At 50.1% G+C, this 57,225-nt stretch carries 50 protein-coding genes and 2 tRNA genes; 17 read left to right on the top strand and 35 right to left on the bottom strand.

All coding sequences use genetic code 11. From position 1 onward, the window contains the following. Positions 1-171: 171 nt before the first annotated feature. On the bottom strand, positions 172-657 hold the full coding sequence (locus tag GX659_05055; protein NLD28157.1) for a DUF1795 domain-containing protein: 486 nt from the start codon (positions 655-657) through the stop codon (positions 172-174). A gap of 83 nt (positions 658-740) precedes the next feature. Between GX659_05055 and GX659_05050 the strand changes: the two genes are divergently transcribed. Next, positions 741-1,853, top strand: coding sequence for an RluA family pseudouridine synthase (locus GX659_05050; protein ID NLD28156.1), 1,113 nt, complete (start codon positions 741-743; stop codon positions 1,851-1,853). 26 nt (positions 1,854-1,879) lie between these two features. Here the strand turns inward: GX659_05050 and GX659_05045 are convergent, their stop codons facing one another. From GX659_05045 to gap, 6 genes are all read right to left on the bottom strand, one after another. Next, a complete protein-coding gene (locus GX659_05045; protein NLD28155.1) occupies positions 1,880-2,986 on the bottom strand; it encodes a methyltransferase domain-containing protein in 1,107 nt (368 codons plus the stop codon). Positions 2,987-3,037: 51 nt separating this feature from the next. Continuing rightward, positions 3,038-3,119, bottom strand: a tRNA-Leu gene (locus GX659_05040). A 14-nt stretch (positions 3,120-3,133) separates the two neighbouring features. Beyond that, positions 3,134-3,487, bottom strand: a complete 354-nt coding sequence (secG, locus tag GX659_05035; protein ID NLD28154.1) for a preprotein translocase subunit SecG — start codon at positions 3,485-3,487, stop codon at positions 3,134-3,136. Between the two features lie 16 nt (positions 3,488-3,503). Beyond that, complete coding sequence (locus tag GX659_05030; protein NLD28153.1) at positions 3,504-4,262, bottom strand: triose-phosphate isomerase; 759 nt, start codon at positions 4,260-4,262, stop codon at positions 3,504-3,506. Positions 4,263-4,264: 2 nt separating this feature from the next. Then, entirely contained in the window at positions 4,265-5,452 is a 1,188-nt protein-coding gene (locus GX659_05025; GenBank protein NLD28152.1) for a phosphoglycerate kinase, read from the bottom strand. 15 nt (positions 5,453-5,467) lie between these two features. Further along, a complete protein-coding gene (gene gap / locus GX659_05020; protein ID NLD28151.1) occupies positions 5,468-6,472 on the bottom strand; it encodes a type I glyceraldehyde-3-phosphate dehydrogenase in 1,005 nt (334 codons plus the stop codon). 198 nt (positions 6,473-6,670) lie between these two features. On the opposite strand from gap, the gene mnmE reads away from it, so the two are divergent. Beyond that, positions 6,671-8,047 carry a tRNA uridine-5-carboxymethylaminomethyl(34) synthesis GTPase MnmE gene (gene mnmE / locus GX659_05015; protein NLD28150.1) on the top strand — a complete coding sequence of 459 codons (1,377 nt, stop codon included), beginning with the start codon at positions 6,671-6,673 and terminating at the stop codon, positions 8,045-8,047. Between the two features lie 62 nt (positions 8,048-8,109). Further along, positions 8,110-9,984, top strand: coding sequence for a tRNA uridine-5-carboxymethylaminomethyl(34) synthesis enzyme MnmG (mnmG, locus tag GX659_05010; protein ID NLD28149.1), 1,875 nt, complete (start codon positions 8,110-8,112; stop codon positions 9,982-9,984). Here the strand turns inward: mnmG and hydG are convergent. The 18 genes from hydG to GX659_04920 all read right to left on the bottom strand — a co-directional run bounded on the left by hydG (position 9,975) and on the right by GX659_04920 (position 26,707). Further along, positions 9,975-11,387 (bottom strand): [FeFe] hydrogenase H-cluster radical SAM maturase HydG, encoded by a 1,413-nt coding sequence (gene hydG / locus GX659_05005; GenBank protein NLD28148.1) that lies wholly within the window; start codon positions 11,385-11,387, stop codon positions 9,975-9,977. The two genes, mnmG and hydG, sit on opposite strands and share 10 nt — an antisense overlap. A 67-nt stretch (positions 11,388-11,454) precedes the next feature. Further along, the gene (locus GX659_05000; protein ID NLD28147.1) at positions 11,455-11,880 is read right to left on the bottom strand and encodes a response regulator; all 426 of its coding nucleotides are present in this window, start codon (positions 11,878-11,880) and stop codon (positions 11,455-11,457) included. A gap of 97 nt (positions 11,881-11,977) precedes the next feature. Then, positions 11,978-12,157 (bottom strand): hypothetical protein, encoded by a 180-nt coding sequence (locus GX659_04995; protein ID NLD28146.1) that lies wholly within the window; start codon positions 12,155-12,157, stop codon positions 11,978-11,980. A 13-nt stretch (positions 12,158-12,170) separates the two neighbouring features. Further along, positions 12,171-12,560, bottom strand: a complete 390-nt coding sequence (locus tag GX659_04990; GenBank protein NLD28145.1) for a response regulator — start codon at positions 12,558-12,560, stop codon at positions 12,171-12,173. A gap of 20 nt (positions 12,561-12,580) precedes the next feature. After that, positions 12,581-14,302, bottom strand: a complete 1,722-nt coding sequence (locus GX659_04985; protein NLD28144.1) for a 4Fe-4S binding protein — start codon at positions 14,300-14,302, stop codon at positions 12,581-12,583. Positions 14,303-14,336: 34 nt separating this feature from the next. Next, the gene (locus GX659_04980; GenBank protein ID NLD28143.1) at positions 14,337-17,594 is read right to left on the bottom strand and encodes an FAD-dependent oxidoreductase; all 3,258 of its coding nucleotides are present in this window, start codon (positions 17,592-17,594) and stop codon (positions 14,337-14,339) included. After that, entirely contained in the window at positions 17,581-18,072 is a 492-nt protein-coding gene (nuoE, locus tag GX659_04975; protein NLD28142.1) for an NADH-quinone oxidoreductase subunit NuoE, read from the bottom strand. The genes GX659_04980 and nuoE overlap by 14 nt, the downstream gene beginning before the upstream one ends. A gap of 202 nt (positions 18,073-18,274) precedes the next feature. Further along, positions 18,275-18,910 (bottom strand): response regulator transcription factor, encoded by a 636-nt coding sequence (locus GX659_04970; GenBank protein NLD28141.1) that lies wholly within the window; start codon positions 18,908-18,910, stop codon positions 18,275-18,277. After that, the gene (locus GX659_04965) at positions 18,900-20,159 is read right to left on the bottom strand and encodes a PAS domain-containing protein (GenBank protein NLD28140.1); all 1,260 of its coding nucleotides are present in this window, start codon (positions 20,157-20,159) and stop codon (positions 18,900-18,902) included. The genes GX659_04970 and GX659_04965 overlap by 11 nt, the downstream gene beginning before the upstream one ends. Before the next feature lie 3 nt (positions 20,160-20,162). Beyond that, positions 20,163-20,894 carry a hypothetical protein gene (locus GX659_04960; GenBank protein ID NLD28139.1) on the bottom strand — a complete coding sequence of 244 codons (732 nt, stop codon included), beginning with the start codon at positions 20,892-20,894 and terminating at the stop codon, positions 20,163-20,165. Then, the gene (locus GX659_04955; GenBank protein ID NLD28138.1) at positions 20,881-22,302 is read right to left on the bottom strand and encodes an aspartate aminotransferase family protein; all 1,422 of its coding nucleotides are present in this window, start codon (positions 22,300-22,302) and stop codon (positions 20,881-20,883) included. Before GX659_04955 ends, GX659_04960 begins: the two co-directional genes overlap by 14 nt. Before the next feature lie 212 nt (positions 22,303-22,514). After that, positions 22,515-22,853 (bottom strand): ATPase, encoded by a 339-nt coding sequence (locus GX659_04950; protein NLD28137.1) that lies wholly within the window; start codon positions 22,851-22,853, stop codon positions 22,515-22,517. A 59-nt stretch (positions 22,854-22,912) separates the two neighbouring features. Next, complete coding sequence (locus GX659_04945; GenBank protein NLD28136.1) at positions 22,913-23,785, bottom strand: 4Fe-4S binding protein; 873 nt, start codon at positions 23,783-23,785, stop codon at positions 22,913-22,915. Then, the gene (locus tag GX659_04940; GenBank protein NLD28135.1) at positions 23,757-24,617 is read right to left on the bottom strand and encodes a P-loop NTPase; all 861 of its coding nucleotides are present in this window, start codon (positions 24,615-24,617) and stop codon (positions 23,757-23,759) included. The genes GX659_04945 and GX659_04940 overlap by 29 nt, the downstream gene beginning before the upstream one ends. Next, positions 24,617-24,976 (bottom strand): dinitrogenase iron-molybdenum cofactor biosynthesis protein, encoded by a 360-nt coding sequence (locus GX659_04935; GenBank protein ID NLD28134.1) that lies wholly within the window; start codon positions 24,974-24,976, stop codon positions 24,617-24,619. Before GX659_04935 ends, GX659_04940 begins: the two co-directional genes overlap by 1 nt. 2 nt (positions 24,977-24,978) lie before the next feature. Then, the gene (locus tag GX659_04930) at positions 24,979-25,296 is read right to left on the bottom strand and encodes a DUF5320 domain-containing protein (GenBank protein NLD28133.1); all 318 of its coding nucleotides are present in this window, start codon (positions 25,294-25,296) and stop codon (positions 24,979-24,981) included. A 14-nt stretch (positions 25,297-25,310) separates the two neighbouring features. Next, positions 25,311-25,661 (bottom strand): DUF134 domain-containing protein, encoded by a 351-nt coding sequence (locus tag GX659_04925; GenBank protein ID NLD28132.1) that lies wholly within the window; start codon positions 25,659-25,661, stop codon positions 25,311-25,313. Positions 25,662-25,780: 119 nt separating this feature from the next. Then, on the bottom strand, positions 25,781-26,707 hold the full coding sequence (locus tag GX659_04920) for a radical SAM protein (GenBank protein NLD28131.1): 927 nt from the start codon (positions 26,705-26,707) through the stop codon (positions 25,781-25,783). 212 nt (positions 26,708-26,919) lie between these two features. Here GX659_04920 and GX659_04915 point away from each other — a divergent pair, with 212 nt between their 5' ends. Beyond that, entirely contained in the window at positions 26,920-28,734 is a 1,815-nt protein-coding gene (locus tag GX659_04915; GenBank protein NLD28130.1) for an FHA domain-containing protein, read from the top strand. Positions 28,735-28,750: 16 nt separating this feature from the next. Here the strand turns inward: GX659_04915 and GX659_04910 are convergent, their stop codons facing one another. The 3 genes from GX659_04910 to GX659_04900 all read right to left on the bottom strand — a co-directional run bounded on the left by GX659_04910 (position 28,751) and on the right by GX659_04900 (position 33,635). Then, positions 28,751-28,963 (bottom strand): DUF1343 domain-containing protein, encoded by a 213-nt coding sequence (locus GX659_04910; GenBank protein ID NLD28129.1) that lies wholly within the window; start codon positions 28,961-28,963, stop codon positions 28,751-28,753. Positions 28,964-29,091: 128 nt separating this feature from the next. Next, positions 29,092-29,499 carry a hypothetical protein gene (locus GX659_04905; GenBank protein NLD28128.1) on the bottom strand — a complete coding sequence of 136 codons (408 nt, stop codon included), beginning with the start codon at positions 29,497-29,499 and terminating at the stop codon, positions 29,092-29,094. Further along, entirely contained in the window at positions 29,496-33,635 is a 4,140-nt protein-coding gene (locus GX659_04900; protein NLD28127.1) for a hypothetical protein, read from the bottom strand. Before GX659_04900 ends, GX659_04905 begins: the two co-directional genes overlap by 4 nt. 216 nt (positions 33,636-33,851) lie before the next feature. Between GX659_04900 and GX659_04895 the strand changes: the two genes are divergently transcribed. The 7 genes from GX659_04895 (at position 33,852) to GX659_04865 (ending at position 41,560) form a co-directional block, all read left to right on the top strand. Beyond that, a complete protein-coding gene (locus tag GX659_04895) occupies positions 33,852-34,844 on the top strand; it encodes a hypothetical protein (protein NLD28126.1) in 993 nt (330 codons plus the stop codon). Positions 34,845-34,918: 74 nt separating this feature from the next. After that, positions 34,919-35,437, top strand: a complete 519-nt coding sequence (locus GX659_04890; GenBank protein ID NLD28125.1) for a hypothetical protein — start codon at positions 34,919-34,921, stop codon at positions 35,435-35,437. Further along, on the top strand, positions 35,434-35,736 hold the full coding sequence (locus GX659_04885; protein NLD28124.1) for an NADH-quinone oxidoreductase subunit K: 303 nt from the start codon (positions 35,434-35,436) through the stop codon (positions 35,734-35,736). The genes GX659_04890 and GX659_04885 overlap by 4 nt, the downstream gene beginning before the upstream one ends. A 1-nt stretch (position 35,737) precedes the next feature. Beyond that, on the top strand, positions 35,738-37,723 hold the full coding sequence (locus tag GX659_04880; GenBank protein ID NLD28123.1) for an NADH-quinone oxidoreductase subunit L: 1,986 nt from the start codon (positions 35,738-35,740) through the stop codon (positions 37,721-37,723). Continuing rightward, the gene (locus GX659_04875) at positions 37,724-39,268 is read left to right on the top strand and encodes an NADH-quinone oxidoreductase subunit M (GenBank protein ID NLD28122.1); all 1,545 of its coding nucleotides are present in this window, start codon (positions 37,724-37,726) and stop codon (positions 39,266-39,268) included. A gap of 4 nt (positions 39,269-39,272) precedes the next feature. After that, on the top strand, positions 39,273-40,763 hold the full coding sequence (locus GX659_04870; protein ID NLD28121.1) for an NADH-quinone oxidoreductase subunit N: 1,491 nt from the start codon (positions 39,273-39,275) through the stop codon (positions 40,761-40,763). A gap of 59 nt (positions 40,764-40,822) precedes the next feature. Then, the gene (locus GX659_04865; GenBank protein NLD28120.1) at positions 40,823-41,560 is read left to right on the top strand and encodes a hypothetical protein; all 738 of its coding nucleotides are present in this window, start codon (positions 40,823-40,825) and stop codon (positions 41,558-41,560) included. Here GX659_04865 and metG read toward each other — a convergent pair whose 3' ends face one another. Genes metG through GX659_04845 form a run of 4 tightly spaced genes read right to left on the bottom strand, consistent with a single transcriptional unit; the run spans position 41,561 to position 46,109 of the window. Next, entirely contained in the window at positions 41,561-43,525 is a 1,965-nt protein-coding gene (metG, locus tag GX659_04860; protein ID NLD28119.1) for a methionine--tRNA ligase, read from the bottom strand. Further along, positions 43,509-44,498: a stage 0 sporulation protein gene (locus GX659_04855; protein NLD28118.1), complete on the bottom strand. Its 990-nt coding sequence runs from the start codon at positions 44,496-44,498 to the stop codon at positions 43,509-43,511. Before GX659_04855 ends, metG begins: the two co-directional genes overlap by 17 nt. A 13-nt stretch (positions 44,499-44,511) precedes the next feature. Next, positions 44,512-45,471, bottom strand: coding sequence for a DNA polymerase III subunit delta' (holB, locus tag GX659_04850; GenBank protein NLD28117.1), 960 nt, complete (start codon positions 45,469-45,471; stop codon positions 44,512-44,514). Next, complete coding sequence (locus tag GX659_04845; protein ID NLD28116.1) at positions 45,468-46,109, bottom strand: dTMP kinase; 642 nt, start codon at positions 46,107-46,109, stop codon at positions 45,468-45,470. Before GX659_04845 ends, holB begins: the two co-directional genes overlap by 4 nt. Before the next feature lie 145 nt (positions 46,110-46,254). Here GX659_04845 and GX659_04840 point away from each other — a divergent pair, with 145 nt between their 5' ends. The 3 genes from GX659_04840 (at position 46,255) to GX659_04830 (ending at position 51,593) form a co-directional block, all read left to right on the top strand. Next, positions 46,255-46,557, top strand: a complete 303-nt coding sequence (locus GX659_04840) for a hypothetical protein (protein NLD28115.1) — start codon at positions 46,255-46,257, stop codon at positions 46,555-46,557. 71 nt (positions 46,558-46,628) lie between these two features. Next, a complete protein-coding gene (locus tag GX659_04835; protein ID NLD28114.1) occupies positions 46,629-49,190 on the top strand; it encodes a hypothetical protein in 2,562 nt (853 codons plus the stop codon). A 135-nt stretch (positions 49,191-49,325) separates the two neighbouring features. Beyond that, positions 49,326-51,593 (top strand): S8 family serine peptidase, encoded by a 2,268-nt coding sequence (locus GX659_04830; GenBank protein NLD28113.1) that lies wholly within the window; start codon positions 49,326-49,328, stop codon positions 51,591-51,593. A 486-nt stretch (positions 51,594-52,079) separates the two neighbouring features. On the opposite strand, the gene GX659_04825 is transcribed toward GX659_04830, so the two are convergent. The 3 genes from GX659_04825 to GX659_04815 are packed head-to-tail and all read right to left on the bottom strand — an operon-like array spanning position 52,080 to position 55,287. Beyond that, a complete protein-coding gene (locus tag GX659_04825) occupies positions 52,080-53,621 on the bottom strand; it encodes a GldG family protein (protein NLD28112.1) in 1,542 nt (513 codons plus the stop codon). 3 nt (positions 53,622-53,624) lie between these two features. Further along, positions 53,625-54,353 carry an ABC transporter permease subunit gene (locus GX659_04820; protein ID NLD28111.1) on the bottom strand — a complete coding sequence of 243 codons (729 nt, stop codon included), beginning with the start codon at positions 54,351-54,353 and terminating at the stop codon, positions 53,625-53,627. A 1-nt stretch (position 54,354) separates the two neighbouring features. Further along, positions 54,355-55,287, bottom strand: coding sequence for an ATP-binding cassette domain-containing protein (locus tag GX659_04815; GenBank protein ID NLD28110.1), 933 nt, complete (start codon positions 55,285-55,287; stop codon positions 54,355-54,357). Positions 55,288-55,389: 102 nt separating this feature from the next. On the opposite strand from GX659_04815, the gene GX659_04810 reads away from it, so the two are divergent. The 3 genes from GX659_04810 (at position 55,390) to GX659_04800 (ending at position 57,026) form a co-directional block, all read left to right on the top strand. Next, positions 55,390-56,394 carry an AAA family ATPase gene (locus tag GX659_04810; protein NLD28109.1) on the top strand — a complete coding sequence of 335 codons (1,005 nt, stop codon included), beginning with the start codon at positions 55,390-55,392 and terminating at the stop codon, positions 56,392-56,394. A 6-nt stretch (positions 56,395-56,400) separates the two neighbouring features. Further along, positions 56,401-56,760, top strand: a complete 360-nt coding sequence (queF, locus tag GX659_04805; GenBank protein NLD28108.1) for an NADPH-dependent 7-cyano-7-deazaguanine reductase QueF — start codon at positions 56,401-56,403, stop codon at positions 56,758-56,760. Between the two features lie 192 nt (positions 56,761-56,952). After that, a tRNA-Arg gene (locus GX659_04800) sits at positions 56,953-57,026 on the top strand. Positions 57,027-57,225: the final 199 nt, after the last annotated feature.

Genomic DNA, 57,225 nt, shown 5'->3' with positions numbered 1-57,225 from the left:
TAGGGCATCTCAGAAATGGACTATGCCGATAAGAAATTGGAAGCCCGCACTGAACAGATTCGCCATAGAGTATGGAGTAAACTTTGAATTCTAAAATCGCAGTTACACAGAATTATTTACAGGCTCACAGAATTATTTACAGGCTCGCCCTTTTGTTTTTGTTCGCGATCTCTACTCGACCTTGAGGCTCTTTAAAAATTCCTGGAAGGGCTTGTAGTACTCCTGAAACTTCTCAGCCGGGAAACTCGCCGTCATGTTGATGGCCATCGTATCTTTCATGAGGGTGACCTGGATTTGTTTCACGAGCTGGCCCGGCTTGATGTTCGGAGCCGGCTGATTTGGATTTTGTTCCTTCATCATTTCGGCCATCGCTGATACGTCCCACTGGCATATCATCATCTTGCCGCGCATGCCGGAAATGGCGATATCCTTTTCATCCGATATTTTCAGATCCTTGATCCCACGCTGTTTAATAGATTCCTTGATTCGATTGAAGTAGCTTGCGAGGTCTATCTGCTTCGGCAGATATTCCTTGGTCAAAATGACATTCGGCTTGACGTTGGGGTCTGAAGAGGGCAACGTCAGCGTAAGCATCCCTTGGACATTCCAAGTGTCCGGGATTTCAGCAGAAAGTTCGGCCATTCCTATTTTTAGCATATTTCCTCCCTTAGGCTGTGTGCGAGAGTAGCATGCAAAATGAGGGGCGGCAAGGGGAAAGGGGGCGGCCACGGTGAGGCTGTATGGAAAAAAAGTTTCAAATTCAAAGCAATGAGGAGGGCGAACGGATAGACAAGGTGCTCTGTCTCAAGCTGCCCAGATATTCCAGGAAACAAATCAAAAATCTCCTCGATGGCGGCAAAGTTTTGGTCAACAATCGCCGCGTAGTCATCGCCGGATGGCAACTCGAATCCGGGGATGAGGTAACTGTTAAAATTGCTGAAAAGCCGCGTTTTGAGAGGGACAAGAACGAGGTCGCAAGAACCGCACAACAGAAGGGCGCAACCAAAAATAAATTTGTGAAAAATAGGCCGCGCTCTTCCCGGGAGTCGATAGAGGTCAGTTCGGTATCGAGGTCTTTGGACAAATTTCTGAGTCAGAAAAAGTCCAACGCTACATTTACCCGTGGCGAAAAGCCGTTGCCGGAACACGTGAAGGGCAGGCTTAAAATTTACTTCGAGGATAAGGACCTGATCGTAGTCGAAAAGCCGGCCAACATGATAGCCGTTCCTCACAAAGACGGAAGGGGCGGTTCAAAGGGTAAGACCCTTATGGATGATGTTCGCGCATATATGCGTAGAAAACATAGGGGAAGCGGCGGTTCCTTCATCCTGCCACTGCATAGATTGGATGCGGAAACCAGCGGTGTGATGATCTTCGCGCTTTCCAATACCGGCAAGAGATTGGAGCGCGATTTTAGAGACCATTCCATCAGAAGGGAATATTCCGCCGTCGTATGCGGTCAAATAGTTGGCGATCAGGGGGTCATCAAAAAGGCCCTCGAAAAAGGAAAGTTTCGAGGTGGCCACAAAATCCGAATTGTGGATGACGAAGAAGGTAAACATGCAGTCACTGAGTTTTCGGTGATAGAGAGATATGGAGATGCCACGTTCGTCGATATACGGGTCAGAACCGGACGAACCCATCAGATTCGCGTTCACATGGCATCGATTGGCCATCCAATTATAGGGGACAGGGTTTACGGAGAAGGCAAAGGAGCGACTCGTTTTCCGAGGCAGGCTCTTCATGCAAAGATACTGGGATTCAAGCATCCGCGCGGAGGCAAGAAGATGCTCTTTAAATCTCCACTGCCCCGGGACATGGAAAATCTGATAGATGCGCTTAGATCCGCATGACTGTTGGAATATTGGCCGACGCCGGCCTATTCAAGAAAAGTTCGTAAAATTTTTATTTCAGATGAGGAGGATATTTTTGAGTCGGCAGCACAGGAGACGATATCCCCGCGCATCATTTTTTCCATGACATAGTTTGAGACAGAAGAGTCTTTATCCAAGCGCCTGATTTTTCTCAAAACTCCATCAGATCCACACAGGAGAAATTCTAACTTCCCCTTTGATTTTAAAGGGCTGGATATGACTCTGTGCGTAAGGCGAACATGGGGCGTCGAGGCTTTTATAGATTTTTGCACAATCAGATAGGAATATTTCAAATGCGTCCTGTCAGTTCCCACAAGCGCATCCATCGCTTTGGACTTGTCAGTCGATTTCCATCCTGCATAAAAATGGCACCAATCGCGATAATTGGCCGATAGCATCGGACAATTTTTGTGATGAAGGCATGGAGCAACTATTTTGCAGGCCGGCAAGTGAGCCAAAAAATTCCTTTGTTCCATCAGAGCGCGGCTCGTCTTTTTGAGGGCGGGCTCTATGACTATCAAATATCCGTCATCGGCGAGGTTTTTATCCGCAATACGTTGAATAAAATTCGCATACGACACACTTCCAAATTCGTTGAGGAAATTTGCTGCTATTATGATGTCGAATTTTTCGTTCAGATCGAGATCTATCAGAGTTTCGTTGGATATAGTCTTATTGACGAGACGATAGCCGTGAACATCGGTGACGACGTTGGACAAAAATTCCGAAGCATCGTCGAGTATTTCAACGCTGGCATCCACTCCGGTCATTTCCAGTTTTCTTTCAGGAAAGGTGGCAGATGCCGCCGCAAGGGCAGCCGCAGTGCCACATCCGATATCGAGAATTTTAATGGGGGCATTCCTGAATGGAAGTTGTAATTCTTTCAGACAAAGAGAGGTCTTTACGCAGTTGATGAGGGTAAAATGCTCCAGGTAGGCGGTGCGGAAACCGGAACGCGCAAAATAATTTTGGGATATCGACACTCGTTCTTTTGTGAAAAGATCGGAGAGCTTACGAGCTAAAGAGGCGATCTCTTTCCTTTTGCGCGACGGGTCAGGGTATCTTTTTTTGAGAGTCAGCTCTATCGCCGATTCTATTTTTTCGATATCCATTTTGGAGTTGTAATAAAAAGGCGGGCCTGCAAAGAGGCCCGCTATTTTGTGTGCCCAGGGCGGGACTCGAACCCGCATGGCTTGCGCCACACGCCCCTCAAACGTGCGTGTCTGCCAGTTCCACCACCTGGGCCGATCTTCAAAAAACTATTTTTGCCCGGATTCGGAAGCGGCTTCCTTACCCTCTTTTTCCAAATCCATCAAGGGGTTATCTACCTTAGGAACTACGCCGGTTTCCGAGGTCGTTACACTTTCCAGGACGCTTGTCCCGGAGCGGTTTTTAGCTATATGAGCGAGGCTGATCGATGTTACTAGAAATCCGATGGCCACGCCGACCGTAACCCTGTTGAGAAATGTAGTCGGGCCTCTGCCGCCGAAGACGGTTTGGGATGCTCCGCCAAAAAGAGCGCCTATATCGGCACCTTTGCCCGCCTGCAATAGTATTATGACTATCAGGAAGAAGCATAACAGGTAATGAACTACCAAAAGAAGAGTTTCCATGTTTTGAATCCCCTCGTTAATGAGCGCTGCGGATAATATCCGCAAACTGCATTACGTCAAGTGCGGCCCCGCCTACCAGGGCTCCATCTATATCTGGCTGAACGAGGAGATCCCTGCTGTTGGAGGGTTTGACGCTGCCGCCGTAGAGTATTCTTACCTTGGATGCAATGTCATTTCCGTACTTGCTGGAGATGAAATCCCTTATCAATTTATGGACTTTCTGGGCCTGCTCCTTGCTGGCAGTCTTTCCGGTTCCGATTGCCCACACTGGTTCGTAGGCGACGATGAAGGGCTCGGAGGAACCTGAGGCTGCAATTTCTTTGAGGCCCACGGAGAGCTGCTCTTCGATCACGTCCCAGGTTTTTCCGGAATCGCGTTCGGCCAGGGTTTCACCGACGCAAAGTATCGGAATCAACCCGTGTCTGATCGCTGCGTGCATCCGCTTATTTACAGTTTCGTTGGTTTCGCCGAAGAGCTGTCTTCTTTCGGAGTGCCCTATTATGACATATTTGCACCCGATCTCTTTCAGAAAACCGCCGGAGACCTCGCCGGTGAAGGCGCCGGAATCTTCGTAAAAAAGATTTTGTGCCGCGAGAGCGTATTCAGTTTCGCCGAGTGCTATTCCGGTAGAATACAGAGCGGTAAAGGGCGGGGCTATAGCGACGTCGATATTGCCTATGGCCTTTAGCTCTGCCAACAGCTTGGCGACAAATGAGAGGGCTTCCTCAACGGTGTTGTTCATTTTCCAGTTACCTGCGATAAAGGGCTTTCTCATATTCAAACCTCGAGAGCTGTTATTCCGGGGAGCTGCTTGCCTTCCAGAAATTCAAGGGAAGCACCGCCGCCGGTAGAGATGTGTGAAATCCTATCTTTGAAACCGGATTTTTTGATCGCAGAAATCGAGTCTCCGCCGCCGACGACTGTCTTTGCGCCGCTTGAGACCAGGGCTGCTGCGATTTTGAAGGTTCCGTTTGCAAACTGCGGTATTTCAAAGACTCCCATCGGTCCGTTCCAGAATATCGTCTTGGCCTTTGCGATTACCGCTTCATAGGCCTCGATAGTCTTTGGACCTATGTCGAGCCCCATCATCCCTTCCGGGATGGAGGGGCCGTCTGTTGTCTTTGCCGGTGCGCTGGCATCGCATTCCTCGGCTATGACGTTGTCGAGAGGTATCATTATAGGTATGCCCCGCGTTTCTGCGCGTTCGAGAATCCTCTTTGCCGTATGAACTTTTTCCTCTTCGAAGAGTGATTTGCCTATCGAGAAACCCTTTGCAGCGAGGAAGGTATAGGACATCCCGCCGCCGATAATCAGGGTGTCGCACAGGTTCATCAGGTTTTCTATGACTCCTATTTTGTCGGAGACTTTTGCTCCGCCCAAAATTCCAACGAATGGTTTGGCCGGGGACTTAAGAAGCTCCGAAAGAGCTTCAATCTCCTTTTTCATAAGGAAACCCGCCCCTTTTTCGTTTACGAATTTGACCATTCCCTCCGTAGAGGCGTGTGCGCGATGTGCGGTGCCGAAAGCATCGTTGATGTAGAGATCGGCGAGGGAAGCCAGCTGCTTTGAAAATGCCTCATCATTGTTCGTCTCTTCCGCGTGAAAGCGGAGATTTTCGAGAAGCATCATGTGGCCCGATGGAAGATCGGAAGCGAGCTTCTTTACCGCGTCGCCGACGCAATCTTCGGGCATCGTTACCTCGGCTCCGCCGAGGAGTTGAGAAAGTCTCTCGGCGACAGGTTTGAGGGAATATTTTGGATCCCTCTGCCCCTTCGGTCTGCCGCAGTGGGATGCAAGGATGAGGCGTGCGCCGTGGTCAAGCGCGTAGCGTATCGTAGGAAGCGCTGCGCGGATTCTCGTGTCGTCGGATATGACGCCCGGCTCGCTGAAGGAGACGTTGAAATCAACACGCATGAAAACGCGCTTGTCCGAAAGGTTAAGTTCGTCGATATATTTGATGGTCATTTTTTACACTCTTCCTTATTTGGTTACCGCGTATTTCGCCATGCGGATCATCTGATGGCAGAAGCCCATCTCGTTGTCGTACCATGAAAGTACTTTTACCATCTTGTCGCCGATGACCTTCGTGAGTGCGGCATCGACGATCGAGCCGTGCGAGTTGCCTATGAAGTCGACAGATACGCAAGGATCTTCGCAGAACTGCATGGTTTCCTTCATCGTTCCCGAAGCTGCCTTCTTGAGCGCTGCATTAACCTCTTCCGCAGTTACGCTCTTGGAGAGCGTTGCGACGAGGTCGACGACGGAGACATCAACCGTAGGAACTCTTACTGCAAAACCGTCGAGCTTCCCTTTGAGATCTGGAAGGACGAGGCCGACCGCCTTGGCTGCTCCGGTCGTTGTTGGTATCTGGGAAACTGCAGCCGCTCTGGCCCTTCTGAAATCCTTGTGCGGGGCATCCACGACCCTCTGGTCGTTGGTGTAAGAGTGAATTGTCGTCATGAGGCCATGTTCGATGCCGAAGTTTTCGTGAAGGACTTTCGCAACCGGTGCGAGGCAGTTAGTCGTGCAGCTGGCGTTGGAGAATATCGTGTTTTTCACAGGATCGTAGTCCATGTGGTTCACGTTGTAGACGAAAGTTGGGATCTCTCCACCCTTTGCAGGAGCCGAAAGGATAACCTTTTTCGCTCCGGCGGCGAGATGTTTGCCCGCTGTTTCCTGGTTTAGGAAAAGCCCGGTGCATTCAAGGACGATATCACAGCCCCTGTTCTTCCAGGGAAGCGCGGAAGGATCCTTCTCCTTGGTGACAGGTATCTTTCTGCCGTTGATCGTAATTGAGCTCTCATCGCAGGAGACCTCGCCCCTGAACATCCCTTGGGCAGAGTCGTACTTGAAGAGGTGAGCCATGAGCTTGGTGTCTATGAGATCGTTGATTCCGACGCATTCGATGTCGGGATGTTCGAGCATGACCCTGAGCGAAAGCCTGCCGATTCTTCCAAAACCGTTGATTCCTACCTTTAAAGCCATAACCCCTCCAATTAGTTAATTAGTTGTTTTTATTGGTGTTTTTGCGGAATATTCCACAAGGGCTCGCAGTATACACTTTTGCATATCGCCGTCAATATCAGTGTTTAAGCGCACCAGAGCCGTTTTTACAGTCCACTGGGAGGCGAAATGCCGAGGTTGACAGATGGTCGCGCTAGGAAGTAGTTCTCGCCGGATACTATGATATCGAATTTAGATACGATAGCCGCGATAGCGACCCCGCAAGGATTTGGCGGGATAGGAGTCGTCAGGATCAGCGGTCCGAAATCGAGGGAGATCCTCGACAGGCTCTGGAAGGGCAAGGTCCTGAGCGGGGATATGAAGCCGAGAACTTTATATCTCGGGGAGTTGTGCTGCGACGGCGATATCGTCGATAGGGTGATGGCGGTCTATCTCCCTGCGCCCTCCACATACACCGGGCAGGATATGGTTGAATTTTCCTGCCATGGTTCGCCGATAATTCTCGGCAAGCTCGTCGATGCTGCGATCGCAGCCGGCGCGAGGGCTGCGGGTCCGGGAGAGTTTACGCGCAGGGCCTTTCTTGCCGGGAAGATGGACCTTGTTCAGGCCGAGGCTGTGGCGGACTTGATATCAGCCACGAGCGAAGCCTCTTCCAAAAATGCAGCGAGGCAGATGTCGGGAGAGCTTTCGCGAGCGATATCCGCAGTCAGCGAAAAACTCCTCGACCTTCGCAGTTTCCTGGAGGCATCGATAGATTTTCCGGAAGAAGAGCTTCCGGAGCTGATGGGCAGCGACAGAATTGCGAAGATGGGAGAGATCGTCGCGGAGCTTTCAAAACTTTCAGGCAGCTACAAGGAAGGGCGCATCATGAAAGACGGCGTTACCACAGTGATAGCCGGCCCTCCCAACGCCGGCAAATCCAGCATCATGAATGCCATCACCGGTGAAAGCCGCGCGATCGTTCATCACCTCCCTGGTACTACGAGGGATGTGGTTGAATCCATGATCACGTTTGGGGGGTATCTGTATCGCCTGAGGGATACGGCGGGCCTTCGCGATTCCGCCTGCGAAGTAGAAAGGATAGGCGTCGATAGGGCGAGGGGGGAGCTCGGCGGCGCCGACCTTGTGATATACGTCATCGACGGATCGCGGCCGCTAAATGACGATGAACGTAAGATGCTATCTTCACTGGATCCATCTATGTCGATAGTTGTGATAAACAAATTCGACCTGCCGCAGGTTTTTTCGCCGTCCGATGTCGGCGAAATTTTTAACGGGCTCATCTTGAACGTCTCAGCGAAAACTTCAGAAGGCATAGATGGCATCACCTCCGCGATGAGAAATATCGTGACACACAGGAACGTCAGCAGCGAGGGATCTGAAATAGTGACTTCGGCGCGACACAAGGAGCTTCTCGATGCCGCGCTTATGTCTGCGCGTGAGGCTGATGATGCGATTGCGGATGGGATGCTGCCTGTCGAATTCATCGTGGAGAGTATTCGCGTTTCCCACGAAAAAATAGCCGAGATTTTGGGTGAAAATATAGATGACGCACTTCTCGATCGGATATTTTCCAGCTTCTGCATAGGGAAGTAATAAATTCCGCGAATCGTGACTGGTGAATAGTGAATGATCGGAAAAAAGTAGGTTGTAGTTTAATGAAAAATAAATTCGACATCGCAGTGGTAGGCGCCGGCCACGCCGGAATAGAGGCTGCACTCGTCGCGTCGAGAATGGGTTTTTCCGTTTGTGTGATTACCGGATCGATATCCACGATCGGCGCCATGAGTTGCAATCCCGCGATAGGAGGGCTTGCGAAAGGGCATATCGTGCGTGAGCTTGACGCCCTTGGCGGAGAGATGGGGCGCGCCGCCGATGCCACGGGGATACAGTTTCGACTTCTCAACAGGAGCAAGGGGCCTGCGGTTCGGGCGACGCGTTGTCAGTCCGACAGCAAGAGATATTCCGATTACATGCAAAAGGTCCTGCTGAATGCCACTGGAGTCGTAATAGTTGAGGCGGTTGTCGACAATATTAGTACGGAGGATGGTCGCGCCGTCGGAGTCGCAGCGCAGCTAAGCGATGCTTCGATAATACGCATCGAGTCCAAAAAAGTCGTGCTGTCCGCAGGAACCTTCATGAACGGCCTTCTCCATTTTGGGATGGAGCATGTTGAAGGAGGGCGGATAGGTGATTTCTCATCCAAAGGTCTTTCGCGATCCCTTCTCTCTCTTGGCTTTGAAATAGGGAGGATGAAAACCGGCACATGCCCGCGTCTGGATCGCGACACTATAGATTTTTCAAAATGTCAGAGGCAGGACGGCGACGTGCCGCGACCAAAATTTTCATATGATGATGTTACAAACGATCTGCCGCAGCTTTCCTGTCATATTGCACATACGAACATCGAAACTCACAAAGTGATCAAAAACAATCTCTCCAGCTCGCCTCTTTATAGCGGGAAAATATCGGGTGTGGGCCCGCGCTATTGTCCCTCGATAGAGGACAAGGTCATACGATTTGGCGACAAGGAGAGGCACCAGCTCTTCCTCGAGCCGGAAGGGATAGACACGCCGTGGATTTATGTCAATGGACTGTCGACCTCGCTGCCGCTTGAAGTTCAATACGCTATGCTCAAAACGGTCCCAGCTCTGGAGGAGGCCAAAATACTTCAAAGCGGTTATGCTGTGGAGTACGATTTCGTTCTTCCGACTCAGCTGAGGCCGACTCTCGAGACCAAGCTCGTCAGCGGGCTCTATCATGCGGGGCAGATCAATGGCACCTCCGGATACGAGGAGGCGGCGGCGCAGGGTTTTATCGCAGGCGTCAATGCGGCGCGTTCGATTGTCGGAGAACCGCCCGTTATTCTGCGCAGAGACGAGGCATACATAGGAGTTCTTATAGATGATCTCGTTACCAAGGGAACCGAAGAGCCGTATCGAATGTTCACCTCCAGGGCTGAGCACAGGCTTCTCCTTCGCGAGGATAACGCCTATGCCAGGCTCACACCTATCGGCAGGAGCCTTGGCCTCATTTCTGAATCAAGGTGGATTTCATTCGGTGAAAAGAGGGGCGACATAGCGGAATTTATGGAATTTGTGGACGAACGGATCATTTATCCAACGCAGGGCACAAATGAAATTTTAGTAGGTCTCGGCAGCGCTCCACTTAAAAAACCGCAGGCTCTTCGTTCAATTATCTCGCGACCGGAGCTTTCACTCGAAAAAGTCGTGACCGCGCTTACTCCCGAGAGATCGGCCTCGCTGTCCTATGACCTTGCGGCCGAGATAGAGGTCAACATTAAATATGCCGGATATATCGAATCGCAGAAGAGGCTCATTGCCAAATTTGCGGAGCTTGAAAAAATAAGAGTGCCTGGAAATTTCGATTATTCCTCCGTAAAAGGGCTTTCAAATGAAGTTGTTGAGAATCTCAAGCGAGTCGAGCCTCGCGATCTTGCGCAGGCCTCAAGAATATCCGGAATCACTCCGGCCGCAATATCCATTTTGATGATTTATCTTTCTCAGAGGTAGACGTCGCGCCTGCTGCCATCTTTTATCTGCTCGAGCGCTTTTAAGGTGATATCCTTGACTTTCGGGTCGTCTATTTTAATCAGCTCAGATTCTATCAGAGAAAAACCTTTTCGCCTGGTATCGTCGGAAGCGAAGTCCATGAGATATTCGGCGAAAGTCATGATCGCGTTCGGCGTGCAGAATTTATTTATGAATCCGGGGATAGCGTATTCCATGAATATCTCACCGGTGCGCCCGACCCTGTAGCAGGAGGTGCAGAAGCTGGGCATGAAGCCTCCATCTACGAGTTCGCTTATCACCTGGTCTAGAGTCCTCATATCGCCGAGCTCGAATTGCTCTCTGGCCAAGTCCTGAGCATCTCTTGCCGGATTTGAGTACCCGCCCAGTTCGATGTGGCTGCCAGCGTCTATTTGGGAAACTCCGAACTCCATCACCTCTTTTCTGACCTCGGCTCCTTCCCTGGCTGTCAGAATCATTCCCGTATATGGGATCGAAAGGCGCAGTATCGCGACGAGTTTTTTGAAATCCCTGTCGCTTACAAAATATTTGTTATCGACCGTTGCGCCTATGGCTCGCTTGATTCTTGGAAAACTAACTGTGTGCGGTCCTATTCCGTATTTCTTTTGTAGAAAATCGGCGTGCGCGAGCAGGGCTATGAGGTCGTATTTCCAATCGTATAGCCCGAACAGGGCGCCTATTCCGATATCGTCTATTCCGGCCTCAAGTGCGCGACTGAGTCCATGCAGACGATACATGTAATCGCCCTTCTTGCTGTTTTTTGGGTGCACCTCCGCATATCTCTGGCGATGGTAGGTCTCCTGAAATATCTGGTAGGTTCCTATTCCCGCCTCTTTGACTATCCTGTAGCCGTCGATGTCCATAGGGGCTGCGTTGATGTTCACCCTGCGGATCTCGCCGTTTTTTATCTTGGTGGCATATGCAGTTCTTACGGAATCGGCTATGAAGTTGGCGCCGTATTTTATGTGTTCTCCGAACACCAATATGAGCCTTTTATGGCCGACCGACTCCAGTGCGACAACTTCGGCGACGAGCTGTTCCTGCGACAATGTTATTCTGGATACCTTGCTGTTCGACCTGCGGAAAGCGCAATATGTGCAGTCGTTCACACATTCATTTCCCACGTAGAGGGGCGCGAATATCACGATACGATTTCCATAGACCCTGCGCTTCAGCTCCCTCGCCGTGTTGAAAATTTTTTCCTCAGAGTCCCCGTCGGTTGCGGATATAAGCGATGCCGCTTCCTCGATGGTGAGCGGATGCAGGGATAGTGACTTCTGCAGGATCTCATCGATCCGTGCAGGGTCTTTTTTAGAACCGGATATTATATCTTCAATGTGAGCCGCGGATATAAAATCTGGGTACTTTAGAGATGAAGAGGTCATATGATTCCTTTTAAAATAGCTGACTTTGCAATTTCAGCATGCGATGTGTTTTTTTGTACAGAGTATTTCAGATTACCTTGTTCCTACCGGATACATTTATCTTCTCCTTTGGGAGCGAGAGAAGGGCGTTAACGGAATTTAGCAGAGTTTCCCTGCGAATCGGTTTTTCTATGAATGCGTCAACCGGAAGAAATTCACCTTCGGCATCAGGGTTGAGGTTGGCGCCAGGTTTTTGGTTGATCGATGTGAGCATGAGAATTGGTTTGAATTTCATGACATCGTCGGACCTGAAATTGTAGGCTAGGTGGAAACCGGTTGTAATGTCCTCCATCATAAGGTCGAGCATTATGAGATCAGGGTTGAACTCCTTCGTTTTCGCGAGGCCATCCCTTTCGGTTGTCGCAGTTTCTACGCTGTGGCCAGCCTCGGTCAGAAGGAGTTTGCACGTTTCGAGCACATCTATATCATCATCTATACACACTATCTTTGCCATATATTCCTCCCTGATCGTTTTTCCGTACCGCATTGCTTACGAGGTTATTCACGACCATCTTCATCTCCTCTCGGTCGGCGACCATGGTCAGATTTCCTTAGACCAGCAGGTTGACGCCAAACGCTACCTGGGTGACCTTGGAAAAGCCCAGGCTGCAAAGCAGCCCGACGAAAACTATAAAACGATATTCCGGGAATTCTGCCGGGAAGCCGGGCGCTACGCAGGTTGCTGCGTAGCGCTCGCATCCGTATGTATCCCTGCGGCGGCATGCTGCCATACCTTTCCAAAGCTTAGGCGAGAAGTCTTTCGACTTCATTTTTCAGGCTTTCGGCGCGGACAGGCTTATTGAGGAATGCATCTGCCTTGATCCAGGACCTTTCCTCCGGCGTGTCTGTGGGAAAACTTATTCCAGTGCTTGCGTTCACTGACGACAAAAAGATGACAGGCGTTTCAGGGTAGAGTTTTTTCACCTGATGGCTGATTACGAAGCCGGAATCCTCGTGTTCCATCATTATGTCGAGAATGACCAGGTCGGGATGAAACTTGACGAGCTCCTCTTCTGCCCCGCGTTCCCCTTCGGCTATGATGACTTCGTATCCACCGTCCGACAACATCATCGCAACCTGGTGGAGCATGTCGACGTCGTCATCGACTACAAGAATTTTCTTTTTCTGGCTCATAAAATCTCCTTAATCCACGTTTACAGTATAACATCGCGCTTGGTGTAGTGAGTGTGGAGCAGCTTGTGGCTCTTTTCCCCGAGAGGCTTTCCGAGAAATTCATTGTAGAGCTTCTGGATTTCCTTGTTCTTGTGACTGAGTCTGACGGGTTCAGAGCTGTCGATGTCGTACAGTTTTTTCATTCTTTCGGCCGCTGCCTTCTTGTCGATGTCGAACGGTTGTCCGCCACCTGCGATGCATCCTCCCGGGCAGGTCATGATCTCTATGAAGTGCAGATCCTTCCTGCCGGCTTTCACCTCTTCCATCAGCTTTCTTGCGTTGCCAAGGCCGCTGGCTACTGCGGCGCCAATCGTCAAATCCCCCACCTGAATCTTGGCCTCTTTGATTCCATCAAAACCCCTGACTGCTTTCACATCGAGGTTTTCGAGTTCCTTGCCGGTCAGCAGGTGATAAGCCGTTCTTATCGCGGCCTCCATGACTCCGCCGCTGGCGCCGAATATTTTCCCGGCCGTCGTTCTTTCGCCGAAAGGATTGTCGGCCGAATCCGCGGGCAGAGCTTTGAGGTCTATTCCGAACATCTTTATCAATTCGCCGGCCTCTCTGGTCGTCAGGACGTAATCCACGTCGGGTATGAAGTCGGATGCCATTTCAGTTCTTGCACATTCGAACTTCTTAGCTGTGCACGGCATTATCGAAACGCTTACGATCTTGGACTTGTCTATTCCTTCCCGTTCGGCAAAGAAATGCTTGATGAGCGCGCCTAGCATCTGCTGCGGGCTCTTGCACGTCGACACATTAGGGAGCAGTTCCGGATAGAATTGTTCGACGAACTTTATCCATCCGGGGGAACAGCTCGTCATCATCGGGAGCGGACCGCCCTTGGTGATTCGCTCTATCAACTCTGAGCCCTCTTCCATTATCGTGAGGTCAGCAGAGAAGGAGGTGTCGAAGACCTTTTTAAATCCTATCCTGCGGAGCGCTGAAACCATCTGGGCGTCGATGTCCTTGCCGGGGGGATATCCAAACTCTTCGGCAAGGCTGACGGAGATGCTCGGCGCGTGCTGTATGACTACGTATTTATCCGGGTCGGCAAGTGCGGCGACGACCTTGTCCACCGAAGCGGTTTCATGAAGTGCGCCTGTGGGGCAAACCGCTATGCACTGTCCGCAGTTTATGCAGCTGGAAAGGTTGAGCCCTTTGTCGAATGCGGTGCCGATGTATGAGTTGCTGCCGCGTTTTACGAAATCTATTGCGGACACGGACTGAACCTCTTCGCAAACTCTTACGCATTTTCCGCAGAGTATGCACTTCTCCGGGTCTCTGGTGATGGAGGGGCTGGAGAGGTCCAGATCGCTGGACTTCCTCTCGCCTCGGAACATGCGTTGGCGTATCCCGAGTTCTGCTGAAAGGTTTTGCAGATCGCATTTTCCGTCCCTCGGGCAATACAGGCAGTCATCAGGGTGGTTGCTCAGCAAAAGCTCCACGATGGTCTTTCTTGCCTCGAGCACCCTTGGGGAATGCGTCTTTATCTTCATCCCATCGGCTGCCGGATAAGAACACGAGGGAACGAGCCCCGGCATTCCGTCGATTTCAACAACGCATATCCTGCATGCGCCTGTTGGAGTCATTCCGTCAAGATGGCATAGCGTTGGGACCTTTATTCCCTCCTTCTTGAGGGCCTCTAGTATTGTCGAGCCTTTGGCGGCCTCGATCTCTCTTCCGTTGACTTCTATCTTTATCATGACTTGCTCCTTCAAAGGGTTCGTTGGTTATTTATTACTGACTTGTGAAATCGAGATCGCATCTCAGGCACCTGCAGGCCTCCCCCCTAGCCATCTCCTCCGATAGTGACAGCTCAACTTCCGAGAAGTTCTTTTTCCTGAGGGAGACGGATATTGCCGGCTGAACTGCTCTGGTGGTCGGGATCGAGTCGCCGCTCTCATCCACAGCAACTGGTTCTATATAGACGGTGGGGAGCTTGATCTTGTCTATTATTTTGAGCTGTTGTCCGGTGACAAATCGGTCGATCATTATGGCTGCGCGCTTGCCGTCGGCTATCGCGTCTATGATTGTGTTGGGACCGCGGACAACGTCTCCGCCTCCGAACACCCCTGCCTTGTCCGTTATCTTTGATTCCGGATTTATGGAGAGGGTGCCCCACTTCGTCGTTTTCAGCCCGCTTACCGCGACGGGATCGGGATCCTCGCTGATGGCAACGATCAGCGTATCGAGAGAAACTTCGTGTTCCGACCCCTTTATTTCAACCGGACGCTGCCTTCCGCTGGAATCACGGTCGCCGAGTTTGTTGGTTATGAATTCCACCGCTTTCAGCTTTCCGCCGTCGGCCACGACTTTGGTCGGCGCGACTAGGGTTTCTATCTTGATTCCCTCCTCGAGCGCGGCTTCTATTTCTTCCGGGTAGGCCGGCATCTCGTTTCTGGTTCTGCGGTAGAATATCGTGACATCGGTTACGTTCTTCTGCCTGATTGCTACCCTCGCAGCGTCCACAGCGGAGTTTCCACCGCCGATGATGCCGACCTTACCTTTGGCCAGTTCTTGCTGGTCGAGATTGTAGGCCTTGAGGAATTCTATTCCAGGCAGGACGCCTTTGGTTTCCTCTCCAGGTATTCCCATTTTCTTACTCTTGTGGCATCCGGTTGCGATGTAGATCGCGCTGTAGCCTTTCTTCAAGAGAGAATCTGCGGTCATATCTTTTCCGAATTCCACGCCTAGATTGATGTCGATGTTGCTGTTGATGAGCGCCTCTATCTCCTGCGAAAGGTTCTTTCTCGGGAGCCTGTATTCCGGGATTGCGCAGACCATCATTCCGCCGGGTTTCTTTTCTTTTTCGAAAATGGAGACTTTGTAACCGAACAGCGAGAGGGCGTTAGCTGCGGTGAGCCCTGAAGGACCGGCTCCGATTACGGCGATTTTCTTCGCATCCGGTCCGGCTGCTTTGATTTCCTGACGGTACACGCTCGGGTCCACCTTATCGGTGACGAATCTCTTTAGGCTTCTTATCGCTATCGGGTCGCCGCCTGTTGTTCCGCATCTGCAGATGCTTTCGCATGGATGATGGCATACCCTCGCGCACGCCGACGGGAATGGATTGGCCTTGCGTATCGTTCTGTAGGCTTCGTCGTAGTTCCCGTTTGCGATGAGGGCCACATACTTCCACGCCTCCGTATCCACGGGGCAGGCGGTAGCGCATGGTGCTCCGACCAACTCCTTGCAGGATCCGGACGGGCATCTGCGCTCGAAGACATGTGCTTCATATTCGTTCCTGAACCACTTGAGGGTGCTGAGCACCGGATTTGGAGCCGTCTGGCCGAGGCCGCATAGCGAAGTATCTTTGATTATCTGCGCCAATTTTTGCAGCGACATTATTCCCTGCATCCTCAGAAGCGGGGCGTCTCCCTTTTCATTTTTGCGCGATCTGGTTATCGATTCGAGTATTTCGAGCATCCTCTTGGTGCCTTCGCGGCACGGGATACATTTACCGCAGCTTTCGCTCTGGATGAATTCCATGAAATATTTTGCCAGATCGACCATACAGGTGTTTTCATCCAGGACGACGAGTCCGCCGGAACCTATGATGGCGCCAAAATTTTTAAGGTCTTCGTAGTCAGTCTTGAGATCGAGGTGTGCCTCCGGTATACATCCTCCCGACGGTCCTCCGATCTGAACAGCCTTGCATTTTTTGCCTCTTGGTACTCCGCCGCCGATCGAGAATACTATTTCGCTAAGCGGGGTGCCCATCGGTATTTCAACAAGCCCGGTTCTTTCCACCATTCCTGAGAGAGCAAACACTTTCGTTCCCTTGCTTCCGCTGGTTCCGATGTTTGCGTAATTCTTTTCTCCCATCGAGAGAATCCCCGGTACGTTAGCCAGAGTTTCGACGTTATTGATGATGGTGGGCTTGCGAAAGAGGCCTTCTACCGCCGGATATGGGGGCCTTGGCCTAGGCATCCCGCGTTTTCCTTCGACGCTGTGGATGAGAGCCGTTTCCTCTCCGCATACGAATGCTCCAGCACCCTTCTTTATCATGATTTCCAGGTTGAACCCAGTGCCGAGGATATTTTCTCCGAGCAGGCCGTATTTCTTGGCTGTTTCTATCGCTTCGACGAGGTGATCGATCGCCAGTGGATATTCTGCACGGATGTATATGTAGGCCTTCGATGCCCCTATCGCGTAGGCGGCGATTGTCATTCCTTCTATGAGGCGGTGAGGATCGCTTTCGCCGACTGCGCGATCCATGAACGCTCCCGGGTCACCTTCGTCGGCGTTGCAGACGAGATACTTCTGGTCTCCCGTTGCCTGTCTGGCGAAGGTCCATTTCTTGCCCGTCGGAAAGCCGCCGCCGCCGCGCCCCCTCAGACCGCTCTCCAAAATTCTTTTGCAGACATCTTCCGGAGTGTTTTTTGTGAGCACCTGTTCGAGCGAGGCATATCCACCGCGCGCGATGTATTCATCTATGTTGGATGGATCTATGATGCCGCTGTTTACGAGCACGACCCTGTGCTGGGGAGCCATGAAGGGATGCTGGTGCATGTGCGGAACTTCAGGCCACTCAGCGAGCTTGTCATTTTTAAACTGTCCGAGCGTCATGTCAGCGGAAACTTTTCCTACGAACACGGAATCTAGGACGCCTACGACCTTCTCTTCGGTCACGGTTTTGAAGCTCAAGCGCCTTTTGCCCGGAAGCTGAACATCGACTATCGGTTCTTCGGAGCAGAGCCCTATGCATCCAACTTCCACGATCTCCGCATCGATCTTTTTGTCGGAGAGATATTTTTTTATGGCTTCCAGGCTTTTGCCTGCCCCTGCCCCAAGACCGCATGTTCCAGTTCCGACGAAGATGGTGGCTTTCGAAACGTCTTCGCGCCTTAAGGAGGCGATCTTCGATTTTGCCTCTTCAGGCGTTTTCCCTGCCAGCGGACCCGACTTGATTGCCTTAAGGAGTGACGCTGTGGGAGCAGGCGAATTTGCCCAGGACTCGCAGATGCTATTGCTGGTGTTGTTATGCTGTGACATTTGTTTTCTCCATTTCTCTGCAATCGGCTAGGATCTTTTCGATTTTGTTAGGAGTGGCCTTTGCGTAGAAGTCACCGTTGATGTTGACGACCGGTGCAAGACCGCAAGCGCCCATGCAGGCCACGACTTCGAGGCTGAACATTCGATCGCGGGTGGTTTTGCCAGGGGATATCCCTAGAGTTTTTACAACTGCGTCTAGCAACTTTGAAGATCCCTTGACGTGGCATGCGGTGCCGCGGCAGAGCATTATGTGATATTTCCCCTTCGGCTGAAATCGGAATTGATTGTAGAAAGTCGCTACACCGTAGATCTTGCTCGCCGGAATGCTCATATGCCTGCCTATTTCTACTACCGCATCTTCGGAGAGATATCCGAGCTTGTCCTGCACCTCTTGAAGCAGAGGGATCAGCTTGTCCCTAGACGCGTTGGGATGACGAGAGAGTATCTCCGATACGCTCTGGGAAGAGTTGTTCGACATTTTTTAGCCTCCATTCGAATATCGTTATTGGTGAAAGACGAAAGAGGGAGGATCCCCCTTTGCGGGGCGCAGACTCTCATGTAACGCGGATTTTCGGTATAGGTAGAAACCCCTATTTGTCCGAGAAAAAGTAACTAGATTAACTGCATCATAACAATGACGCTGAAAATGATGCCGAAGGGATGAAGCTGATAAGCGTCAGCTAGGATATCAACCCCTCTTTTATGGCGTATCTGGTGAGGCCGGCTATCGTATGGATATTTAGTTTATCCATTATCTGCTGCCGGTGGACGTCTATGGTTTTGGTGCTTATGCCAAGTAAGTTGGCGATTTTTTTGGATGTTTTGCCTTCGGCGATCAGCTGAAGGACCTCCCTTTCGCGTTCCGTCAGTATCGAGACCTTCTGTTCCTTAAGCCCGTCGCGATAGTCCTCGATTATGGTGCCGGCGATAAGGGGGCTTATATACTTCTGGTTGGCCTGTACGGCGCGGATCGCCGAGAGAATTTCCTCTATATCACAATCCTTGAGCAGATATCCCGAGACCCCGGCGGCGAAGGCCTTCGATACGAACATCTTTTCGGAGTGCATCGACAGGATTAAAACCTTGATTCTCTCGTTTTCCCTGATGATCTGGCTTGCCGCCTCTATCCCGTTCATATCCGGCATCGCTATGTCCATTAGAATCACGTCGGGTTTTAGCTCCTTCGCAAGTGCGACTGCCTGGCGACCATTCTCTGCCTCGCCTATCACGGAGATTTCCTTCCCTTCGGAGAGAAGGCTTCTCATTCCGTCGCGAACTATCTTGTGGTCGTCAACGAGCAGGAGTTTAATTTTCATTGTTCTTCTCCTCCGAGTATTCTCTCGCATAGCTCTTGAAAGGAGCTATGACGGTCGCCTTTGTTCCCTTGCCTATTTCCGATTCAAGCAGCAGGTTGCCCTCGAAATAGCTGAGCCTCTCCTTGATATTGAACAACCCAAATCCGGCGTTTCCGCCAAGATCCTGCTGGGCGGTCGAAACGTCGAACCCCGATCCATTATCCTCTACCACGCACCTCAGGTACTCCTTGCCGGCCCTGAGCATCACCTGAACCTCGGTGGCTCTGGAATGCTTTATCACGTTGTTGATCAGTTCGCGCGCCGTCTGAAATATTAGAATTGCGACATCTATGTCGACTTTCCTATCCTGCATATCGCTGGAGTAGGAAAATTTGATCTCATGTTTTTTACCAGCCGTATCGCACAGCCACTCGAGAGCGCTGTCGAGGCCTAGTTCGTAGAGTATCGGCGGACTTATCTCAAATATAAGGGTGCGCGTTTCGCTGAGGGCTTTGTCGATATTTCCGTATATTTCCGAAAGAGCCTCGTCTTTGTTTACGAGGTTTTCGCATTTTCTCAATGCGCCTACCTTCATCTTTGTTATAAAAAGGTTTTGGCTGACGCTATCATGAAGGTTTGTGGCGAGCCTTCTTCGTTCCCTTTCTTCCGTTAGGGAGAGCTCGGATGCCATCGTCTGTAGCTGCGTTCTGTAGCGTGCGAACTTTTTTTCGTTTTCCTTGCGCTCGGTGATATCCTTATAGTCGAGCATTACGCTCATAGCCCTATCGCCGTCTTTTCTGAATGGAGACGCTGCCACTATGCAGTGGACCTGACTTCCGTCCTTAAGTGATATTGTAAGATCCCGTTCAAAAAACTGTTCTCCGTCGAAAATCCTTTTGCAGGGGCAAGATGAGCTGTTGCAGTTGATGTTCGGATATATGTCGTAGCATTTTTTTCCAACGATCCGGGAGAGCGATGCGCCGGAGGGTTCGTATCCGGTCATCTTCAACATGGCGTAGTTGGCCTGAAGGATATTGTGATCTTCGTCCACTATGAGCATCCCGTTGGTGGATTTGTTGAATATCTGGTTTAATTCGGAATTGAGGGCCTCGAAGCGAATGTTCATTCTGCGTATCTGATATCCGGCTCCGCCCATCAACGCTATCAGTATTACGAATAACAGGCTGTAGTTTTTATGGATCGCGTAGCAGGCAAGGGTCAATATTACAATTGCCGATATTGCAGCTATGGTCTTGAAGTGTTTGCCCATGATTTATCTGTTTATATCCGTTGCTTCCTCAACGGACGGAATTTCCACCTCAGGCATTTCCACCAGCGTCTTTGTTTCGATTTTTCTTGGAGGGAGCATCACGGAAAATCCAAGGTTCATGAGGATGTCAGCGTTAAATGCAGAACCTCCGATGCCGGGAGTAGGGTGCATGTATGAATTTACATCAAAGCGTACGGCAAACCATGGTATAGGAGTGTAAACCCTTATTCCTCCTCCTATTACGAGCAGATATTTCCAGATGTTATTTATCTGGATGCTTCCTCCGCCGAGCGTTGCAAACAGATCGCATTGTATGATCGATTTGCCGGCGCGAAAGGCCGCATCGTTGTTAAGTATAACAGCTCCGAAAACGGAGTGAACATTATCATTCGCCAGGTTTGATTCGAATATGTCGGAGCTGTCTCCGTATATTTTGCTGTAGGCATAGTTAGCAGCAACTCCGAAAGTGTCGTTGAAATAGAATGTGTACATCCCTCCTATATCCCAGCTGTTTCCCCATTTATCTCCCAGATAATTGCCTCCGAAAAAGGTAAGCTCGTTCATGTTCTTTTTGGATGGCTGAATTTTTAGCTTCAGGGATTCGCCCAGGTCGTGTCGGGCAGGAGTTTCCCCCGCCTGTTTCTGATCGCTTTTTTTTGCGAGAGAGTGTGCAGGTAAGGCGAAGAGAGCCGCTGCGATGAGTAATGAAATCACTGTTTTTTTACTGGGTGACATCTGAGGTTATCCCCTCTTGGAGCGTACTTTTCGACTTCATCGCTGCGGCGGCAAGGTCTTTTGCGACCGTCCATGCGCTTCCAGGAAATTTATGGCATTCGCGGGTTACCTGTTCGAATGCAGTCAGAAATATCTCGGCGTGTTTTTCGTTGATGATAAGGGGTGGTAAGAGCTTCACTATGTCGGCATTGTGGCCAGCCACCTGGGTGAGGATCCTGTGATTTTTCATGAGCGGTACTACTATCATCTGGCTGAAGAGGCTCTTGTTTAGGGTATGAATCATCTTCCATCCTATTTTCAAGCTGATGGATTTGGGCTCTTTGAACTCTATTCCTATCATCAGCCCCTTTCCCCTGATCTCTCCGAGCATCTCGAATTTGTCCTGCATCGACTTAAGACCATCCATTATGAATTGGCCGACGCGCGCCGAATTTTCGACGAGCTTTTCTTCTTCGATTATATCAATCGTCGCAAGGCCTGCTGCCATCGCCATTATGTTGCGCCCGAAGGTGTTTGAGTGAACGACCGCATGTTCCATTCCGGTGAATACCTTGTCGTAGATCTCTCTGCGGTAGCATATGGCGCCGACCGGAACGAAGCCGCCAGATAGCGCCTTTGCCATCGTAACTATGTCGGGGGTGATGTTGAAATGCTGATGCGCGAACATCTTCCCGGTTCTGCCGAAGCCGGTTTGAACTTCGTCGCAGATGAGAAGCACGTCGGTTTCACGGCATATCTTTTCCGCCTCCGAGTAGAAGGAATCGTCGGCGATGAAGACTCCTTTCCCCTGAATGGGTTCGAAGAAGAAGGCTGCAACATCCCCCTTTTTTATTTCTGAGCGAAGAGCCTCGATATCGTTCATCGGAATCTTCGTTGCGCCCGGAAGAAGGTCTCCGAATCCCTTCCGGAACTCACCGCCACCGTTGAGTGCAAGTGAGCCTGTTGTCAGGCCGTGAAAAGCGTGATCCCAGAATATGATTCTTTGCTTTCCGGTAAATTTCCTGGCGAACTTGATGGCCCCCTCGTTAGCCTCTGTGCCGGAGTTGGTGAAAAATACCGTATCGACCCCTTTGGGCATATACCCGATGATCTTTTCGGCGAGTAAGGCGGCCGCCAGAGGGGCGTCCATTTGGACCATGTTGGGATATTCCAAATCCAGCGCATCATGCAGCGCCTTTCTTATCTTCGGATTGGATCTGCCGAGGGCGAAGACGCCGTAGCCTGCGAGCATGTCCAGGTATTCATTGCCTTTTTCGTCATAGAGCATCGGCCCTTCGGCGCGTACGTAGTTTTGGTCGAATCCGATGGTGCGAAGCACCCTTACGAACTGCGGGTTGACATATTTGGCGTAGAGGTCGTGCTGTCTTCCGCTGTTTTTCTTCAATAATTCTCTGATATCCTTTGGCATATCGATTCCTCGCAAATTCTGTCCGGAGGCACCCCCGAAGTGGTTGAAGCGCTATCAGAAATGTATGGCATAGGCAAATCAAATAAGGGGTGTTTAAATACAGCGCTGATCAGATTTTGCCGCGTCCTGTAGGGGTGTCGGCATCGCTCAGCGATATGGTTTTCTTTGTAGCGACCCGGTACTCTGAATACGAGGAGATGTCGGAAGCCTTGTCAGTGGTCGCAGGCGTTATTGCCTGTTTGTAGTGAGCCGTTCAGGTAGTCTTTTACGATATCTTCAGGATTTTCTCCGCAGGCGCCGACTACGACCTTTATTTTCTTTTCGGAGAAAAGGTCCTGGGCGCGAGAACCCATTCCACCTGCAATTACTACATCGGCTCCTCTATCCGCAAGCCATCCGGGCAAAAGTCCAGGCTGGTGCGGCGGGGCGGATATCACTTCTTTGCCCAGCACAGATTTGTTGGTCGCATCCACTTTGAAGAGCGCGAATTCTTCGCAGTGACCGAAATGCATGCACAACTTTCCATCGGTTACAGGTATCGCTATTTTCATATTTACACCTTTCATTTTTTGCCGAAGCGGTACTGGCATCATGCCGCCGCTTTTGTCGGCTAGTTTCGGAGTTTAAGTTTTATAGCAGTCCATATGTTTCGAATTTCCGCGGATGAATCTCCATCCGAATATTCAACTATGCTTTTTTTCTTCAGCATCGACTTGGTTACGTTCAGGTCGTATGGAATTTTGCCTAGTACCTCTACGCCGTTGTTGTTGCAAAATTTTTCTATCGAATAGGATAAATCTTCATTGATGTCGTACTTATTTATGCATGCGCAGGCCGGCACCTTAAAATGTGCGGCCAAACCGATAACCCTTTTCAAGTCATGAAGCCCTGACTGCGTCGGTTCGGTGACTATCATCACCATAGAGGCGCCTCCTATAGAGGCTATGACGGGGCATCCTATCCCGGGAGGTCCGTCCACGATTATCATGCTGGTGCCTGATTTTTCCGCCTGCTCGCGCGCCTTCTTTCGCACCAGGCTGACGAGTTTGCCGGAATTTTCACTTCCCGGTTTTAAGGCTGCATGGACCATCGTTCCACATCTGGTTTTGGAGATATACCATTTTCCACAAATATTCTCGCGCATCGATATCGCATTTGCGGGACAGACTATTTCGCATGTCTTGCATCCTTCACATCCCAGCGGATCTATCCTGTACGTATTGTCAGCTTTTGTTACGGCACCGAAACGGCAAACAGCTTCGCACTGACCGCAAGCTATACAGGAATCCTCATCTATCGTGGCCAGCTGCCCTGACTTGAATTCTCCCTGCTCGCTCGCTGCAGGTTCGAGAATTAGGTGCAGATCCGCCGCATCGACATCGCAATCGGCGAGCACCGCGTTTTCAGCCAGAACGGCAAGCGAGGCTGTGACGCTCGTTTTGCCGGTTCCTCCTTTACCGCTTATGATTACCAACTCTTTCATAAATTTTCCTGTGGAGCTCCATGAACTCCAGTTTATATTTTGGATCAGCTTCGGTTATCGGCATGCCGTTGGAATATGCCACGGCTATATTCCGATCGTTTGGTATCTTCATCAACACAGGTATTTTTTCATTCGAGCAAAATTCCTCCACAGAGGAATCGCCTATATCCGATCTGTTGATGAGTACGCCGAAAGGCACTCCGATGAGGCTTACGACCTCGACCGCTGTTTTGAGGTCGTGCAATCCAAAGGGCGTAGGTTCGGTAACGAGCAGGCAGAAGTCACCATGCCTTATCGTTTCAACGAATGGACATGCCGTCCCGGGCGGGGCGTCTATTATCGCTATGTTTTTATCAGCAATTTCTTTTTTAACAGCACGGATAAGAGGAGGTGATTGGGTCTCCCCCACATTTAATTTCCCGTAGGATATTTGTACTTTATTATTTGCGATAGCCGTGTGTATTTCGCCGATCTTCCTTTTTACTTCGGAGATGGCGCCTTGTGGGCAGACTATCTTGCACCCGCCGCAACTATGGCACATTTCGTTAAATACCAGTGCGGTGTTCGGAAATATCGCGAGCGCGTTGTAGGCGCAGAACTTTGCGCATTCTTCGCAGAAATTACACTGCGCCTTGTCTATTTCCGGCACCAGAACTTCGACGTCCCTTTTTTGGAATTCAGCTTCCTTGAAAAAGAGGTGGGCGTTTGGTTCCTCTACGTCGCAGTCGATGTATTGCACGGGCATTTTGTTTTCAGCGAGTGAAAGGGAGAGCCCGAGCGAGACGGTTGTCTTGCCGGTTCCTCCCTTGCCGCTGCCGACCACTATTTTTATCACCAATGCCCCTCTACATTTGCATCGGTGGCGTATGACATCTCGCCGTTTTTGAATTTTGTAGCGGCTTCTTTGACTGTGCCGGTTGCACCTATTACGACTTTAATTCCTGCCGCCGAGAGAGTTCTGAAGGCTTTCGGACCGCAGTTTCCAGTTATGAGTACCTGCGCGCCAGCCGATGCGACATTCTGAGCCGATTGTATCCCAGCGCCGTTTGCAGCATTAAAATTCTGCGCGTTGTCGGCGAAGGAAAATGTGTCATTTTCAGTGTCGTAGATTGCGAAATAAGAGGCGCGTCCGAAACGCTGATCGACCTCGCTATCCGGTGATTTGCCGGATGATGTTATCGCGACTTTCATTTTCACTCCTTCTTTTTAGAGGCCGCTTCAAGGTCGGCCATATGTTTTTTCAGTTTCTGAAGTTCCAGTTCGAGCTCCTTGATATCTTCAGCGACGTACTTTTTTTCCTCTTCAGGTGATATCGGTGCGTATTCCTGCGGGACGTTGTTCACCCATCTATAGTAATTACGACATCCCATTCCTCTTCCTCCGCGCCCGGCGCCGAAAAAACCTCGTCCATAATTGGCAAAGCCGCCTGTGCGATACCCTCCGCAAAAGCCCATTCCTCTTCCGGTCATAGCCCCTCCTCCCATCGGTCCAGTTCCATCTCCTCTTGGCATATCGTCCTCCTTTTTTATTTTCTGCCGCCCCTGCGGTGCCTCCCCCTGCTTCTGGGGAAATCGGGCGGCATCTGATTCGTCGCTATCTTTCCGCCCTCGATTTTAATCGCCTTGCCGTTGATGAGAGCGTCTGCGATAGTTTTTCTCGCCCGTGCGAGAATTCTGCCGATTGTGGGTCTGGAAACCCCCATTTTTTCCGCTGCCTCCTCCTGATAAAGCCCTTCAAGATCGAGCAGGCGTATGGCCTCGAGTTCATCGTGGGGCAGAACCACTTCGATTAGCTCGGAAAGGGGAGTTGCCCTCGGCTTGAAATAACGCGATTCAGGAGTACACCCTATCTTTCTCAATTTCTGCGGTCGGACCACATCACCTCCATCCAGTTATGATCATATGCTCATAATATGACGGCTGTCAAGTTTTTATAAGTTCTCTTCGATAGTTGGAGAAAAGGATTTAGGGCTAGCACGATCAAGCTGATCGGAGTTTATTCCATCTCCTGCATCCATCCCTCGACGAGATTGAACTCAAGGAGCGCTTCTTTTGCCGCTTCAAATTCCTCTTTGGTGATTTTGCGCCGAAGAATCGGGTCGTCGACAGCGGCGTGAGCAGGAAAGTACTGGCTCATCAGATTTACGGGGATGTCGGTACCAAGTTCCTCCGCGACGAAGCGGAAAATTTCGCGGGAGGATGCAAGTCCATTCGGCAGGACGAGATGGCGTATCAGCATGCCGCGAACTCCTATTCCTTCCTCATCCATCTGGAGAGCTCCGACCTGTCTATACATTTCAATGATCGCAGGGCGCGCATGCCTCCAGTAGTCCGGGGCCGACGAGCAAAATTTCGCGGCCTCTGCGGTAGCGTATTTTATATCGGGCATGTATATGTCGATAACTCCATCGAGGAGTTTTAATGCTTTCATCCCCTCATAGCCGCTTGAGTTGTAAACGATCGGAATGCGCAGCCCTTTCTTTGCAGCGATGCAAAGCGATTCCAAAAATTGTGCGGCCATGTGCGACGGACTGACTAGGTTGATATTATGCGCGCCGCGCCCCTGAAGCGATAGCATCATTTCAGCGAGGCGCTCGGCAGAGACTATCTCACCATTTCCGTTCTGGCTTATCGGATAGTTCTGGCAGAACTTGCAGCGCATATTGCATCCGGTGAAAAAGATCGTGCCCGATCCCTTCGTTCCGGTGATCGGTGGTTCCTCGCCGAAATGGAGATTGTGGCTTGCAACGCCGGCCTTTCTTCCCACGCGGCAAAATCCGATCTCGCCGGAGGCCCTGTTGACTCTGCAGCCGCGTGGACAGAGGTCGCAACGCTCCATCGCCTCAATTGCGGCGGATGCCCGCGATTCAAGCTCCCCGCATCGCGACAGTTCCAAGTATGATGGTCCCTGATTTAAAGTCATAATATATTGAAACTTATACGGTTTTTGAAATTTTTGGCAAATAATTGATTTTTTGACAACTTTAAACTGAAATTGACGATAGTATTGATGAAATGGCACCTCCAAAACCAGTCCTGCCAGCGCCCGTGCCCGTGACGGTTCAGCCTTTCGGCTTTCCCCCGATTGGTTGCCAGCCGGCTTTTGCCCCTGCACTCACGCCAGCGGCCGCTTTTATGCGGAGCAACCTTGCATATGCGCAGTCCGGATATTCAGCGGCTACGCCCGCGGCGCAGCAGCCTCTAACGCAAGCCCCTTCCGGCCACGCATCGATGATGGCTAGGCGCGACTTCCTTATAGCAGAGGCCGCTAGATATGGACTTGTTGAGTCTGAATCGCCGCCATCTGCCGCAGCTCCAAAACGGTCCAACCCGGAAGCGATCTCCGAAGGCGATGGCTCGGATGCGATCAAATCTATGCCCGCTTCCTTCAACGGTTTCCTCAAGGCGATCGCAGCCTTTTTTACATTTCCTGCGCGTGGCGTTCATGAAGCGGGTAGCGTTAATGCTTTGCAGGACATTGGCTTAGGCAAGCTATCTCCTGAAGAGGAGGCGCTTATAGATGAAATATTTCCAAATCTAAAAAAGGCACAATTCAAGCAGGGCTCCGTGGGGAACTGTTATCTATTGGCCTATCTTTATGCTCTAGCGCGTAAGCCTTACGCCAGACATTTATTTGCCAGGATGATCAAACCAGAAGGAAATGGATGGACGGTAAGATTTGCCGATGATGAAACGCCGATAAAAGTGAAGCGATCCGATTTAAAGAGTAGGCTAATTCATAAGAAGGGAATAAACACTCAATTAAAGTCGCTTTCAAGAGGAGATCTCGGATTTCAGATAATAGAGTACGCATATGCAAAGAGAAGAAAGGAAAATCGTAGCTGGTTCGAAACGAGGCAGGACACCTTTCTCGCCGTAGAGGGCGGCTATCAGTCCGAGGTGTCGCTTGCTATAATGGGGAAGATGGCCCGTTCGAAGAGAGTGTATTTGTACACAAAAAAAGAAGCGATGGATTTGCTGGAAGAGTTTAAGGCAAATATAAATTTTTCGATTCTGAATGTGGCTACTAAAATCTACAAACCTTCTAATGCTCCTTCATGGCTCGTAGAAAGTCACATGTACACAGTCGTCGATTACAACTCAAAAAATAAGACTTTGACCATATCGAATCCTCACGACTCCACGGGAAAAGTTTTCAATATATCAGTTGGTGATTTTCTAGAATATTTCGATATGTTCGAATATGAAACTGGGATTGAATCCGAGATTAGAAATACGCTAGGCAATGGTGGAGCCCCTAAGGAAGCGCTGTTTTTTGGTTCAAATTTAATCCCCGGCGTTCGATATGGTGCCGAAATAGAGAATACGGGTCCGTTCAGGCTGGTATTGAACAGAAGCTGTTACGTCGATCTGTTCTTAGATGGCGATTCAATCATGGCTCGAATCGTAGGTAAAAATGGATCACGTATCGTGCAGGTTCCTAGCGGGTCCTCTATCGTGCTCGGTCGAACGGACTTTGGCGATGACAGAACCGTTTCAGCGAGACACCTGAAATTGGAAAACAGGGGTGAAGGTTCGGTAGTCATCACAGACCTGAAATCGACAAACGGGCTTTCAGCGGAATTTGATAACAAGGATTTTTATAGGGGGCGTTTGCAGCCTGGAGTGGAATATCTGTACAATATAAATTCAAATACTCCGCTATATGTGAATTTGGGCGACGGCTTTGCTAAAGTTCAATACGCCCCGTGGTCTGGGGGGTTAGTCGTATCTCTTGGAGTTTTTACTTTCTTCGCCTCGGATGACCAAGGTATCGATGAACAGATATCTAATTATTTTATTTTAAGGCCCGGTGAAAAAAGAATTGTCGGAAGAGAAATATTTGGCGGCGTAACGACCATTTCAAGAGAGCATCTTTTTTTCGAAAATAGAGACGGCAGGCTTGTCCTAGGGGATCTGAAGTCTACCAACGGCACCTCAGTCAGATGACCGACCGAAGTTTTATTCAATACAAAAGATAACCGGAGATTCTATCTGCAAATTCTTGCGGGGTTTCAGATAGTTTTAAGAGGTCTTCCATAGAAGTGTTGTCGATTTTTTTTCTGAATTGCGCAGACCCGGTCAAAAGATCTATCGCAGGGATATCGCCGACGAATTCGTCCAGAAGCGAGAGGCTGGAAGCTAGAAAAACCTCGCCTGTAGAAATCTCGCTTCTCACTTCTGGATTCTAGCTTCTTGATGTTTTGGTCGATGGTCAATTGTCCATGGTCGAAGTTATTGTTACCGCTAGCTTTTCAGAGGTTCCAATGTTGTGCACAGCCCGGAACTTCAACGGCTTCAAGCGTCTCAAATTACATTCGCGGCAGCTTTGGCGATCGGATAGATCCACTCCAGAGCCAGCCCACATCCGAACCATATCGGCGCATCCGCCAACCTTATCAGCCCATGCAGGGAGAAGCTGCCGGAATAGTTCCAGGGGCAGAGCCTGAGCTTGGTCAAGCCAAGGCCGATGACATATTGGAATACGTAAAAGATGAGCATGTAGGCTGCACCGCGAAGATACCAGTCCAGGTGGCTGAGATGTATTGCGACGACCGGATAGATGAATGCTACGAGTCCGTAGACAGGAAACATGACAACAGACGCCTCGCCAGTTAGTTCGAGCTTTCTCTTGGCGATCGTCGAAAACAATGCGGTTATAAACAGGTTAGTGCAGATTCCCAGCATTCCGAATATAACAAATTTTGCGATCATCGCTTCCCTCCGGCTGCCGAAGATTTTACGCGCTCCATGAATGCTTCGAGCCTCACCCTGTTGTGAGCAGGCTTTAACCCCTCGAAGATGAGCGTTAGTTTTGGGATCTTCGGATAATCCCTGTCGATAGATGATAATACCGAAGATATTACAAGTCCATAGGTGCAGTGAAAAGTTATAAGGTTAAGAATCCCATCTGCGCCTGCATGGATCTGCTCGAGGATTCCTGCCACCGATGCGGTAAGCCCCGACGGCAGTTTTTCGCTCATGTATGGACGCATGTATTTTACCGCTCTTTCGTATTCCAGCGGGATGTTGTAGTCGATGCCATCTCCGAATATCTTTCTGACTCTATTTTCCTTTGCATAGACCACTTTTTTAGCGACGAGCTGCTTGATGAGTTCGGCAGGATCCCTGTGGCCTATTGCCCAGACAGGCTTTTGGTGAACATCATATTTCACGAATTCGCACAGCGTGGAGGGGAGCATTACGACGCCGCCCATTTTTTCGATTTCCCTAAACGTTTGATTGTTCGCGAAATCACAGACACGGGTGTAATAGTCTCCGGTAATTCCTATTTTAAATTTGCGCTGTTTTTTATTGGTGCCAACGTCGTTTAGCATCGCAACTGCCTTGGCAAGCCCATCGAGAGGTTTTCCAGTCGAGATGCTTTCTATTATTGCCATTCTCCCTTTTTCGTGTGCGACGTCGGCGTCGCCGGGATGTTTTTCGTACGCTCTCGTTTCGAGAAATTTTTGCATGAAGAAATCCATGCCGCGCATCATCTCCCAGTATGTCGTCAACGCCTTCATGTGAGATGACTTTCCGGCTGTGGAAAGGGTAAGGATATCCTGAATTTTAGTTATCACCGGGAGACGTAGCCCGGTTGCCTTGGCGATATTTCTAATCTGGATGCCGAATTGCCCCACGCGGCACAGCGCCGAGTCAGGTGTGAAGTAAGCAGAGCTCGAGAAGTCGAGGTTCCTAGTAGCGGCCTTTATGTAGTCTCCGAGCATCAGCGTGTACGGATGGCATTCTCCCGATGTCGAGTGCATGGACCCAAGCTTAAGGGATTCCTCATTCGGCAGGTCGAGAAGGACCGGGTCGAATCCGAGCTTCTTGAATGTGGCAGCAAACGCCAGGCCGTGATCTGAAAACTGTGAGAGGAATATCCTCCGGATTTTGCCAGTGTGAAGGTATGCCGATTTCGCAGGCTCATTGGCTGGCTGGTAGTCCTTTGACAGGGAGTCTATGAATGCCTCGATGCGTGTTGCCATTCCCACCGACGAGCTGTGTTCGTCGACCTCGAGGAGGAGAAAGGGCCTTCCCCTTGCGGCTTCGCGCGCCTGGTTTATCGTGAACGAATCTGGGCCGCATCCGAAACTGGTTATCATCACGGGAAATAAATTCGGAATTTCCGATGCGATGTGAGCCGCTGAAATTATTTCCTTTCCGTGGCTCCACACCATGTTGATGTATCCATCCGGATAATTTGCCGAGTCGTCGGTTATCATATCCTGGGTTATGATGGCTTCACCCATCGCTCCCAACAACCCGGCCGCGCCTGAGTTTAAGGACTTGTCATGAAGGTTGTAATCCTTGCCTAGCAAGAGGAAGGCCCTTTTCAGCTCCCCGCTTTTGAGCCTTGCGAGGATGTTGTCGCCGATATTCCGAAGCTTCGATCTGGCTTTTTTCATTTCCTCACAAGCCTGTTCCCATGCGCGATTCGCCGCTCTTTCAGAAACGCCAAGCTCCTTCGATATCCGAACCATCTCGCGTTTATAATCCTGCGGATGCCACTTCCAATTTACGACCGGGTTGAGAAATTTTTTCGATGTCACAGGGGATGCGAATTGTGCTGCAGACTGGACGTAAGGACAGTGCGAATTGTCCTTTCCGAATCTGTCGCGTTCGGAAAAAACCAAGGACGGTACAAATATGGCATCGACCTCTTTATTCTTTTCGAGCCACCACGTGTGCGCGCAGAGGGCCTTGACCGGGAGGCAGGTCTCCGTAGTTATATGTTTCATCCCATCCTCGAGCATAGCCTTGTTCGTGGGAGGGGAGAGCAGAACCTTGAAACCAAGCGACTCAAAGAACGATCGCCACAGCGGGATTTGATCGAATGTGATCAGCGCTCTGGGTATTCCTATGCATCCTCTGACAGACGATCCGCCGGGATTAACTGAGGGGGAGTATCCAAAAATGGAGGCCCTTTTAGAAATTACGGATTTCGAAGTTCGACCGGATTTGAGCTCTCCATCCCACTTGCCGCACTTTCCTCCGAAGATAGCGCCGTTATTTTTTACGGCTCTCGAAATCAGGCATCCGTTTTCGCAGTCCTCACAGTAAAAATGTTCGATCTCCATCGCTGCCGATACGCCTATGAAAGTGCTGCTGGAATATTTTTTCTTCAGTTTATCGCTATGTGCAGCTATCGCAGCCCCTATAGCCCCGGTCACCTTGCCGAGCCTTGATCTCATCACGTATTTACCGAGCCTGTTTTCAAGCGCTGACGCTACGGCATCGTTTTGGGCGACTCCTCCGGTGAAGAGGATTTTATCTCCTATCTCGCTGACAGGCGCGACTTTTTCGAGATAGTTCGTGATCACGCTGTATGCCAGCCCTGCCAGAAGATCATTTTTACTAGATCCGCTCTGTTGATGCGACACGAGATCGGATTCCATAAATACGGTGCATCTGGCTCCGAGATTCGAAGGGGCGTCGCTCAGGGCAGCCTTTGCCGCGAACTCCCTCGAGAGATCTATTCCAAGTCTTGCGGATTGCTCCTGTAAGAACGCCCCGGTTCCGGCGGCGCAGACGCGGTTCATCTCGAAGCGCCTTACCGACCCACCTTCGAGACGTATGAATTTTGCATCCTGTCCGCCTATTTCTATGATTGTGTCGAGCTCTGGCATGACCGATTTGCACGCTGCGACCTGCGCGGTTATTTCATTTACCACAGTGTCGGCCCCGATCAACTTTCCTAAGAAGGCCCTGCCGCTTCCAGTTATTCCAGTTCCTGAAAATTTCAAATTCGGAGATGCTTTATCAAGCTTATCAAATAGCTTGCGAAGGACATCGAGCGGGCGCCCGTCGGAAAACTCGTAGTCCTGATATATAACTCCATCCTCTGATAGCGCGGCGAGCTTGACCGACACAGAGCCGATATCGACTCCCAGAAACACTCCCGAGCTGACAATATTTTTCAGCGAGCTGTCGATTATCCTCTGCGAAGCGGATTTGAGTTTCGGCAGCGCGTGTTTTTGTGTGATCTTGATCTCCGAGATTTTTTCCAGAGATTTTTCTATGCATGATATCCTGACCATGTTGCGGGGAGGGGATCCTCTCGCGGCTATCGCGGCGCCGATGGCCCCCATAGTCAGATGATTTTTTGGTATTATGAGTTCCCCATCTTTAAGGGAGAGCATCTTTTTGAATGCGGCTACGAGCCCGGCATTTTTGGCAACTCCCCCCTGAAAGGATATCGGCCGATGGAGATATCTACCCCTTACCAGATTCGAGATATAGCTGCGAGCCAGCGCCTCGTTTAATCCGGCGATTATATCGGGAAGCGGTCGGCCTTCCTGCTGATGATGGGTCATGTCGGTTTTTGCAAAGACCGCACATCTTCCGGCGATTGCGACAGGGGAGGTGGCTTCGAGTCCTTTGAGGGCGAACTCCTCTATCTCCATCCCAAGCCTTGCGGCCTGCTGATCCAGAAATGCTCCGGTCCCCGCGGCGCAGAGCTCATTCATTCTAAATTCAGATATTTCATCCTCATCGCCAAAGAGTATGAGTTTCGAATCCTGTCCGCCTATCTCGATCACGCTTTTTACCTCAGGATGAAACTCTTTGACGGCGGCGGCGTGGGCGCTGATCTCATTTATCGATGCCGCCTCCTTCAGGATCTCGGATATAAGCCCCCTTCCGCTGCCGGTATAACCGATTGAGCTGAATTCGAGCTCTCCAAAGGATTTTTTGATATCATCTAGTAGAATTTTGAGGGATCCGAGCGGATTTCCCGCAACACGCATCCATTTTTCGAATAAAATATGATTATTTTCGTCAAGAAGGGCGGTTTTCAGGGATATTGATCCAAGATCCAGTCCAAGATTTAATCTCTTTTTATTCATCGGTGCGCGATTGCTATCAACATGAAAGCTTTACAGCAAAGAGATTTTTTGGAGCAAAAGAGAAGATTTTAAGGAAAAAGATCCTCATTTCTAACGGAGGATTCTTTTTATTGCATAAAAGGGGGTAGTTGGTAATATTCCGTGTTCTTAACTCATTAACAATACAGGGTTTTTGCACCAGCCTTCTTTTATGCCTTTTAGGGGATAGGGGGAATCTTGAAGCTGACCGGACGCGGCATTTCGTTATCTTCGGTGGTTGTTGCTTGTCTTCTTTTTGCGGCAACCGCACAGGCCAGTCCGCTGGACGAGGGGTATGCGATGGAGCGAAGCGGCAACCTCGAGGGGGCGGCCAAATTCTTCTGCGGATATTCCCAGACGAATTTATCGGATAAAAAATGGGCGCCGGAGTCACTTGTCAAATGCGCCAGGCTCCTGGATTCACTCGCGGATAGTTTTACCGAGCGCGCCGAGAAAAAATGTTATTGGAGTGGCGGCGGCGATCCGACCTGCATGCAGCGGGAGGCGGCGGCTTTAAACTCTCAGTATGGTCCCGGTTCTTTCGAATATGTTCATGCCATCGTCTATATTCCATACACAGGTGTTCATTATAAAACCTTGATGAGCAAGTACCCGGGCAGCAAATACGCACAGGAGGCCGATTTTTATCTCCTCCTGAGGGAGCTCGTGGGGCATCCTGATAATGTCTTTCCCCGGGTGAAGGCCTATCTGGCGCGTCATCCAAAAGGCGAATGGCACAGGAAGGGGCTTCTGCTCTGGGCTCGCGTCAACGAGGACGTCTGGTACGTGCACAGGAAGTGGAGTTGGGTGCTCTTTAACTATCAGATATCTCCGGAGGAACTCCTGATCAGGTCTGAGCCCTATCGCCAGGAGGCGCTGAGAACATACAAGATTCTGATGAAGGATTCGAATACCTTCGAAGGGCAGGCCGCGGCGCGTGAATACGCGGTCTTGAATGATAATCGGGATGATTCTGTCGTATACAGCATAGTGAACGATTCAAGCCCCGGCACGCTTGCTGCTTGGGGGATAGAGGCTCCTCGGCCGCAGAGGCCCGCCGAGGGAACCTCTGTTCCCCAGAGTCAGATTCCGCAGATTTCAAGTCCGAAGGGAACCGCTGCCCCATCTGCAACGCCCGGAGATGGCAGGGCCTACCGGAAGGCCCCTTCTGTCCCAAAGAGATGGGACTGAGTTTGGCGCTCCTCATCCTCGTTCCGCGAATCCTTTCGCAATGACGGCGGTTGTCGTGTATATGTGGGGGCTGGATGATCGAACAGGTTACATTTTATTTTTTGGCAGGAATTGCAGTGATTCTCTCCCTCATCCTGATCACTCGCACCAGGGCTTTGACCGCCGCGATATTTTTTTCGGTTCTTTCCGTCCTCTACGGCATACTTATGGTGGTGCTTGCTTGTTACATCGAGGCTTCGCTGTTCATTCTGCTGATAGCTATAGGGGTCGCGTTTATGTTCGTATATGCCTCTGTTAAGCTCAACATCTACGAGGAGCAGAGGCGCATCATGAAATTTTTTTCAATAACCGCATCAGTTGCTATAATGTGCATGTCCATCGTTGTCATTGTTGCGATAGCAAAACCCCCTTACATAGAGCTTCCTGAAGCGGGCGATTACTTTACCTCGGCATCCTCCCTTACAGAGTCGCTTTTGGGAGAAAGATTTTTTGAAATAGAAGCAGCAACTCTTATGATTTTTGTATCAGGATTGTGCGCCCGCTATCTGTCTTCGGGGTCAAGAAGGCATAAAGAGGACGGAGGCGCGCTATGATAAGTCTCCAGCATTATCTTATACTCAGCCTGGTTTTGTTTTCGATTGGTGCGATAGGGGCGGTGGCAAGGAGAAATATCCTTATCGTTATGGTCTCTATAGCTACCATGTTTTGCGCATCGATTCTTGCAATCATATCTTTTGCAAGGTGGAACCTACTTCCTTCCGGGAGGGGAATAGTCATCGTTCTGATGGCTTTGGGAGCAGCCATGATTTTAGCAGGATTTTCCATTGTCGCAGCAATCAATGCAAGGACCGGAAGCATTTATTCGGACAGATTTAATCTTTTAAAGGGCTAGCATGCTGGATCTGATTTACAGGAGCATATCACTCCAGGAGCTGATTTGGCTCATAGCGGTCGCTCCGCTTTTTTCCGCATTTGTGAATGCGATAATCTCAGCTGTTACCGCCGGGAGTGAAGTTGCAAAATATAGGGAGTGGTCGGCGCTTTTTGGAGTGATAGCCTCGGCCATCTCCTTTGCAGGGGCGGTTGTTCTCTTTTTCACCATCACCGCTTTCGAAGCGGGCGATCCAGCTGTGATAACGGGACCGCTCTACAGATGGATAGTGTCGGACGAAGTAGTGATCGATCTTTCGCTGAAAATAGACCAGCTTTCTATGGTCATGTCCCTTTTGATATCCGGGCTTGGTTTGCTCACTTCCATATATTCGATAGGGTACATGTGGAAAAATTCGGGTTTTGCCAGGTACTTCGCTCTTCTTGGGATCTTTCTTTTTGCCATGATGCTCCTCGTCCTTGCTGACAACCTGGCCTTCATGTTCATCGGTTGGAGTGCTGCCGGAATCGTCTCGTCGTTTCTTGTAGGGCTGGATTTTTTTGACAGGTCTAAGAGGGTGGTGGCCGTTAAGACCTTCGCATGGAACTCCTTTTCAGATGTCTTGCTTCTGGCTGGAATTTTTCTCGTATATGGCGTTATGAGCGCCGGCGATGTGGATCCTAAAATAGGGATTTTCAGCTTCGAGAGTATGGAACGCCATGCGTTTTACTTTCTTCCGGTTGCTACGACAGTTTCTATTTTGATGTTTGCGGCCTGCGCAATAAAGTCGGCTCAGCTTCCATTCCATACCTGGCTTCTGGATTCTATGAAGGGGCCGACTCCGATATCCGGGCTGGCACATTCGGCGGTGATGGTATGCGCTGGAGCTTACCTGATGGTGAGGCTCAACTTCATCCTGGTGATGTCTGGATCAGCCATGTCTGTGATATACATCTTTGGAATAGTTGCCGCCCTATGCGCAGCGGTCTTTGCTGTAGGACAGCGCGATATTAAAAAACTTCTGGCTTATTCCACTATATCGCAGATCGGGCTGATATTCACATCGATAGGTGTAGGCGCTTTTTCAGCTGCGGTATTTCATCTTGTTGCGCATTCCATATTCAAGCTGTTGCTCTTTTTCTCTGCTGGCAGCGCGATATATGCCCTCGGCGGAGAAAGGGATCTCATGAAGATGGGCGGACTCAAGCGCATTATGCCGCTTACCGCCTGGACCTTTGTGATAGGCGCGGTTGCACTCGCAGGAATTTTTCCAGCCAGCGGTTTTTTCAGCAGGGATGCCATACTATGGCAGCTCTACGAAAGAGACCACCTCGGGATATGGTTTGCAGGCTTTGCCGTTGTCGGAATCACTTCGTTCTACATATTTCGCGCGGTTGGGGCGATCTTCTTCGGCGAACCCAATTTTGAATTCGATCAGTACAAGAAAATCTCGGAATCTCCTGTTTCGATGATAATACCAATGATGATTCTCGCCACCCTGACGATATTCGGTGGTTTTATTGGAGCTTCAAAATCTTTTGGAGGAGGGGACTATTTCGGTAGATGGATAGGTGCGTTGATCGCAGATGAAGTCAGCCGTGCGCCTGCCGCAGCTTCTCGATCTATGGAGCTCATCCTTACAGTTGCTACGATGATATGGTCCGCACATTTTTCAATACTCAGCTGGGTCATATATGCTCAGAAGAGGGATTGGCCAGGCAGGATAACCTCCAGGCTTGGGCCTATCCATGCCCTCGTCGCAAACGGTTTCTATTTCGATGCGCTTTATGAGAGAATTTTCGCCAGAGGGACCATATGGGTTTCGAAAAAAGTTATAGATGAATACCTCGATAGAAAAATCGTCGATGGAGTGCTAGTGGGTGGAATTTCAAAGTTGGTGTGGATGATTGGCATCGTCGCATCGATTATGGGGAACGGGCTCGTTCAGAGATATCTGCTCTATTTTTTGATTGGTGCCGCCGTAGCGGCAGGATACTTGGCGCTATAAATGGATATTTTAAACGATCACATACTGAGTCTAACTGTGCTCGCTCCTATTTTAGGGGCGGCGCTTATAGCGCTTTTGCCGATAAGATCGCGTGCGCTGGCCAGATGGTTGGCCTCAGTTTTTTCTGGGGTATCCTTTCTTTTGGCCTCTGTCATTTTTACTCTGATAGATAAAAGTGGCGAATTTGATTTTCAGGAGCTGATGAGCTGGATTCCGGGCCTCGGTATCAGTTACCACGTTGGGGCAGATGGCGCATCGGCTGCTCTTCTTCTTACCTCTTCAGTGGTTTTAGCTGCGACCCTGTTTGCATCTTTCAGGGAGGAGATAGCGGAGTATAAATTTTTCTATTCGATGATACTGTTGAGCGCTGCCGGAGCGATGGGATTTTTCATATCGATGAATCTCTATCTGATGATCCTTTTCTACGCCTTGGCCATTTTTCCTGTTTTTATGCTGATTGGGATGGGCAGTAGAAAAAAGGGTGCACGAGCTGCAGTTAAGTTTGTATTATTCATGTCCTCCAGCGTTTCACTTCTTTTTGTAGGCACTGCTGCTGTTTCAGCGATCGGGGGATCTTCCGAAATTCTCGACATATATTCTCACAGATTCAGCGCACATGAACAGCTGTTCTTTTTTATGATTTTTGCGGCCGGATTTGGGATAGCTGTTCCCCTGATCCTTCTTCACTCGTGGCTTTCAGATTCCGTTGAAGAAGGCCCGATCGCGGCTGGAATTTTAATTTGCGCCATAGTGGTCAAGATGGGCGCGTACGGATTTTTCAGGCTGGTGCTGCCGGCTTTTCCAGCAGCGACGCTTCATTATAACACGCCGATCCTCGTGATAGCTGCGTCAGGGGTCGTGGGTGGGTTTTTTATTGCCATCGCCCAGAAAGAAATAAAGAGGCTGATCGCATTTTCTACCGTCGCATATATGGGGGTAGCGCTCATAGGTCTTTTCGCGGCGAATCGGATGTCGGTGACCGGATCTATATTGCACATGGTCAATCATGGGTTCGCTGTTTCTGCGATATTCGCACTCTTATCCGTTTTTTGTGCCAGGGGATCCGACACGGATTTGCATTGCCTCTGCCGCATGTCATGCAGGATGCCTGTCTTGTCGGTCCTTTTGGTTTTTTCGTTCGTAGCTTACGCGGGTGTACCATTTTTGAATATGTTCCCAGGTGAGTTCCTGATATTTCTCGGTGCTTTCCAGAACTCAACCTGTTTTGCCATAATAGGGATGCTTGGGTTGGCTGTGGCCGCAGCCCTTATGATATGGACCGCGGCAAGATCGGTATGCGTCAAGGTTTCCAATGAAGAGTTGGGTACGATATCGCCGGTGAGAGCTGGAGAGATGGTGGCCCTGATCGTAATGTCATCCGCAATAGTGCTTTCAGGCCTCTTCCCCGATTTTATAATTTCAAGGGTCGCTGGTTCCGCAGGTGCATTCGTGAAGCTTGCGAACAGGGTGGAGATGATAATTCCGGCCTCCGAGCTTGGCTATACAACTGAGTCGGGTGCGTCGGACGCATTACGGAGAGAGTGAAATTATGCAGGGACAATTGTGCAATATAGACTGGCTGCTGATGGCGAAAATCTTTTCGCCGTTGCTGGTTTTGATTTTAGCTGCTGTCATACTCCTGATCAAGGACGCGATACCATCGGATTCAGATGAGGAAGCAGGTGATTCATTTGCGCTGGTGATATTATCTGCGGCGCTTCTTGCAGCATTTTCCCTTTCATGGATGATGTGGCCGACCGCAGATGATCTTGCCTTCGGCCCGTTTTCCGTAGGTAAATCCTGTCTTGCGATATGGATGATAATCTTCATAGTGACCGGAATTTCTGCCCTTACCGCACTGCCGTCAAAGGTGGCGATAAGGAGAGAGGCCGACTCCTACTTTGCATTTATTCTGATCGCGGCAGCGTCATATTGTTTGGCGGTATCCTCAAACGACATACTCATGATTTTTGTTTCCATGGAAATAGCCGGAGTTTCTTCCTATGCCACGGTTGCCGCGCGAAGTGATAACTCATACTCCCTCGAAGGGGCCCTCAAATATTTCATTTCAGCCGCCTTTGCAGCTGCATTTTTTATGATGGGGATGGCATTCATATTTGGCAGCGTCGCGAGCCTTGCGCTGGGCGAGATAGAGGCCAACTCGAAATTTATAACAGACCCTTCTACGAAGTCTTTTTTCATGTTCGGCGCAGCGATGGCGGTTTCATATTTTGGATTCAAGATCGCGGCTTTTCCGTTTCACGCATGGATGCCCGATGCGGTGGAGGGCGCTCCAGTGCCGGGTGCGTCTTTCATCACTACCGTTGGAAAGATGGTGCCAGTGATCATCCTTGCTAAACTGGCGATCGCGATATCTCCATCCTACGATCCGGTATGGCACCATCTTCTTTTTGGGATTTCAGCTGCAACGATGATATTCGGTGCGGTGGTGGCGCTTCGCCAGGAAAATCTCAAGAGGATGCTTGCGTACGCATCGATTTCGCAGGGAGGGTATATGTTGGCTGTTATTCCCTCCATGGTCTTTGACCCCGCCGCTGCGATGAAAGGGATGGTTTTCTACGCCGCTGCATTTGGAATCGCAACAGCTGGAGCCTTTGCAGCGGTCGCCGCTCTTTTACCGGGTTCCGATGTGACGGCCGATATCGGGAGGCTTTCAGGGAGCTCCCAAAGAAGCCCATTTCTTTCCGCATCATTCGCCATTTTGCTTTTTTCTCTGGCGGGCATTCCGATGACCGTTGGATTTGCAGGGCGATATTATCTTTTCAGAACGATATTGACCGGAGGGGATATTTTGCTCGGATTCGTCGCGGCAGTCGTATCGGTGATTTCGATAGCATTTTATGTAAAACCAGTGATGGCGATCTATTTCACAAAGCAGGAAGGCGATATCCGGTCCGACGGAGAAGCGATATATACAGGTGCGGCTGTGATATCGGCCTTGGCGATAGCCCTGGCCGCCTCGCTTTTGCTGGGCATCCTCCCTGGGAACCTGCTAGAGTTTATCAACGCCTCTTTTTAGGTCAAAAGAGGTCCTCTGCCTCTGGACAGCGCGCCCTTATTTGATATAACATCCTCCTCATGGCGGGCAAAAACGACACTTTCGACATTCCCACTGGCCTCGATGATTTTTTCACCGAGGCTACGGACAAGGGGGAGGTCGTGGGAGCGTGGGGTTTTAACCCGGATGTCGATTTTACATCGATGGGGCATGAGGAGACGAACGTCTGGTTTTTCGAGCAGGTTTTTAATTTCCTCAGGGCTTTTTTCGGTGTCGTGATGCCGGACAACATGGAGATCACGACATACAACGCATCCAGGCAGATCAGGCGTGACAATCTCAATCAGATGACCTTCCTCGATGAACTCATGCTCATCATGAAGGGGCTAACCGAGCCAATCTGGTGCATCAAGCTGAACCTGAATATAGTGGGTTTTTTGCGCACGGAGCGGGATCCCGACAAACAGATAAGGCTGCAAATACAGGAGCCCGCTACATTCGTAGTATGGGGAGGGCCTGATGAAACAGGATTTCAGATCTTCTCCATGGGGTATCGGCTTTTTTCAGAACAGAAGATAAAGGGCGAACATTCGCTTCTATGGTCGGTCAACCAACCTCTGCTAGAGAGGGCCCTTCAAAAATGGGAGCGACAGAGCCGCCATATAATAGATGTCATCGAGAGTAATTCGAAGGACCTCTCCCTGAGCAGGCGCGGGTTTGCAAGGCCAGCTCCATCATTTGCTCGTCCAAAACCTAAGCCGAAGGAGACCGGCCCCATTCAGGATTCCATCCCCGATCTGGACGACCTGCTGCTGTAATTATTTTATCCGGGATCCTATAGCCACATCCCTGAGTGGCGTAAGTATGGAAACGGTATTTTCATCCGATGCCGCCAGGAGCATGCCGTTGGATTCTATTCCGCGCAGCTTGGCAGGTTTGAGGTTGGTTACTACGACTATCTTTTTCCCTATAAGTTCTTCAGGCGAATAGTGCTTCGCTATTCCGGCGACTATCTGGCGCTTCTCGCTGCCGATATCTATGATGAGTTTCAAAAGTTTGTCCGCCCCCTCGACCTTTTCGGCCCCAATTACGGCGGCTACTTTCAATTCTACCTTGGCAAAATCCTGGATATCCAGGAGCTGAACTATATTTCCCGATGCCATTTCCATCTTCTTCTCCTTCTTGGGCGACTCTGTCTTTTTTGCTTCCGGTTTATCCTTTTTTTCCTCTTCTTCTATTCTGGGGAATAGGCCGTTTGCTTTTTTAGCAGTTATTTTTTTGTCGATATTTCCCCAGGGCGATTTCAGGGATGCGGCGCCCTGTTCGGCCAGATCACCGAAGATTTCGAATCCCATGTCAGACCATATTTTTTCAGCCGTCGAAGGCATGAAGGGGAAAAGCGCTGTGGCAACTACGCGTATTGCGGAGGCGAGCTCCCACAGTATCGTGTTTATGCGATCTTTTTTATTTTTCTTCGCGAGCTCCCAAGGTTTGTTTTCATTGACGTGCCTGTCTGCCGAAGCGACGAGCTCCCAGATATTTGCAAGGGCATGATGGAACTCAACTTCTCCGTTCAGGTGATTTAGGTTTGAGGAAAATTTTTCAAATAATCCGTTTGCCGCCGAAGCTATTTCAGATGATGGATCAATCTTCGAAGGAGGGTCGATTATGCAATCCTGATAACGCGCGGCCATCCCGATGGTTCTTGCAACAAGATTCCCTATTCCGTTTGCAAGGTCGCCGTTATATCTTTCGATAAAATGTTCCCAGGTGAAGTCGCTATCGCGGCCGAAACCGCCTTCGCGCATAAGATAATATCGAAGAGGATCTGCTCCGAATTTTTCTATGATATCCATCGGCTTTACGATGTTGCCAAGGCTCTTGCTCATCTTTTCGCCCTTCAGATAGACGAATCCGTGCCCGAATATCGTTCTTGGCAGTTCGATGCCGGCGCTCATCAGCATAGCTGGCCATATCACGCAGTGAAATCTGGTTATGTCCTTGCCGATGACGTGGACATCTGCCGGCCACCATTTTTTAAAATTTTCCTCGTTTGAGCCGTAGCCCACCGCTGTGATGTAATTTATGAGAGCGTCAAACCAGACGTAAACGATGTGCCGGTCGTCGTTTGGCAGCTTTACGCCCCAGTCGAAGGAGGATCTCGAAACGGATACGTCCTGAAGTCCATCGCGTATGAGGCTTACGATTTCATTTTTTCTGATGTCAGGCAGTATGAACTCCGGATTTTTTTCGATGTGTTTAAGCAGCCTGTCGCCGTATTTGGACAGTGCGAAAAAGTAGTTTTCCTCCGAGAGCCATTTCGGCTTCATTTTGTGGTTGGGGCAGAGCCCTTCGATCAGGTCTTTATCTGTGAGATATGCCTCGCAGGATTCGCAATACCAGCCTTCGTATCGTGCGCTGTAGATGTCGCCACTTTCCATTATCTTGGAGAAGAGTTTTTGCACTCCGGCTTCATGCAACGGGTCGGATGTTTGTATAAATCCGTCGTAAGATATGGAAAGGTTTTGCCAGATATTTTCGAACTGGACTCGCATCTCATCACAGTACTGTTTTGGATGGAGTCCCTTTTCACGCGCTGCCTTCCATACGTTGATGGAATGCTCGTCATTTCCCATCTGAAAATGGACCTCTTTGCCCATCATCCTGTTCCATCTGGCTAGAACGTCGGCTCCGATTTTTTCGTAGGCTGTGCCTATGTGAGGTACGCTGTTTACGTAGTCTATGGCTGTGGTGATGTAAAAGCGGTCATCCCTTTTTGACATGTTTTCTGTCCCTGTTGTTTCTGTTAATGCGTTTGTCGTTTGAGGATCTGCGATCGCGTGACCTCTCTTCCTGATGTTCGGCGGTACGCATCGCCGTAATCGCCTTTTCCTTTTCATCCTTTGAGAGGATTTTTAAATCTTTGCAAAGGCAACGGATTATGCCGCCTCCATAGAGCTGGACGGAACAGTCGCGCTTGAGTATATTGAGATCGACTATCTTGCCGGCCCCTTTTGGACCCTCAACCGCAGCTCCGAGTTTTGGAAGCCCCTGCCTCAGCTCTGCATAAGCCTCCTGTTCGTATGCGAGGCAGCACTTGAGTTTGCCGCACATTCCGGTGAGTTTCGCCGGGTTTGGCGTCAGCCCCTGATTTTTTGCCATGGATATGGATATCGATTGAAATTGTCGCATATGTGAGGAACAGCAGGTTACGAGTCCGCAGGGGCCTATGCATCCAAGCAGTTTGGATTCGTCGCGTGAACCCACCTGTCTCATCTCTATCCTCATGTGCAGCGAGCTTGCCAGGTCTTTTACCAGGCTTCTAAAATCAACCCTTTCCTCTGCGAAGAAAAAGAAAATAACCTTTTTGCCGCCTTCGACTATTTCTGCGTCGATCATCTTCATCTGCAGGCTGTGTTCCGCTATTTTCTTTTTGCAGATATCGAAATACTCCATCGCCTTTTCTCTGCGAAGAGCTGCCTCTTCTATTTCTTTCTGCGTAGCGCGATGCAAAACGCGCTTTAGATTTTTCGGCGCATGCGATGCTTCGAACTCCCTTGGTGGATTTATGATCCATCCAACCGACATTCCATCATCGGCCTCGACCAGAACCTGGTCCCCAGTCTTGAGGGATGGGTCGGTGGTCAGGAAGCTGTAGATCTTTCCCGCGGTTTTAAATTGAACCCCCACTACGAGCTCAGCTGGCTTTGGCTGCTGAGGGGATTGGCCTTCAATATTTATGCTTTCAATGTTCATAAGCCCTTTTATTTCACGAGGTTAAAGTAAATAGAAGATTTTCAAACATCAACTGTTTATTTGAGTTGAATTCCAGACTCGCCCTCGCCGCGAATATCTCATCTAGGTTTTTGTCGATGCGCTCGACGGATCTGAATGAGGCGCCTTTAACAGCCTCTTCGTTGACGAGATCGGTCTTTTTGCCGGTTATGAGATACATCATCATGTCCCTGTGCAGGACCGATAGAAAATCAAGGATGAACCTTGTTTTGTCCGTGTCTTCTTTTCCCCAGGTCTCTGAAAGTTCCAGTATGTCGGCGGTGGATGATTTGTTGGAGACGGCAGTGAAACGTTCCAGAACTCCTGATACGAATGCAGGATCAAATGAGATAGCGTTGCCTATGCTTCCCCCGGCCAGGCGTGCTATGTGGGAGGCTTTCTTTTCCTCCAGAGCACAATTTTTAATTAGGTACTTCGCGACATCTTCATCTTTGAGCGGAGAGAAGGCGATTTGACGGCATCTGGATCTGATAGTCGGAAGGAGGCGGTGCGGCATCGCCGATATCAGTATGAAATGCGTGAACTCCGGCGGTTCCTCCAGCGTTTTCAGAAGGGCATTTGCCGCCTCTTCGTTCATCTTGTGCGCGTCGTCTATGAGGACCATCTTTTGATTGGCCTCGAGGGGATGATAAATCAGCTTCGATTGCAGTTCGCGGATCTGGGGAATTTTTATCTGTGTCCCGTCGGGTTGGATGAAAAACAGATCCGGGTGAGAGGAGCCTTCGAATTTTACGCATCCAGCGCATGTTTCGCAATAGCCGATCGTACTGCCCTTCGTCTTAACGCAGGTGAACGATTTCAATATCTCAAGCGCGACGCTTTTTTTGCCGATTCCTTCCGGACCCGTGAAGAGAAAGGCATGCGGCATCATCTTGGCTTCCAGTGTCTTTCGGATATTTTCGATCTGCGATTTGTGTCCTACTATAGAGTTCATCCTGTATTTCCGATCTTTCTTTTGACCTCGGACAATATCTGCGAGTGGATGACGGACGGCGCTTCGGTCGCGTCAAATACTTTTACCCTGCCCGGTTCGGATGCCGATATCTTCAGATATCCTTCGCGGACGCGTTGGTGAAATTCCACTTTCTCGCGTTCGAAACGGTCGCTGCTCCCAGAGATCGATTCTTCGGAGTTCCTCTTTATGGCGCGTGAAAGTCCGACCTCAGCATCGCAGTCGAGGAGTATGGTCAAATCAGGCATCAGCCCGTCGGTGGCGATTCTGTGAATCGATTCTATTATCTCAGGGGCGATCTCTCTGGCAGCTCCCTGATAAGCCTTCGTTGCATCGGCGTAGCGGTCGCAGAGGACTATCTTGTCCGATGCTAGCGCGGGTGAGATCACTTCGCATATATGCTGGTTTCTTCCTGCGGCGTAGAGGAGCAGCTCTGTTTTTGGGGATATTTTCGAGCTTGCAGGATCTAGCAATATCGCCCTTATTTTTTCGGATATCGGTGTTCCGCCGGGCTCTCGCGTCAGAACGGTAGAAAACCCCATGCTACGCAGTTCTTCATTGAGCAGCCTTATCTGCGTGGTTTTGCCGCATCCCTCTATCCCTTCAAAAGTTATGAAGATCCCAGCCATCGCGCCCCCTCCTTGGGGTTCATGGATGCATAGCCGATAGAACTCTCCGCCGCAAGCCGTTATTTTGCAGCGTTCAGTGGCTTTGGGATTCAAAATATCGCTTGAGAATGTCGGATGAAAATGACAATTGAAAGTCATGAAGGCTGATATCGACGATAACGACATAAGGGAACTGTTCGGGAGGATTTCCAGCAGATTCGAGAGCGCCGATGACGGCACAAAGGAGATGCTTGCCATGCTCGTCAATACGACTCTCAAATACAGGGAGACCTTGGAGCATGCCTCCGGAATACCCCTGACGGTGGGTGAGACGAGGAGCGCTCTGGATGCGTTCATGTCGGTTATGCAGACGCGGCGAATTCCCGACGGATTAAACAAAAGGATTCGCGACCTGTTGCTTCTCTGGCTTGAAGAGTTGAAGCTGAGGGTCCACAATTGAAATCCCGCATACCTCTCATATTGCCAACCATCCGCCTGTATGCTAACGTCTTGAATTCATTGGGGGGATAGGTGAAAAAAATCCTCGTTGCAACGCTTGTCGCGGTCGCGCTTTTGCTCATAGCCGCAATAGCGGGCCCTTTTTTCATATCCACGGACAAATATAGAACGCTGATAGAACGCAGCATCGGCGGGTCCGGCTCTCGAGTCGCTATGAGTAGCTTCCGGCTGCGATTTGTTCCACACCCTGGGTATACGATCAAGAATCTGGCGATTATTTCTACAGAGCCGCCGTTTGTAGGACAGACAGCGATATCCGTAGGAAAAATAGAAGGGGATCTATCGCTGATGAGCTTGCTGCGGGGAGAGATCGTCACTGCGATGAAGTTCTACGACGTAAGCGTAAACTATCGGGTATCTAGCGGAGTTTCAAACCTCGGGCGCATTTTCGGCTTTTCATCGGGGCGCGATGCTCCCAGCGGGTTTGAGCGCCCAGAGGTCGATGCCATCGGGGAATCATTTTCAGATGCGGATATAGACGCCAATGTAGAGTTTAAATCTTTGCCGGCGGCCCCTGCGATAGGTGACGGGGAACCCCTGCCTGTTCCCGCAAAGGATTCGGCCGAAGAGGTGTCATCGCCTGATGAGGCGGCTGAAGGCGGCCCCCAAGGTTTTTTGCTAGGCGGAATTATTTCTGAAGCGCATGCTGAAGAGCAAGCCGAAGATCGAGCTTTCGATGCGGGCAACTTTCTGTCGGATGAAAAGCTGATAATAACATCTCTGGATGTGACCAGCGGATCGGTCAGCATCATGGAAGAGGGGGATGCTTCGCCCGTGCTTGTAACCGACATCGATTTTTCCGCCAGAAACATTGACCGGATGCCCTCTTCAGAGGAACCATCTAAAAAAATAATAAGGGCCGCTGTCCGTGCCAGTGCGGCTGCATTTGGATCTGATGTCCAAAATGTAAGTATCACCGGAAATCTCGTTTTGGACGAGGGTGGCAAAGTCCTCGCCCTCAACGATTCCACCATATACCTCTCCGGAGTTCAGGCTTCAATGGATGGTACCGTGAATTTTTCGGCTGCATCTCCGATCTTCGATTTTCATGTCGCGACGATGACCTTCACACCGGCGATGCTATCATCGATTTACCGCGATGCTATCAATGAGGTAGTAAGCAGGCTCGACTGGCAAGGGCCGGTGGCTGTCGACATTTTTGCAAAGGGTTCGCCGGTAGTTTATGAGCTCAAGGTTCAAATAGACTCCGCTCAGAGTTCGATGTCCTACGGAGGAATTTTTTCAAAAACCGCGGGGCTGCCGATGAAGTTGCATGGGTCGGCGCTCGTTCAATCGGATGCGATATCTATCAGGGATTTGGAAATATTCCTTGGGGAGGCCAAACTGAACGCATCCGGATTTATCAGACGTGACGATTCGCTTTCATATGAAATTAAACTGGATGGCAATGGGCTGAGTGATTTTCAGGTGAAAAACTATTTTCCACCTATCGCAACTGTCGATTCTTTCAAGAATTTGTCCGCCACGGTGAAGGCTCGGGGCTCGATAAAAAATTCGAATGGAGACAACTCGGAGACGAAAATAGATTTTACATCAGAATCTCTTGGTTTTGCCGGTATCTTTATCGACGCCGCGGAGGGAAGCGTCATATCTCAGGGTGGAGTTCTTGAATTCCCCGTCATTCGCGGAAAATTTGCCGGCGGCTCCTTCTCCGGGAATGGAAAGCTGGAAAGGGGCGAAAAGCATCTCTTTACCTTCAGTGGGATTGCCAGCGAAGTTGATCCCTCCAAAATCCAGTCGCTTGGCGGACTGATCTCCGGAAACAGCTCAGTTGTCATCGAGGCTTCTTCCGAAGGTTCCGACCAGCTCACCATTGCCGGCAATATGAAACTATCTGGATCCTTGATCCTCGATTCCGGCTCTTGGCAGTCCCACAACTTCGGGCAGCTTATCTTCAATCAGGATGCGTGGAGGGGGATTGAGGCCGTTTCAGATTTTCCTCTTTCGGCTGAAGTCAAAAGCAAGCTGGAAAACATAGACGGCGCGATATCAGATTTTAAAGCCACATTTTCACTGAGCGGCAATCTTCTTTCAGCGTCGGAAGTTGGATGGAAAAATCCGCTCTATGAGGCTGAGAGCTTTTCCGCATCGATAAAATATCCTGAGGCGGGGGATCCCGCTTCTGATAAGCGATTCGGCGAAGGGATGATCGACGGAAAGGGCGTCATCGTCATCCCGAAAGGGATTTCGCTACAGCTCGTGACCGATAAGGGTGCAAGAGGCAAGCTTCTTGACGAGCAGGATAGAATGCTGCTTCCAGTGAAACTCTCTGGCACACTCGCTTCGGCCCTAGTTCAGCTGGACCATGTTGAGTTTGCAAAACAGGCCGAAGAGCGGGCAGCCAAAAGCGCCCCCTCGCCGGCTACCGATCCGGCAAAAGCTACGACCGCTCCCCAGGAGAAAAAGAGTCCAAAGGCAGTCGTTTCAGGTAAAAAATCACCCCTTCAGGCTGCTCCAAAGTCTGCATTTCCCAATAAGGAGCCCCTTCCGGATGGCCAGAGCAGCGAAAAGAAGGAGACCGGTGATCTCTTGAGGGTCATAATAGGTCGCTGAAAAGGAGACTTCGCTTTCGGAGCCCCTCATCGGTTCTCCCAAAGTTAGTTTCATCGGTGCCTCTGAATGTAGTTGATTTGGGTATTTTTTCCTGTTCATCTCACACTTGGAAAAACTAATTTCGCGGGGGTTTTGGTGCGTAAGATATCCTTCCTGTTTTTTATTATCTTTTTTGCGAACTATGGCAGCGCTTATCCCGGCGGCATGGATCTGATGATGAGGTCGATAGTTCGGAAGGGGGAAGCTGCGACATGGTCGAAGACGCTTCCCGAGCGTGGCGGAATACGACTGGTTCCCTGTCTCGTAAAATCCAAAAACGCGAAAGATACAATTGAGTTTGTAGAAAAAAGTGGCGGTTCAGCGACAGCGATAACAGGATCGATCCTTTCGGCATCGATACCCATCGATATGGTCAAGCCCTTGGCCGATAGAGAGGAAGTTTTATTCGTAGAGTTTTCATCCCCGCTTTCTTCAAAGATGGATACTGCGCGTGCAGCCGGTAACGTGGCAGATGTGCAAAACGGAAAAGGGCTCGGTGTGAAGTATAAGGGGAAGAATGTGGTTATCGGAGTTGTAGATGACGGTCTCGATTACGGCCATCCTGATTTTTGGGATTCTTCACGCGTTACGAGGATTCAATACCTGAAACAGAAGATTGACGACCGAACTATCGAGTGTACCAAGGGCTCAATAACGGGAAAATCATGTGAAATAGAGGATGGCGGACAGGGATTCACTCATGGAACCCACGTTACGGGAATAGCGGCGAGTTCCGATTCTGAATATACCGGGATAGCGCCGCAGGCGGATATCATGTTTGCATTTCTCGACGCCTCTGATGCCTATACCAGCGGTGAATTGCCAACATCTTTTGGTGCTAGCGTCGTCGATAGCGTCGCTGCGATTTTTGAAAAGGCAGACCTCCTTGACAAGGCCGCTGTTGTAAACTTGAGCCTTGGGACTTCCCTTGGAGCCCACGACGGGACATCGCTGATGGAAGAGGGGCTGACTGAACAAACAGGGGTTGGCAGAATAATCGTAGGCGCTGCCGGCAACGAACAGGTCATACCGGAATCTTTTTGGCCGACGCGAAGGCCCTACATAGGCGGAATACATTCTTCGATAGCAGTAGGTTCTAAAGAAGCAAAAGGTTCCAGGCTTGCTATATGGAACGGGTCAAGTAGTACTTCATCCTTCGTCGGTGGCACCATGGTTGATATATGGCTCGATGGAAATGCCGGCAATTGCGAGCTGTCCGTGTATGGATATACCGAAGGACGAGCAGTTGAAGACTTCACCTTCGCGGGACTCACCTCGACGAGCCAGGCCGTCCTCCATGCAAAGAATATTTCATTCGGTGAGGAGAGTTCCGATACGATTACAGCGGAGGACGGTTCGGTGAAGGCCGACATCGAAATTGATCCGTCGGATATAAGAAACGATAAGCCACACGCTACTGTGCTCCTTTATCCTGCCAAGAGCGAGCTTGGAGCGCTTCTCGAGAGCATGTGGTTTGATATAGTTATTAAATCTTCCTCCGGAGAATGCAGCGGAAATATGTGGCTTTATTACGATCACACCTCCTTTCATGATTTCTTGAAGGGGATCGAAGGTGTGGCGCCGGACATGGCTGGGAGTGGAAAGGGGGCGGCATACGATCTTTTCGACGGTGACAGCCTTATGACAACGACGATCCCTGCGACAGCAAAGGGAGTTATCGCAGTTGGCAGCTGGCTGGCGGAGAAACCTATCGGTTCAGGGGTCAGCGAATGGACTGGCATGAATGGTAAAACCTACAGCCAGGCGGATATAGATTCTCCTGGAGGTCTTGGTTCCATCGTCGATGACCTCTCTTCATTCTCAAGCCTCGGGCCTACCGCCGACGCCAGAACGAAGCCGGATATAGTCGCGCCGGGTGAACCTATAGTCTCTTCGAAGGCAAGGGAGAGCGGAGTTTCCAGCGCCCTCAAGACGAATGAACTTCATTTTAAAAATGCAGGAACATCGATGGCCTCGCCTTATATAGCCGGGGTTGTGGCGCTTCTTCTGGAAAGAAACAATACCCTTGGGGTGAAGGAAGTCAGGAATGCGCTGGCCGAGGGGGCCTCCGAGGCCGGGATGACGAAGAAAACAACCGACAAACGAGACAGCTTCGGAGCTGGAAAGATTAATGCTGTTGAGGTTCTTGATTCCGTAGAGGAGGATACGTCAGCATATAAAGGAACGGGGGATCTGGAAAGCGCGTCAGGATGTTCTCTCACTGATTCGGCGAATTTGCATCGCTCAGCGGTATTTGATCTTCTTCTTTTAATTCTGGCATCAACCAGTCTTGCGCTCTTGGCGAGAATATTCCGAGCAGCGGCCTTCTTACGAGGTAGACCTTCTCTTCATCGGCGCGCCTAATGTAGGTGCTTCCGAAATCCGGTCCGCCGCTTCCTATTATTACGTCGAATATTTTTTTTCCTTCCGATGATAGAGCCGTGACTCTAAGACCGGCCGCTCCGACCATGTAGGTATTATGGTTATCGGGATTCGATGAGACCTCTATTCCTTCTTCTAGACCGCCGAACATTCCAAGGTAAGAAATTATTTTTTCTGAATCGGCTTTCGATGATGATACTTCCGGTTCCGATCTGTGTTCAGCTGACATCAGGGCCTTTTTTGCATCGGTTAGAATTTCCGAAGCGATCCATCCGCCGTCGCTCTTTTTCAAAGATACGCCATCTAGGAGCTGTGTTATTCTCAGTTCTGCGACATTCTTCGAATCATAATCTTTGATGAAATATCCCATTCCATCGCTGTCTGCTACGCGCGATGAGAAAGGGTTCTCGACTGACAGAGCTATAATGACGGCTATTAGGGCTAGCCCCAGATAGACTAACGATCTCTTCATTTCGAATATTTCCTCTTTAAGTTGGAAAACTTTCTTTTTCTAAAGATCCACACGACGACCCCAATCGCGATCATGATAGCAGGGCCTATCGCCAAGTTTAGAAATTTGAAGACGGCCGAGGCCCCCTCAGGCATCATCGCTATTGGCCTCGAGGTGTCGAAACGAGACCTTATTCCTATGAGCGCTTCTCCCATCACGAAGGCGTCGACGGCGTTTTCAAAGATAGCGGCATTTTGCGGAAAATTTTCGAGGAATGCGTCATCTATCCATCGGGAGGTCCCAACGGCCAATATCGCTGAGACAGACGGACTTTCGGCCGATGACCCCTTACTCATTTTTTTTATGAAGCTCCCGAATGGCCCTTTGGCCAAGGCTATCAGCGGCATGCTTTCTTTTTTCCCGTCCAACAGGGCCTCTCCTGCGGTTTTCGGGTCCGTTTTTATTTCATCGGCCGGAACGGCAGTCGATAGCTGGCTGGAGTATGCAAGGACCTGATCTTCATTTTCCTCCCCGGCACCGGAAATAGAAAGGGGGCTCGTCCATGGAAGGACTACGGATTGCAGGTCTGACACTATGGGGCTTTCCGGATCGAACTGGCCCGCGCGAACTTCAACCCAGTAAGGATAAGGGAGGTGGTAGGTTACGGGTCCGCCTGTAAATGCGGCCATCGCGTTGGAGTGATCCACAACCATAGAATTATCAACGTCAATTCCGTAATGCGAAAGCATATCCACCGCAGAGGACTTAAAAGGCTCTAGTCCCATGTCGGTTCCGATGATGAAGCGGTCTATCATGGCGATGATCTTGCCGCCATCCATCAGGTATCCGTCGATGGCCGCGATCTCATTTTTCGAGAAATCCGGAGGGGACGCCAGAACGAGGACTCCGAAATCCTTCGCGTCTAACTCTCCGATATTTTTATCGGTTATATCCAAAACTTCGTAGCGCCTTCCAAGGCTCGCTTTTACCAGCTGGAAAGAAGATTTTGAATCCGCGGTTTTTTCGAACCATGCGACCTTGGGCATATTTTCGGAAGAGACTTTGAGTATCGCCTCCGTGAGATCGTACTCCATGTTTTGCACGTTTCTAACAACCGGTATCACCTGCTGCCTGCCTTTGTACATTACGGCCATGCCAAGATAGATCTTTGCAACTTCCTGTTTGTCCTTCTCGATGACGTTTAGCTGAACCGGAGGGATGCCGAGCAGCGCGGCCTTCTGTTCCTCGGTGGCCGATGTGTTAGGGTCTATGAATTCTATTTTTATTTTTCCGTGCGCCGCGGTTTTGAATTCAGATAGTATGTCCTCTATCCCTCTGCGTAGCGGCTCAAGGGAAGGAGGGATCGAGGATGTGAAATACATCCTGACAGTCACCGTGTCGTCGAGTTTGTTCAATATCTCGTTGGTGGATTTGGAAAGGGTGTATAGCTTGTCGCTGGTCAGGTCCCATCTGGCCGGGTTTCGAGCCGCCAGGTAGTTCACCGCCAATAGGGATATTAGGAGGGCCGCTGTCGAAATTGTTGCCTGAAGTCTTCTCATCTTTTACGTTCGCGCCTTTCTGTCCAATATTTTCAAATTTATAAAAAGGAAGAATGCTATTACGCTGCAGTAGTAGACGATGTCGGAGATGTCTATCACGCCCCTTGCGATAGAATCGTAGTGAGGTATGAAGCTCAGGTAGCTGATCGCAGACATGACCAGTCCTCCCCTTCCTCCGAGGATAAGTGGCGTTCCGAGAACGAGTATTAAAAAGTTTGCGGCTACCGTTAGTATGAACGCAACTATCTGATTTTTTGTCGATGCCGATATGGCTAGCCCTACGGAAAGATAAGCCGCGCCAAGCATCGTCATGCCGAAGTATCCGGCGACTATTTGTCCCCAGTCGGGGTCTCCTACTATGGATACGGTGGCCGCAATCGGAAATGTGAGCAAAATCGCCGTTATTACGAGAGCAAGGGACGCCAGAAATTTTGCGATGACTATCGTGCGGTCTACTATCGGAAGCGTGAAGAGTATTTCCAGGGTTCCCTGTTTTTTTTCCTCGGACCATTTTCCCATCGATACGGCAGGTATAAAAAAAAGGAATATCCAAGGGGCGATTCCGAAAAACTGCCTCATGTCGGCCTGGCCTACGAGGAAGAACGATCTGAAAAAAATCCAGTTCACCGCAACCAGGAACGTGGTGATATATATATAGGCAATTGGCGATGAAAAATACGACAAGTATTCTTTTTTGGTGATTCCAAACGTATTTGATATTGTATTTTTCATATCAGCCCTGAGTGAGCTCCCTGAAAACTTCCTCAAGAGAGAGCGTGTTGTGCGTCAGTTCGGAAAGTGTGAAGCCTTGTTTTACCGCCCACGAGAATATCTCTTCAGAGCGCTCCGAGCCATCGTCTGTGGCAAGCGCAAACCTCTGCCTTGCCTCCGACGAATCGTTTATCCAAGAAGAGAGATGAAAACCGATAAGATTTTGAAGGGCGTTTTCGATATCTTCACGCTTCGCCCTTATTGATACCGTATACTCGATCTTCGATTTTCCACGCTTGAGGATTTCGGATATAGTTCCCTGCGCTGCCAGTTCTCCGGAATTTATTATCAGGACTCTGCCGCAGGTCGCCTCTGCCTCCTGCATGATGTGAGTGGATAGCATGACGGTGCGTTCGCGTCCGATATTTTTTATGAGCTCGCGGATTTCAAAGATCTGATTTGGATCGAGTCCGGAAGTAGGTTCGTCTAAAATGAGGATCTGAGGCTTATGGATCATAGCCGCTGCCAGGCCTACCCTCTGCCTGTATCCCTTTGAAAGTTCGCCGATCATCCTCCCTGCGACATTGGCAAGTCCGCATGTTTCGATGACTTCATCGATTCTGGAGGAAAGAAATTGCTGCTCTATAGAGCGCAGCTTTCCGATATACTTTATGAATTCAACCGTTTCCATCTCATGATAGAGTGGGGCGTTTTCAGGCAGATACCCTATTTTTTTTCTAGCCTCTATGTGATCTTCGTCCACCGGTATCCCTTCTATCTTTATCTCACCTGAATCGGCGGAGAGGTAGCCCGTAATCAGCCTCATCGTGGTCGTTTTGCCGGCGCCGTTGGGACCGAGAAGGCCAACCACCTCCCCTTTGGCGATTTCGAATGAGATATCGTTTACGGCATGAATCTTCCCAAAGCTCTTATTTATATGGCTGACTTTGATCATATGGGGCGGGATTTTAGGGCCAATCCCGGCATTGTCAAGCGGTTAGGGCCTGTTTGAAATACGTTGCGCCAAAAATGACATATGTGCTAGAGGCTTTGACCCATGATAATAGGCATAACAGGAAAGAACTGTTCGGGTAAGGGTGAGGTCGCCAAGTTTCTCGTTAACGGAGGCTTTGAATACTTTTCTCTTTCAGATGTTTTGAGGGATGAGCTTGAATCCAGAAAAGAGCCTCCGAGCCGCGAAAACCTTATCGCAATCGGCAACGAACTTAGAAAAAGCTACGGCGCAGGAGTTCTCGCCGAGAGGATTCTTGAAAAAGTTCGTGTGGATGCGCATGCCGTGGTGGACTCGGTAAGGAACCCCTTCGAAGTCGAGGCCCTGCGCCGGCGCCGCGATTTTCATCTGATCTCTGTCGAGGCTGATCCTGAGGTACGCTTCGAAAGAACTCTGGAAAGAAAGCGTGAAGGCGACCCTGCCACTTACGAGGAATTTCTGGATGTCGAGAGGCGCGAGGCCAATACCTCCGACCCGACAACTCAGCAGATGGACCGAACCGCAGAGATGGCCGATGCGGTTATATTCAACAACAGCACTATAGAGGATCTGCATGAACAGGTCCGTCAGGTGATAAAGGCGATTGCCGCCGACCAGCACCGGCCCGACTGGGATGAGTACTTCATGAATATTGCCAGCGTTGTGGCGCTGCGCGGCAACTGCATAAAGCGCAAAGTCGCTGCTGTTATAGTCAGGGACAGAAGGATCATATCCACCGGATATAACGGAACTCCCCGCGGAATAATCAACTGCAATGAGGGGGGGTGTCCGAGGTGCCACAGCTTTGGAGAATCAGGTCATGACCTTGGGGATTGTCTCTGTTCCCATGCGGAGGAAAATGCGATCGTCCAAGCCGCTTATCACGGCGTATCCATCAAGGGAGGAACTATTTACACGACATATTCCCCCTGTCTGATGTGCACTAAGATGATAATAAATTCCGGCCTCAGCGAGGTTGTCTACAGCAAGGATTATTCGATCAATTCAGTTCCAATGAAATTACTTAAAGAGGCTGGAATCGGAACGCGGCAGGTCGGCCTGCCCAAGTGAGGAGAGATGACGACAAAACCTTCCAGCGAGCTGGCAACATTTCCGAATCCAAATCCTGAGCGCAACTACGAAATTTTCATGGACTGTCCTGAGTTCACCTGTCTGTGTCCTGTCACCAGCCAGCCGGATTTTGCCAGGATAAAAATAAGATATATTCCAGACGACCTGTGCGTAGAGCTGAAATCTCTGAAGCTGTATCTCTGGAGCTACAGGAACGAGGGGGCTTTTCACGAGGCAGTAACGAATAAAATTGCGAACGACATCGTGAAAACGATTTCTCCCAGATGGCTTGAGATAACAGGTGAATTCAACGTCCGCGGCGGTATTACGACGTCGGTGGTCGTTACCCATGGTAAAAAAGTTTGATTGAGATTTTGCGCCCGTAGCTCATCCCGATTCCACGTAGTTTTTGCTTTGCAAAAACTACAGGTGGAATCGAGGACGCTCGGCACCGCAGACGATTTTTTGATGTCTAAAAAATCGTGAGGATGTCGGCGACGGATTAGCGCTCAAAAGATGTAGGACGGACGTCATTTTTATTGTAATAATTGGAATTACGCGCCCGTAGCTCAGCGGATTAGAGCATCTGGCTTCGGACCAGAGGGCCGCAGGTTCGAATCCTGCCGGGCGCGCACAAATTTTACGCCAGAAGAATTTATTCATGCAAATTTAAAAAATTAAGGAACCTCTGAAAAGCTAGCAGCAACAATAACTTTGACCATGGACGATTGACCATCGACCAAAACATCAAGAAGCTAGAATCTAGAAGTGAGAAGCGAGATTTCTACAGGCGAGGTTTTTCTAGCTTCTAGCCTCTCGCTTCTAGCTTCT

Source organism: Myxococcales bacterium (assembly GCA_012513515.1).
Taxonomy (GTDB): Bacteria; UBA10199; UBA10199; order 2-02-FULL-44-16; family JAAZCA01; genus JAAZCA01.
This window is presented reverse-complemented; position numbering and strand designations above follow the sequence as displayed.

Bases quoted from the DNA above. Each gene is read 5' to 3' on its own strand.
- GX659_05055 (NLD28157.1), bottom strand. From the start codon at position 657: ATGCTAAAAATAGGAATGGCCGAACTTTCTGCTGAAATCCCGGACACT.
- GX659_05050 (NLD28156.1), top strand. From the start codon at position 741: ATGGAAAAAAAGTTTCAAATTCAAAGCAATGAGGAGGGCGAACGGATA.
- GX659_05045 (NLD28155.1), bottom strand. From the start codon at position 2,986: ATGGATATCGAAAAAATAGAATCGGCGATAGAGCTGACTCTCAAAAAA.
- secG (NLD28154.1), bottom strand. From the start codon at position 3,487: ATGGAAACTCTTCTTTTGGTAGTTCATTACCTGTTATGCTTCTTCCTG.
- GX659_05030 (NLD28153.1), bottom strand. From the start codon at position 4,262: ATGAGAAAGCCCTTTATCGCAGGTAACTGGAAAATGAACAACACCGTT.
- GX659_05025 (NLD28152.1), bottom strand. From the start codon at position 5,452: ATGACCATCAAATATATCGACGAACTTAACCTTTCGGACAAGCGCGTT.
- gap (NLD28151.1), bottom strand. From the start codon at position 6,472: ATGGCTTTAAAGGTAGGAATCAACGGTTTTGGAAGAATCGGCAGGCTT.
- mnmE (NLD28150.1), top strand. From the start codon at position 6,671: ATGATATCGAATTTAGATACGATAGCCGCGATAGCGACCCCGCAAGGA.
- mnmG (NLD28149.1), top strand. From the start codon at position 8,110: ATGAAAAATAAATTCGACATCGCAGTGGTAGGCGCCGGCCACGCCGGA.
- hydG (NLD28148.1), bottom strand. From the start codon at position 11,387: ATGACCTCTTCATCTCTAAAGTACCCAGATTTTATATCCGCGGCTCAC.
- GX659_05000 (NLD28147.1), bottom strand. From the start codon at position 11,880: ATGGCAAAGATAGTGTGTATAGATGATGATATAGATGTGCTCGAAACG.
- GX659_04995 (NLD28146.1), bottom strand. From the start codon at position 12,157: ATGGCAGCATGCCGCCGCAGGGATACATACGGATGCGAGCGCTACGCA.
- GX659_04990 (NLD28145.1), bottom strand. From the start codon at position 12,560: ATGAGCCAGAAAAAGAAAATTCTTGTAGTCGATGACGACGTCGACATG.
- GX659_04985 (NLD28144.1), bottom strand. From the start codon at position 14,302: ATGATAAAGATAGAAGTCAACGGAAGAGAGATCGAGGCCGCCAAAGGC.
- GX659_04980 (NLD28143.1), bottom strand. From the start codon at position 17,594: ATGTCACAGCATAACAACACCAGCAATAGCATCTGCGAGTCCTGGGCA.
- nuoE (NLD28142.1), bottom strand. From the start codon at position 18,072: ATGTCGAACAACTCTTCCCAGAGCGTATCGGAGATACTCTCTCGTCAT.
- GX659_04970 (NLD28141.1), bottom strand. From the start codon at position 18,910: ATGAAAATTAAACTCCTGCTCGTTGACGACCACAAGATAGTTCGCGAC.
- GX659_04965 (NLD28140.1), bottom strand. From the start codon at position 20,159: ATGGGCAAACACTTCAAGACCATAGCTGCAATATCGGCAATTGTAATA.
- GX659_04960 (NLD28139.1), bottom strand. From the start codon at position 20,894: ATGTCACCCAGTAAAAAAACAGTGATTTCATTACTCATCGCAGCGGCT.
- GX659_04955 (NLD28138.1), bottom strand. From the start codon at position 22,302: ATGCCAAAGGATATCAGAGAATTATTGAAGAAAAACAGCGGAAGACAG.
- GX659_04950 (NLD28137.1), bottom strand. From the start codon at position 22,853: ATGAAAATAGCGATACCTGTAACCGATGGAAAGTTGTGCATGCATTTC.
- GX659_04945 (NLD28136.1), bottom strand. From the start codon at position 23,785: ATGAAAGAGTTGGTAATCATAAGCGGTAAAGGAGGAACCGGCAAAACG.
- GX659_04935 (NLD28134.1), bottom strand. From the start codon at position 24,976: ATGAAAGTCGCGATAACATCATCCGGCAAATCACCGGATAGCGAGGTC.
- GX659_04930 (NLD28133.1), bottom strand. From the start codon at position 25,296: ATGCCAAGAGGAGATGGAACTGGACCGATGGGAGGAGGGGCTATGACC.
- GX659_04920 (NLD28131.1), bottom strand. From the start codon at position 26,707: ATGACTTTAAATCAGGGACCATCATACTTGGAACTGTCGCGATGCGGG.
- GX659_04915 (NLD28130.1), top strand. From the start codon at position 26,920: ATGCGGAGCAACCTTGCATATGCGCAGTCCGGATATTCAGCGGCTACG.
- GX659_04905 (NLD28128.1), bottom strand. From the start codon at position 29,499: ATGATCGCAAAATTTGTTATATTCGGAATGCTGGGAATCTGCACTAAC.
- GX659_04900 (NLD28127.1), bottom strand. From the start codon at position 33,635: ATGAATAAAAAGAGATTAAATCTTGGACTGGATCTTGGATCAATATCC.
- GX659_04890 (NLD28125.1), top strand. From the start codon at position 34,919: ATGATCGAACAGGTTACATTTTATTTTTTGGCAGGAATTGCAGTGATT.
- GX659_04885 (NLD28124.1), top strand. From the start codon at position 35,434: ATGATAAGTCTCCAGCATTATCTTATACTCAGCCTGGTTTTGTTTTCG.
- GX659_04880 (NLD28123.1), top strand. From the start codon at position 35,738: ATGCTGGATCTGATTTACAGGAGCATATCACTCCAGGAGCTGATTTGG.
- GX659_04875 (NLD28122.1), top strand. From the start codon at position 37,724: ATGGATATTTTAAACGATCACATACTGAGTCTAACTGTGCTCGCTCCT.
- GX659_04870 (NLD28121.1), top strand. From the start codon at position 39,273: ATGCAGGGACAATTGTGCAATATAGACTGGCTGCTGATGGCGAAAATC.
- GX659_04865 (NLD28120.1), top strand. From the start codon at position 40,823: ATGGCGGGCAAAAACGACACTTTCGACATTCCCACTGGCCTCGATGAT.
- metG (NLD28119.1), bottom strand. From the start codon at position 43,525: ATGTCAAAAAGGGATGACCGCTTTTACATCACCACAGCCATAGACTAC.
- GX659_04855 (NLD28118.1), bottom strand. From the start codon at position 44,498: ATGAACATTGAAAGCATAAATATTGAAGGCCAATCCCCTCAGCAGCCA.
- holB (NLD28117.1), bottom strand. From the start codon at position 45,471: ATGAACTCTATAGTAGGACACAAATCGCAGATCGAAAATATCCGAAAG.
- GX659_04840 (NLD28115.1), top strand. From the start codon at position 46,255: ATGAAGGCTGATATCGACGATAACGACATAAGGGAACTGTTCGGGAGG.
- GX659_04825 (NLD28112.1), bottom strand. From the start codon at position 53,621: ATGAGAAGACTTCAGGCAACAATTTCGACAGCGGCCCTCCTAATATCC.
- GX659_04820 (NLD28111.1), bottom strand. From the start codon at position 54,353: ATGAAAAATACAATATCAAATACGTTTGGAATCACCAAAAAAGAATAC.
- GX659_04815 (NLD28110.1), bottom strand. From the start codon at position 55,287: ATGATCAAAGTCAGCCATATAAATAAGAGCTTTGGGAAGATTCATGCC.
- GX659_04810 (NLD28109.1), top strand. From the start codon at position 55,390: ATGATAATAGGCATAACAGGAAAGAACTGTTCGGGTAAGGGTGAGGTC.
- queF (NLD28108.1), top strand. From the start codon at position 56,401: ATGACGACAAAACCTTCCAGCGAGCTGGCAACATTTCCGAATCCAAAT.